Genomic DNA, 57,506 nt, shown 5'->3' on the forward strand with positions numbered 1-57,506 from the left:
TATTTAGGTAGCAAAGATGTATTTCCTAGAGCTATAAAAAGCATTCGAAAATTTATTGATACCAAAAACTCACTCTATGCAACTAAAAACAAAGGATCTTTAAGAGAATTCCTTAAATTTCTTTATGTCCTCCGGAAAGCCGGCAACTATGAGCTTATCTCCCTCATGAAGCTGTGTACTCCCACGCGGAAAGACAAAGGACTCTCCCCTTCTAACGAGAAGAACTATTATGTTGTAGGTTGAGCTGAAATTAAGCTCTGCCAAAGTTTTCCCGCACAAGCTCTTAGGAGCAGGAAGCTCACCTATAAGGAACTTGCCACCCAAAGCCGTAAAATCGCTTATCCATGGATGCACTATTATCTCGGCGAGCCTTTGCCCCATGTCCCTCTCAGGGAAAATAACTCTATGAGCCCCAACGCGTGCTAAAACTCTCGCATGAAGAACGTTATTAGCCCTCGCTATAACCCGCGGAACCTTAAGATCTCTCAAAATAGAAGTCGTTAAAACGCTCGCTTCTATGTTCTCCCCTATAGTTACTACGGCAACATCGCATTCCTTCACGCCAGCTTTAATAAGCGCATCGGGATCAGTAGAGTCAAGCTGCACCGCAATATCAACTATATCCGCTATTTCCTCAACCCGAGCTCTTACCTTATCGACTCCTATAACCCTTTGCTCGAATTCCACGAGCTTCCTGGCAAGAGCACTACCAAACCTTCCCAAACCTATTACCATAACGCTCTTTCTATCCAAAATACTCCCCTCCTTATCCAACCGGGATATGCTCTTCCGGGAACGATATTCTGGGTTCCCTTTTACGCTTACTTAATCCCCAAACGAAGGTGATAATTCCCACTCTCCCCCACAGCATAAGAACGACAAGCACCAGCTTTGATCCTGCCTTAAGATGAGACGTTATTCCCAAGGACAAACCAACCGTGCTTAACGCTGAAATAGATTCAAACATTATCCCAAAATAGTTTCTTCCCTGAAACGCGTAAATGATAAGACTTCCTATCCAAGCGGCTACTAAGTAAAGAAGAGCTATGGTCAACGCCTTTTCCACGGAAGTAAAAGGAATTCTTTTATTAAAAACCCTCGTTTCCTCCCTTCCCATTAAATTCTTAAGAGCGGAAGCTAAAAGAACCGCAATCGTTGTTGTTTTTATACCACCCCCTGTTGAACCCGGAGAAGCCCCTATAATCATCAAGATGCAAAAAAGAACCAAAGAAGGAGAAGAAAAGAAGCACAGAGGAACGAGATTAAAACCCGCGGTTCTCGGAGTAGATGAATGAAAGAGAAACATAAGGAATTTCTCCCACGGCGAAAATCCCTCAAAGCCGGGATTGCCTATATTAAAAAGCTCAAGAAGAACTGCTCCGAGCAATACGAGAAACAGGGTGGAATAAATAACCACCTTGGAGTAAGCACTAAGCTTTTTCCTCCCTCCGAAAACTCTCTCCCAAATTTCCGTCAGGACAGGAAAGCCAAGTCCTCCAGCTATAAAAAGAAACATCACCACGCTAAAAAGATAAGGAAAATTGTTAAACTCCATAAGATTCCAGCTATAAATGGAAAATCCCGCGTTGCAAAAAGCACTTATACTATGAAAAAGAGCGCTATAAAGCGCTTTACCTACGGGCACTCCCTTCAAAATAAGCCCGGTTCCCAAAAGCAGAAAGCCCAGCAACTCAAATATAAAGGTAAAAATCAGCACTTTTTTAACGATTTCCTTTACACCGCTTGGGCTTTCTCTCCCCAAACTATATGCAGTTATAAGTTTCATTCTCAGCTCTCCCTCTCCCCTTAAGGCATAAGCCAGAACGCTCGAAAGGCTCATTATCCCGAGACCGCCTATCTGAATAAGGATCAGAATTATGATCTGACCCCATACCGTAAAATCAGATCCGGTATCGCAGACAACGAGACCGGTAACGCAAACCGCAGATGTGGCGGTGAAAAGGGAATCTATCCAAGATATACCTTTGCTTGCCCAACTTCCCTTAAGGAGAAGCGTCCCCACTACTATGGCTAAGATAAAGATGAGCAAAAGCGCTCGCTCAGGAGAAAAAGAGGTATACGCTCTAAATTTCCTCAGAGTACATCACCTACTTTCCGATAAGACCTCGCAATCTGTTTATAAATACCCGAGCCTCCTCGATTCCCAGTTTTTCGCACATCCATATATATGTTAATGCCATCGGAAAAGACAACAGAACGCCAATTAGACCTCCCAAAAGCCTGTTTATAAAAAGCAGAGCGATCCCCAAAATTACGGATGGAAAAAGCAAAACCCCAAGGAAGCGGACCAATCTAAAGTTAACCTTATAATAACTAAGAAGTTTCCATCTGAGCAAGCAAAAATTTACGGCAAAAGCAACCGAGGTAGCTAGCGCAAGACCTGGCGGACCAAAAATTTTACCAAATAGGAAGTTAAGGATAACATTGATAAAAACAACCAAAATACTTATGAAAACCGGGGTTCTGGTGTTCTTAAGAGCGTAAAAGCTCCTCAGCAAGATATGAGTTAAGCCCGCGAAGGCAAGTCCAAGAGAATAGAATTTCAGCGTCATGGAGGTATTCTTAAAAGCCCAGTGCGTAAAAGAACCGCGATAGAAAATAAGTTTTATCAGATCACCGGAAAAAAGGAAAAGAAAGATTGAGGCAGGCACCATCACAAAAAGCGCAAGCTTTAAGGCTGACGAGAGAGTTTCCTCAAATTCTTCCATACTTTCAGCAAGGGCATCTCTCGAAAGGAGGGGAAGAGCGACCGTGGAAAAGGAAACGGCAAAAATTCCCATTGGAAGCTGATAAAGCCTAAAAGCATAGTTTAAAACCGAAATACCACCTGGAGAAATTAAAGATGCTATTATCTTATCAGCGAGATTCTGAACTTGATTTATAGCCAACCCAAGAGTGAGAGGCAGCATCATCAAGCATATTTTTCTTAACCCCTCATCTTTTAAATCTATAATCGGGTGGAATTTCCAGCCGAGCTTTCTAACCCATATCATTTGAAATATCCATTGAAGAGCGCCACCAATTGTAGCTCCCAAAGCAACGGAATATATTCCAAGGGATTTGTAAAAGAAAAGGGAGAGAGCTATAATTGAAATATTGAAAAATATAGGAGCTATTCCAGGGATAAAGAAATTCCCAAAGGAATTCAGTATTCCCATCGAAAGCGCAGCGAAGCTTATAAAAGCTATAAATGGAAGTGTTACTTTAGAGAGAGATAAGCAAAGGTGATATACCTGAGGAGAAAATCCGGGAGCTAAGCCTTTAACCAAATAGGGAAGTATAAGATATCCTATAAAAAGCAACGCTAAAAATAAGACCAAAAGCGTGGACAGAAGAAGATTAAATAAACGCCATGCGCTATTTCTTCCTTCTTTAACCAGACGCTCATTGAAAACCGGAATGAATGAAGAGCTTAAAGCACCTTCAGCGAGAAGCTGGCGAAGCAGATTAGGAACGAGAAAAGCTATCAGAAAAGCATCGTATATCGGCGTGGCACCGAAAAGATATGCCATAACGCTTTCTCTTACGAGCCCGAGGATTCTGCTTAGCATGGTGCCCATCATCATAAAAAGAGCGCCGGAAAGTATTTCTTTCTTTCTTTTCATAACCCTATTAATCAAAAGAAAGGGGTGATCCCGAGCTGAAAAAAATCTTACTCGGCGTCGGAAATGAGCTCCTCGGAGATGACAGCGTAGGACCGTGGATTGCAGAAGCTATTAATGGCAAAAAAGGCTGGAGAGGAATAAACGCTGGGACCGCTCCTGAGAACTTCTCGTCCCTCCTAAGAAGGGAAAAACCCGATCTGCTCGTTATAGTGGATGCTACTGAGATGAACCTGCCACCAGGTGAGTTCAGAATTATACCACGCTCCCTTATACCAAAACTGACCTATTTTTCCACACATACGCTCTCGCTTGCCTTTTTAATAGACGCTCTCAAAGAGGAAATAAAAAACATCATTTTTATAGGAATACAACCCAAGGCGATTGCCTTGGGTTGCCCTATTTCTAAAGAAGCTCTCTCTGGAGCAGGGAAGCTCCTTAATATACTTGTTTCTGAAAACCCTTTCGATAAAATTACTTCACTATAAGCTCCTCTGAATACTTGTCGTAATCCGAAAGCAGAAATTCTGGACTCATATTAAGGCACTTTACGGGACATATATCATTACACTGAGAGCAAAAGCAGCAACGAGATATGTATATCTTTACCTTCTTCTCCTCGGGAATAAACTCAATAGCATCCGCGGGACATACCCTTATACATTGTCTACAGCCTATACACTTGTCTCTATCATAAACGATCTTACCCCTGAAATCCGGTGGTGTCTCTACAGGTGGAACTATCTTTATCTGACCCTTCTCAACGCCCTCAAGAAATTCAAGTATGGAATCGGGAGCATACCTTGCCGGAAATAGATTAGTCTCCGGTCCTCCGAAAAGCTGCCTGAAGAGCTCAACTATCATAGGAGTAGCCATTTTGAGCAAACACCTCCCATAAAACTAAACCAGATAGTCGCAAACCACAAGGAGCAATCCAACCATACTGGTTAAAAGCAAAGGAAACCAGTATAGTCTCGCAACCTGATCTACCTTTAGACGGGCAAATGCTACTCTGGTCAAGGTAATGGATATAAGCATGAGAGCCAGTACCTTAAGCCAGAAGAAAATAAAGTCTATTATACCAGCGCCAACTCCTGAGATTCCAAGGGCAGAAGATATATTCCAAGGGAAGAAAAGATTTACAATGAGCGCAGTCATGGCAAGCGTCTTGACTCCATCAGCTATATAAAAGAGAGCATAGTTTCTGCCCGAATACTCCACCATTATACCTTCCGCTATTTCCGTCTCAGCCTCCGCGATATCAAACGGTATTTTACCAAGCTCAGCAGGAGCAACTATAAAGATAGTTATCAGTATGAGAATCACACCCAGTATTCCAAGAACCCCCATAGTCGACCACACAGGATGCGCAACATAGGTATAAAGCGAAAAGGCAGGCAAACTCGGGAAAACCTTAGAGTAATACCACGCCAGAGCTATTATAGCGGCAGAAAGAGGGAACTCATAGCTCATCAAAAGCACCATTTCTCTTTGAGCACCAACCGTAGCAAAGGGAGAACCGGAGGCAAATCCACCTGCAACCAGAGCGATAGCTGCAACGGTAAAGAGGTAAATTATCAGTATTATGTCCCCTCTGTCTCCCAGAAGAGGCGGAAGACTTCCCATCGGCTGATAAAAGAGCAAGCTAACCCCCGCAAGAAGCCCCAACCAAGGTGCGCCGTTGAATATCCATGGAACTGCGTTTTCCGGCACGATATTTTCCTTCTGTAGAAGTTTTATAACATCATAGAAAGGCTGAATTATCGGAGGACCATACCTTGCCTGAAAGCGAGCCGCTATCTTTCTATCGATACCTTTATATAAGAGCCCCAAGAACATAACCCATATAGAGAGAAGCACCGTCAACAAAATCTTAAGAGCTATCATCTTTTCTTCAACCTCCTCGTTTTGCGAACGCTTAGCTCATGAAGCTCCTTATGGGTAAGAACCTCCTTCCTGCCAGAAGGATAGATAAAGGTAGCTCTATTCAAACATGACAGGCACGGGTCGGTCGAAGCAACTATAATGGGTATATCTGCCACCTCCGCATCTTTAAACATAGGAACCCACGGAAGAAGATTATTGTATGTTGGAGCTCTAACCTTCCAAACCGCGAGATTCTCACTGCCGGGAACAAACTTAACATAGTGAACATCCTCTCCACGAGGCGCTTCATGCCTTCCCACCGCTTCCCCCTCTCCCCTCTTGATAAGAGCGAGAAGCTTAACCAGATTCTTCTCGTACAGTATATCGCCCTCCGGCATCTCCGTTAAAGCTCTATCGATAAGATCTACGGACTGATCCACCTCTAACAAACGCACAACTATTCTATCGTAGACATCGCCCTTTACCTCTCCCGTATACATATCAGGCGTTATCGCTCTCACGCTGAGATCAGCATAGGCTATGTAAGGTTGATCCTGTCTTACATCCTTAGGGACACCAGATGCCCTTAAGGTGGGACCAACTGCGCACAAAGATAGAGCCTCTTCTCTTGTCAACACTCCTACATCTCGGGTTCTTAACGCAACCGTTGGATCCTCAAGCAGTAAAAACTTCAGCCTCTCAGAAAGCGTTCTATAGTAATCGAGACATTTTCTTATCTCGTGATAATCCTCCTTCTTTATGTCTCTTCTAACGCCCCCTATTTGAACGATCGCGTAATTTACCCTGTTTCCAGTAACCCTTTCCAATATATCCATGACGTTTTCTCTAACCTTCCATATAAGCATAAACGCAGAATCAAATCCTATCTCATGAGCAGCGACACCAGCCCAGAGAAGGTGAGAATGAATCCTTTCAAGCTCAGCAACTATAAGTCTTATATATTGAGCACGGGGCGGAACCTCTATATTAAGGGCTCTCTCAACCGCAAGAGCGAGAGCCAAGGAGTGAGTTACAGAGCAGATACCGCATATTCTTTCTGCGAGATATAGGTTCTGAATAGGGTTCCTACGCATTCCCATCCACTCTATTCCCCTATGAACCTGCCCCGCATATATCCTAACGCTTTTTACCCTCTCTCCATCTATCTCAAACTGAAACTCTATAGGCTCCTTAAGGGCTGGATGAATGGGTCCCACCGGAATGTTATAACCATAGCTTGCTTTAGCCATCCTCAAATTCACCTCACTTCGTTCAGCTTTCTGACGAGAGAATCGGGCCCTTTCTCGTCCCTTCTCCATGGATATATGCCCTCTGGGAAGTCATCCGCAAGAAATACATGTCTCCTTTCCGGCAGATCCTCGTATATTACTCCAATCATCTCCTCCTTCTCCTGCTCGGTTATCAAAGCTCCAGGTATAAGATGACTGATACAAGGAAGCCTGGGATTCTCCTTCGGAACCTTCACTCTAACATTGATTTGAATCTCCCTATTGAAATCTCCACCATATATGGCAAGATGGTATAAGACCGCTATTTCCTCTCCCAAATCTTCGGCGGAAGCGACCATTGCATGAGGAGTTTCATCGAGCTCCATAAGAATTTTGACGAAATCTGGCAGCGCCCTGGGATCGATCTCCACCCATAGCTCTCTACACTCCACCTTCTTAACGCCAGATGTCCAGCTCCTTATCTCCCCATTTTTAAAGCTATCCCCGAGTCTCTCCCTAAGAAGCGAAAGGAGTTCCTCGACTTCGAGAAACTTCATCTTTAAGCTGCCACCTCCTCGCCCTTGCGCAGTTTCTCAAGCTTGACCCATGCCTTAACGACACCGTGTATTATAGCTTCGGGACGTGGAGGGCAACCCGGAACGTAAACGTCCACAGGAATTATGTTATCCACAGGACCAAGCAGATTATAAGATTCGTAAAAGACGCCACCCGTGCTTCCACAGCTACCTATTACTATAACGACCTTGGGATCCGGAACCTGTTCATAAATTCTCTTGAGCTTATCTGCCATTTTCCTCGTCACTGGACCTGTAACGAGAAGAACATCCGCATGCCGCGGCGTTCCAACGAGCCTTATCCCAAATCTCTCCAGATCGTGGCGAGGCATTAAAGCTGCCAGTATTTCTATATCGCATCCATTGCACGATCCGCTGTTGAAATGAAAGACCCACAAAGATTTATGAAAATACTCATTTATCATATTATCGCCCTCCCTAAACGATCAGGATAATGAAGCTGACGAGAGCAAGTATTCCAATGAACCAGCCAACATAATCAGACAGCACACCGGTATGGGACTCTATTAGGGGATCATAATAACCTTTAAGCGCCTCAACAAATCCCCAATATATATTGCTTGCTCTTACGTGAACTTCTCCCTTCTCCGGCTCAGGATGGCCACACAAGAATGGCTTATCCTGCTCCGTCCCCTTCCTGTAATCCTTCCTACCCTTGCTCCATATCCAGTAGACGATAATAGCTGCCAGTGCTACGCTAACCAACCAAACTATAGGATCCCAAAATCCTTGACCGGTCTTTATGAGCGTCATCCTTACATCCCTCCCATTACTTTAGATATATAAGATGCCTGATTCACAAGCGCCTTTGCAGCTGGATCGACTATGCTTTTGACAATAAGATCGGGGAATAATCCGAAGAAGATAACCACAAACGCCAAAACTCCCATACCGATTAACATGCTCTTGGGCACTTCCTTAACATTCTTATACTCAGGTAGCTGAGGTCCCAGAAAAGCGCTCTGGAATATCTTAACGAACGAAGCGAGAGTAAGAACGCTGACTATCATGGCGATAATGGAAAGCAGTGGGTTAAACCTGTAAACCGACTCATATATCATAAGCTTGGAGGCAAATCCATTAAATGGGGGTAACCCTGCTATGGCAGCAGCTCCAATTATAAAGTACACGGTAGTCCACGGCATGTTATGAGCCAAGCCCCCAAGCTTATTTAAATCTCTCGTTCCTGCCCTGAAGAATATGGCTCCTGCGGTTAAAAAGAGCAGTCCCTTATACATAGCATGATTTATTATGTGAAAGATTCCACCTTTCATAGCCATAATCCCATAGCTTTTTAGCGCTATGGGATTTCCAAGAACTGCAAGTCCCACTCCCACACCGAGAAGCATGTATCCCGTCTGAGAGATAGCGTGGAACGCCATCAATCTCTTTATCTCCTTTTGAACGAGAGCCATAGTAACTCCTATGAACATAGATAAAACCCCGAAAATTATGACCATCCATCCAACGGTCAGAGTTGACATTTTAACGCCAAATAAGCTGAAGCAAACCCTGAAAAGACCGTAGAGACTTGCCTGACTAACGCTAACCAAAACAGCCGTAACTGATGCGGGAGCCTCAGCATACGCATCGGGGAGCCACATGTGAAGCGGAACCGCTCCACACTTCATCGCAAGTGAAACCAGAAGAAGAGCAAGCGCTATTTTATCTGCCCACGAGAAACTCATCTTTTTAGCTATAGCTGCGAAGTTAAGCGCATCGTATTTGCCGTAAAGAAAGCCAACCGCTATAAGAACAAACATAGCCCCTAAGCTACTGATTACCATGTACTTTATAGAAGCCTCAAGAGACTCAGCCTGATAAAACCTGAAAGCTATCAGAGCAAAGGAAGCTATGGAAGATATCTCAAGAAATACAAAGAAGTTAAAGGCATCACCGGTGAGCTCCATCCCAAGCATACCAACTACCATAAGCAGGAAAAGAATATAATATCTATCCGAACCAGTTTCCTTCTCCAAAAAGGCTATCGAATATATCGCTCCGGCAAGAGCAGCTATCGTACCGGAAAGCGCCATGAAAGCGCTCATCCCATCAACCTCAAGGATGATTCTAATAGGTATTTTCATCCCCGAAGGAAGGGAGAGCGAAGGAAGCATCGCACCGAGAACATAAATCTGAGGACCAAGAGAAACGACTCTCTTAAATAGCAAGATCATTGCTATTAGAGAGAAAATGAGCGAACCAACCGTTAAACCCTCTTTGGCATATCTTCCTCCTCCAAGCTTGCTAATCAGTGGAATCAAAAAGGCCGCAAACAGAGGGATCGCTATTACGAGTATCGGTAAATGCTCCATACCCATCACCCTCTCAGTCTCCTCATTTCCCTAACATCCAAAGTCCCATAATGTTTGTAAGCCATAATGATAAGACTGAGTAAAAGTGCAGTGGTAGCAAGACCTATAACTATGGCAGTTAGGGTCAAAGCTTGAGGAGTTGGGAGAACCATCTTCTTGCCCGCTGGAGCCATGGTATATATCGGAGCTACCGCTCCCTTAACATATCCCAGTGTAATTAGAAAAAGGTTAACCGCAGACTCAACTATCGTGAGGCCTATGGCGATCTTTATGAGATTCCTATTAAACAGGATCGCGTATAAGCCCAGCCCCAACATAAGGGCAACCGCGATAAAAGGTATATACTTCACTCTTTATGCACCTCGCTTTCCCTTCTAACGATCTTGAGATAGATACCAAGAAACATAAAGAAGAGAATCAGGCTTATTCCTCCAAAAACCTCGAGACCAACCGCCACATTCATAGGAGGAAGCGTCCCCGCAGTATTTATATCCCCGTTGTTTATGCCAGGAGGGACGGGATTTCCGAATATCCCTCCAGAATTGGCGAGAAAGTTGTAGAAGAAAGTTGCAGCTATACCAAGAAAGGCAAGGGATATGAAGAGCAATAACCCGCTACTCTCTATAACGGAGAGAAGCTTTTCTTTGTACTTGCGTAGGAATTCTTCCTTTGAAAAAGCAATTAAGAATAGCGCCGTTGAGGAGGCTATAACCGCTCCTCCCTGAAATCCTCCGCCAGGGGTTAGATGCCCGTGTATGACCACATAAAATCCAAAGACCAGAACTCCCCAGAATATAAGTGCAGTTATGGTTCTAACTATCTTCGACATTCTCACTTTTTCATCACTCCCCTGAATACCGCAGTTACTCCAACAACCGCAGTGAAAAGAACCGTAGCTTCTCCAAGCGTATCAAAACCACGGTAGTCAAACACTATAGAGGTAACGACATTATTCGCCGCAACTTCCTTCTGAGCATTTTTGATGAAATATCCATCCATATCAGTCTGTAAAGGCTCTCCAAAAGGGTGAATTGTAAGAACTCCCCACATCACTACCAGGAAAAAGAATATAAACGAAACCCATTTTAAAGCCTTTCCCATCTTCAATCCCTCCTAACCCCTCTCAGCGCGAATATGAATATGGCTGTGGTCAACCCTGCTCCTATGCCAGCTTCCGCTATGGCAACGTCGGGTGCCTGAAGGAGATAAAACTCGAGCGACAGGATAAGGCTCATGGCGGCAAGCGCTATAACAGAGCCGATGAGGCTCCTCAGGAAAACCGCGAGATAAGCGGCTAAAACTAAAGCAAGCAAGGTGAAGAAATGAGCCCAGTATTCCATCTCTCACCACTTCCCTTCTTTTTCGGCTAACCTATCAACCACGGCTCTCTTAGGCATAACCCCGCTTCTGTGAGCAGCCCTTGCTATAGCATGTGCACCAGTGGGATTGGTTAAAAGGAGAGCTACAAGAGCAACGATAGCATGAATGGCAAGGACGCCAAACCTCGCCTCACCGGAAACTGCCCACTTTGTAAATCCGTAAACTATAACTCCAAGCGAGGTAAATATGGACCCAAAAGTCGTCGTTTTAGTGGCTCCATGAAGACGGGTATACACATCCGGAAAGCGAAAGAGAGCAATAGCACCGAGGCAGTTAAAGGCAACACCAATGATAAGAAATAGAATTATAAGTCCAACCATCGCTTTATAACCCCCTTTCAATATAGCGAGCGATAAACAGCGTAGTTATAAATGACAGAAGGGCATAAACTATCGCTATATCCACATATATAACCTCGTCAAACGCAGCTCCAAACACTATCATAGCAGCAACAACGTAGGTATTAAGCGTGTCCAGCCCTACAACCCTATCGGGAATGGTAGGTCCCAGAGCTGATCTTCCCAGCGCAAAGAACCCAAAGATAACCAACAAAACGCCTACAGCCATAAACCAGCTTGTCATCTCCATCATTCCACAATCCTCCTTGCCCACTTGGGAAATGTTCCGCAAACATCCTTAGGTTCCGGCGTGGTGGTCTTAACATCAATCCAGTGGACGTAAAGCTCGTTCTCCTTTTCATCAACGTCAACGCTCAACGTACCCGGAGTTAAAGTTATGGAATTAGCTAAAAGAGTAAGAGCCATATCCTTCTTCAATCCCGTTTTAATTTTGACTATCCCCGGGTTTATCTCTCCCGTTATAACCCTCATCGCGACATCTATGTTCGCCTTTGCCATTGCGGTAAAAAACGGCACGCAGACATAATAAATAAATAAACCCCACTTATAGGGATTTAACAAGGATGCGGGAACATATTCGCCAAAAACCCTGCTTCCAGCCAAACCAGCTATCACTGCGACCGGAAGCCCTATAACCAGCTCCTTGACGCTCCAAAGTCCAACGTCCCCGCCACCAGCTGTTAAAACTAAATAAAACAGATATGATAAAATTGTTACTGCGACATAAGCTCCCACCTTTTTCATCCCTCCCTTCGATCAAGGAAGCTCCCAAAGGGCTATTTTACCATATGATGCCATTATATGAAAACACCTTTAGCAATCTTTACTACCTTGCCTCCAACAAATATATCTATTTTTTCACCATTCTTCCTCGCTTTTAGATAAATCAGCGACGGCCTTTTCACTTCGTGCCCCTGTCCAACCCTAAGATCTATCTCATCGCTGCCAAAATAGCGATATTTACATAAATAACCCGCAAGGCAACCATTTCCACTGCCCGTTGCGGGATCTTCGGAGACACCATAATAGTGAGCGAAAACTCGAACGCTCAGGTCGCTTTCTCTTTCTCTCGCCTCTGGACAAAAGGCCAATATCAGCTTAGCGTCAAGTTTTTCTATAAGCTTATAAAGCTTATCCAAATTTATCCTTATCCTCTTCAAGGCACCCAAGCTTTTCAGAGGAACGATTATAAATGGCAAACCAGTTGAAACTTCCTGAACAGGAAACTTTTCATCTATGTCGCTCTCACCTATTCCAAGCACATCTGAAATAACCGCACGCTCAATTATCTCACCGAAGATCGGTGGTTTCTGCCTCATCCAGAGAACTTCTTCTCCCCCCGTTTCCCCGAACACAACCGGTATCTGCCCAACTTTTAAGTTAAGCTTTACTTCCCTAACCGCTTTCCCTATGATTTCTTCCCTTATAATGTAAGCAGTCCCGAGCGTAGGGTGTCCAGCAAACGGAACTTCCGCCTCGGGAGTGAAAATTCTAACATCATAGCCACCGTTTTTCTCCTCGTCTGAGGTGATAAAAGTCGTCTCTGAATAGTTCATCTCCCTTGCGATAAGTCCCATCTCGTCATCGGAAAGATCCCCTGCATTAAGAAAAACCGCAAGCTGATTGCCCGAATATTTTCCACGTGCGAAAACATCCACTATGAAGAAGACTCTTCCCATCGAAAAACGCCCCCTCCCGTATTAATTAAAAGAAAGCCCTTTCAGTCTTTCTACTGAAAAGATGTATTCTCTCAACATCTATGAAGAACTTCACCCGTTCCCCTTCCCTCAATGGAACATCTCCAGGAAGTTTTATAACAATTTTCCCGAAAGAAGCGTTCGCATGAACGACCGTATCGGATCTTAAAGCCTCAACAAAATAAACCTCAGCGTCAAAAGGAACGCTATTTTTCTCCTCCCTGAGATATATATGCTCAGGCCTTATCCCGAAGATCAAGCTCTCCTCCCCGCTCTCTAAAAGCTCCCCCTTTCGATCCGTAGGAACTGGTACTCTAAGCCCATCAGCAATTATAAAGAGTTCATCATTCTCATTAACTAAGCCTACACTTATGAAGTTCATCTGTGGAGAACCTATAAAGCCAGCAACGAAAAGATTAGCAGGACGATGATATATTTCCTCCGAGGTGCCTATCTGCTGCAACCTTCCATCCCTTAAGACCGCTATCCTGTCTCCCATAGTCATAGCTTCGACCTGATCATGGGTTACATATATAGTGGTTACCTTTAACCCCTCCTGAAGTTTCTTTATCTCGCTTCTCATTTTAACTCTTAAAAGCGCATCTAAATTCGAGAGAGGTTCGTCCATAAGCAATACGCTGGGCTCCACCACTATGGCTCTCGCAACTGCTACTCTCTGGCGTTGTCCTCCAGAAAGCTGATGAGGATATCTCTCGAGGAGCTCTGAGATATTAAGTAGCTCGGAAGCCCATTTGACCTTCTTATCTATCTCGCTTTCTTCCACCTTCTTTATTTTAAGAGGAAAGGAAATATTCTCCCTCACGGTAAGATGAGGCCACACCGCATAGTTTTGAAAAACCATGGATATATTTCTATCCTTCGGAGGAAGATCAGTAACATCCCTGTTATCGAAGAATATTTTGCCAGATGTAACCTCTTCAAGCCCAGATATGCATCTTAAAAGTGTGGTCTTCCCACACCCCGATGGACCGAGAAGAACGACAAATTCTCCCCTCTCTATCTCCAAGCTGACTCTATCAACCGCAAGGGTCTTGCCAAACCTCTTAGTAACCTCTTTAAGTATAACCTTGACCATAGCTTAGCCTACCTCCCAAATAAGAAATCACTTAAGAGATATGCCCCACATGGAGACCAGGTATCTCCTCGCAAAATAAATGAAAATTAAAGCCGGAACCGCCATTATAAACCCCGCTGTAAACTTAAAGTAGTCTGGCGAATCCATCGCAGTACTTAGTATGTGGGCAGGAAGCGTTCTATTCTGAAGCGAGAGAATAGCAGCCACGAAAACCTCGTTCCACGACATTATAAAGGCAAATATGGCCGAAGCTGCCAGCCCCGGAAGAGCGAGAGGAAGGGTTATCTTAAAAAACGCCTTCGCTCTTGATAACCCAAAAATCATAGCCGCTTCTTCAAATTCCACATCCACGCCAGCAAATATAGAGCTCGTTATAAGAATAACGAAGGGGAGTACCATAGTTGTGTGAGCCAAGGCTATTCCCAAAACGGTGTCGCTTATGCCCAACCGCATAAAGATCACCAAAAGCGGTATCGCAAGTATCATCAGAGGAAACATCCTTGTTGATAAGACCATTAGTTTGAGACTATCCTTACCCCTGAACCTGTATCTCGCAAGGGCATAGCCCGCAGGAATCCCCAGCATAAAACTCAATATTATGGTAACCCCCGCTACGAGCAAGCTTACCATCGTAGCATGCCCCGCACCAAGCGTGAAAAATAGCTTGTAAAAGTGAGAAACGGTAAAATGCCTTGGTATTATAAGACGAGGATTATAGTAATCCTCAGAGACGGCAAAAGCTGAAAGAGTTATAAGAACAACGGGGATGAGAAACCACAACCCTATGAGAATTGAGACGGCGAAAACAACGGCTTTCTTAAGCTTCTTTGCCTTCATGATTCGCTCAGCTCCTTGGCTCCCTTCAGGAACGTTAAGTAAAACCAGCTTATTATAACGGAAATGATCGCTATTATAACACCATAAACCGCAGCGACATTATAGTCCTGTAGCTCTGTTTGCTGATAAAACGTTTCTCCCGCGAGTATAGGTATATCCCTTCCAGCGAGAAGCCAGACCACGCCAAAGATTTGAAAGGCAAAAAGGGTCCTCAAAAGAAGCGCGGATTGCAAGCTCGTCTTAAGCAGGGGAAGCGTTATATAGAAAAACTTTTGCAATCTGCTGAAGCCGAAAACATCTGCCGCCTCGAAGTACTCCTTTCCTATCATCTGTAATCCGGCGAGCAGGATAACGAACACCAGAGGGGTAGCCCTCCAAACCTCAGTGAGAACTATTATCCAAAACTCCCGCGATTTAACGTTGAAGCCAAAGAAATATATAGGTTCGTGTATTAGGCCCAGGTTTAAAAGCACCTTATTTAGATACCCTTGCGGAGAAAAAATGTTATAGCTCATTAGAGCAGCAGAAACATCGCTTAAAGCAAGAGGAATGGTTATAAGGTATATAACTATCATATATCCTCTAAACTTAGAATTCACAAATAAGGCCAAAAGCAAAGCGAGAAGAACCTGAAGTGGAATAATAACACCAGTTAAAAGCAAGGTGTTTTTGAGCGCTTCCCAAAACATGGGATCTGAGAAAACCGAATGCCAGTTTGCAAGGGTTAAACCAGCGCCTCCCTCACTCGTGAATGTCAAGATGAGAGCTTGAACAAGAGGATATGCCATAAAGACCGCAAGGTACACCAACGTGGGAAGAAACAAAAGGTAGGGAACAAGCAAGATAAACCACCTCTCAAATTAAATAGGGAGGGAGCTTTTATTAGTCCCATAAAAAGCTCCCTCCCTTGGGTTTACCAGAAAAGAGATCTTTACTGGATAGGTGCACCAGCCTCCTTAAACAGCTTTTGCAGATATTTTCCTGCACGAGCTATCTCCTTTTTTATGTCCATCTTTTGAAGCACAACTCTTCTGAACACCTCTCTGTAAGTATTGGTAAACTTTCCTCCAAGCTTTCCAAGATTTGGTATCATGGCAACTATGGAATCCGGTGCAGACGACTGAGCAACTACTCCCTGTGCCAGAACCTTAAGAGCTCCAGCAGGAATCGCTCCAGCAGCTTCCTTAACCGTCGGGAAAAATCCTACATTCTGAAGAACGCTAATCTGTATATCGGGTCTGGTAAGATATTCGATAAGTTTATATGCTTCCTCCTTAGCAGGAGCTCCCTTAGGAACGGCAAGTCCAACCGCAACTATAATATACCCTCTACCGGCAGGCCCCTTTGGAACGGGGATAACATCAAATTTCTCCGGAGACTGAACGATAGCAGGCTTAATCCTCGCGGTATGATCCCAAGCAAGCCATACCTCACCCTTAGACAGTGGTTCGCTCATAGCAGCCCAAGTTGAACTTGCTGGTTGAGTATACTTGATGAGCTTTCTCATATATTCCCACGCTTTCACACTACCAGGGGAGTTGAACTTCTTAGCCTGATAGCCGGTGAATGAAGGAAGAAGATATCCGTGAAGGAACCTGTGGAATAGTCCCTTTGGAGCCATGGGAAGGCCAAATTTGGGAGAACCGGTCTTTTCCTTTAAATTCTTAGCCCAAGCGAGAAGAGCGTCATAGGTCCACTTCTTCGTTGGCTTCTTTATATCATCTACCGTGAGTCCTTTAGGTAGATATTTATAAGCCTCCTTGTTAACAACCATAACATAGGTAGCTTGCATCCAAGGCACATAAACCTTCTTACCCTTTATTACGGAATACTTCTCGAGGGTTGGTATAAAAGTTCTATTGGGAAGAGATATATCTTTTATCTCCTGGAGCAGTCCCCTCGATGCCATGACATCCAACCCCCCATGGAGATCCCCAACAAGAGAGAGCGTTACCTTCCCGCTCTTTTGCTCGGCAATCATTCTTGAAAGCATCTCATTATAAGTCAAAGCAACGAACTCAACGTCGATACCTGTCTCAGCCTTAAAAGCCTTAAGAAGCTTTCCTATCATAAATTCCCTCTCTTCAGCAGGATGAAGCTGGGTTGAGCCAAAGAAAAGCTTTGGAGCTGAAAGCGCACCTGTGGAAAGAACGAAGACCGTTACCAGAGCCAGTGATATCACTAATAGCTTTCTCACCTTGAAAATCCCTCCTTTCTAAAATAAAGCTTTAGCTTATTCGGTAAAATTATAACTAATATCTTGAAGGCTGTCAAACACAACGATTATTGAAGTATCCCACTCTTGACACCGAATTAAGTTTCAAATATGATTTTGAGTATCAAAAAGGAGGCTCAAGAAGAAGGGAGGCTAACCCATGCGCGAAGAGGAAAGAATAGCGCAGAAAAAGGAATTTACTATGATCACGGAAGAGGAAGAGAAAGCATTAAGAGAGATAGCAAATATACTTGAAAAGAAAGTCTCCGACTTTGCCGATAAGATCTACTATCATCTCTCAAGAGCAGAAGAAAGAAGAAAGCATGCACTTGGCACATCAAAAGCAGAGGAATGGAGGTTCGCCTTGAGAGAATACTTAACGAGCTTAATCAAAGATAACATAGATGCCCGCTATCTTGAGAAGAGAGTGACCCTCGGCAAAAAAAACTACAAAACCGGTGTGGCGCTCGAACATTTCATAGGAATATATAATCCACTCATCAAGCCATTGCTTGAAGCCGTATTCGATGCATATAAAGAGGAAAAAGATAAAGCTATTTTAACATTTAGCGGACTTATGAAAAGAATAAATCTCGATGTTCAAATAGTCATAGAAACCTACATGAGCTTGGTAGGAGAAAGCGTCGCTGAAGCCAACAATGATCTTAAGACGGTGGTCAAAACCATATCTAAGATAGCAGGGCAAACTAAGCTCCTTGCCCTCAACGCTGCGATAGAAGCCGCTCGTGCCGGGACTGCTGGAAAGACCTTCGCCGTGGTAGCCCAAGAAATAGGCAAACTCGCCTCTTCTTCAGCAAGAGCTGCCGAAGAGGCAGACGAAATGATAAGAAAACACTTAGAGAATTTCGTCAAGGGGTGGAGTTAACTCAGCAACATTGTCATATATGCTATCACCATGAGTATCCATAGCCACTATAAGGGGACCAAAATTCCTAACGCGAAGCTTCCAAACCGCTTCAGCCATACCAAGATCATACCATTCTACTCCCTCAACCTTTTCAACCGCTGAAGCAGCTAAAACAGCGCATCCTCCAGGAAAGGCAAGATAAACACAGCTATTCTCCATCATAGCCTCAAGTACCATTTTATCCATTCCACCCTTTCCTATTATTCCCCTAATCCCAAAGCTACGAATAAACTCGGGCTCAATGCGATTTAAACGGGCGCTCGTCGTTGGACCCGCAACGACGAGTCGCCATTCCCCTTCCTCCTCCTTAACTATGGGGCCACAATGGTAGATGACTGCCCCTTCAAGATCCAGAGGAAGAGGCTTACCCTGAGCTTTGTACTCCATTGCTCTTTGATGAGCTCTATCCCGGAAGGTGTATATTAGCCCTGAAAGATAGACTATATCCCCTATCTCAAGCTTCTTAACATCCTCAGCAACCAACGGAGTTTCAAGCCGATATTCCAAAGGATATCACCCCCAATTATATAAAGTCGATTACGCCATCTTTGGTTACTCTCAAGGAAGCCCTTCTCGAAGCCCAACACTGGAATCTTACCGCTACCGGAAGGCTTGCAGTATGAGTATAAGCACTTTCTATGTGAAGAGCCAGCGCGGTTATTTTGCCACCAAGTCCCATGGTGCCTATCCCGAGAGAGTTAACTTTCTCAAGTAGCTCCCGCTCGAGATCTGCGATAAACGGATCGGAATTATGGCTTCCGACCTTCCTCAGGGAAGCCAAATCAGCGAGTTTCATAGCGAGAGGTGCGGTTCCACCTATTCCAACTCCTATTATCGTGGGAGGGCAAGGCTTCCCACCAGCGCGAATAACCGTCTCTAAAATGAACGATTTTACACCTCCTAATCCTTCTACCGGGGGAAGCTCAGCAAGAACGCTCATATTCTCAGATCCCGCCCCTTTGGGTACTACCGTTATTAGCATCTGGTCATCTCCCGGAACTATATTCCAGCTTATATAGGGTATGGATAATCCTACATTATCGCCTGGGTTAGAGCGTGTGAGAGGGTCAACCGCATTAGGACGCAGGGGAATTTCATCAGTGCTTTCTCGAACGGCATCTTTTAAAACCTCTTCAAGATTGATATCTCTTAAGGGGAACTCCGTGCCAACATCAACGTAGAATATCATTATCCCTGTATCCTGACATATGGGCTTTTTCTCTCTTTCAGCAAGTTTTATATTGTCAAGCATCGCTTTAAGCTGGATTCTCGCAAGCTCTGAATCTTCACTCTCATAAGCCCTCTTAAGAGCATGTTTTACATCCTCCGGTAGCTGAACTACCGCCTTGAAGATTAACTTTTTCACCGCTTCCTTTAAAACTTCTTCCCTCAAGGTCATACCATCTCCCTTCAGATTACTAAAGCCCAAGATAGGCTTTTCTAACCATATCACTCTTAAGAAGCTCCTCACCCGTGCCTGATAGAACTATCTTCCCTGTTTGAAGGACATAACCCCGGTCTGATATGCTCAAAGCTTCCTCGACCATCTGCTCGACCAAAAGAACGGTCTTTCCTGCTTTCTTTATCTCACTTACCACTCCCATGACTCTCTCAACGAGCTTGGGCATCAATCCCAAAGACATTTCGTCTATCATTATGAGCTTGGGATCAGACATCAATCCTCTACCTATAGCGAGCATCTGCTGTTCTCCACCACTTAAGGTCTCTGCTTTCTGATTCAATCTTTCCTTAAGATGAGGGAAAAGTTCGAGAACCTGATCAAAGAGCTCCCTAACCTTAGTTTCATCCTCTATGTAATAGGCACCAAGAAGTAAGTTTTCTCTCACCGAAAGCTTTGAAAATAGCCTTCTCCCCTCCGGCACATAAGATATCCCTCGTTTAACAACCTCAAAAGCAGGAAGCGATGTTATATCCTCCCCCAGAAAGGCTATCTTCCCGCTAACCGGAGTAATCAAGCCAGCTATAGCTCTAAGCAGAGTTGTTTTACCTGCTCCGTTTGCGCCAACTATGGATACAACCTCTCCTTCTTTAACGTTAAAGGAGACCCCGTGAACGACGGGGACATCATCATAAGCTATCTTAAGATCTCTTACGTCGAGCATGATACCTCTCCCCCAGATAAGCCTTTATAACTTTCTCATCATTAACGACCTTCTCAGGCACATCATCAGCGATCTTCTCCCCCCCATCCAAGACGACAACCCTGTCCGCTATAGGCATTATCGCTTCCATGATATGCTCAACAACGAGAAGCGTTATTCCCCTATCCCTTATCTTAAGGAGAAGCTCTACCGCCTCCTTGACCTCCGTGGAGGTTAGCCCAGCCATTACCTCATCGAGCATCAGGAGTCTTGGACGAGTTGCCAAAGCTCTCGCAAGCTCGAGCCTTTTCTTATCAGCTATAGTAAGGCTTCCCGCAGGCTTATGCATGATTTCCCTCATGCCACAGAGCTCGATAACTTCCTCTGCGATTTTTCGAGCCTTAATAGCGCTCGGCTCCCTCAGAAAAGCCCCGACCATAACATTATCCAGAACGCTCATCTCCTTAAGAGGCTTAACTATCTGAAATGTCCTAACCGCTCCCCTCCTTGCTATCTCGTGAGGGGGTAAGCCGGTTATATCCTCTCCGAGGAAATAGACCCTACCTGAAAGGGGTTTATAATAACCCGTTATACAATTAAACAATGTAGTTTTGCCAGCCCCATTGGGACCTATAAGCCCAAGGACCTCTCCCTCATTCACCTTAAAGGAGACATCCTTATTAGCCACAAGCTCCCCGAACTTCATTGTGAGATTCGAAACTTCCAGGATGATACCCATCCCCTACGCCCTCCTTCTAAGAGAGAAAAACATTCCAACTACACCCCTCGGTTGACTCGTTGAAACGAGCATTATAAGCAACCCAAATATTATCAAATCAACGCCTTTACCTGTTCCACCTATAAGAGCACGCGTGTACTCCGATAGAGGAACGAGAATAGCGGCTCCCACGAGAGGTCCCCAAAGATGACCAGCTCCTCCAAGTACTGCTACGAGAACTATCATTATAGAAACATCGAGAGACATAACCGTAGCGGGCTCTATCCTGAGAATATATTGAGCATAAAAGGTTCCGCACAGAGCGGTCAGAAAAGCAGATATCATCATAGCAAAGAGCTTATATTTCGTGGAGTTCACACCTATAGCCTCTGCAGCTTCCTGACTTTCCTTTATAGCCTTAAGGTAATATCCAAAACGCATTTTCTCAAGCTTCCTAACGAGAAGAAAAACGAATAGAAAGAAAGCAAGCATCACATAAATATAAGGAAGCTTATTCTTGTAAAACATGAAGTTATAAAAGCCCTCTTTAAGAACGGGAAGGTCTATTCCTATAGCCCCTTCAACGTAATCCCATACTTTAAAAAGTTCGCTAAATATCTCCACAATAGCAAAAGTGGCTATAGCAAAGTAATGTCCTCTAAGCTTAAATGTTGGATAAGATATCACGGTTGCAACCGCTACCGCTATCAGTCCTCCGATTATAGCTCCGATCCAAGGTGTTAGTGAGAAATCCCTTAGCAAAACTGTGGAGGTATAGGCACCGATACCAAAGAAAACCGCATGTCCAAAGGAAACCTGTCCTGCATATCCGCCTATTATATTCCACGCCTGAGCCAGTGTGGCATAAAGAAGCGTCATTATCAAAACATGGTGGAAGAAAACGCTCTTTATGATCAGTGGTAGAACCGCCAGAACTCCAGCAATTATAAATATTACCATCCGAATAACCCCCTCGGCCTTATAAGAACGACCAGAAGGTAAATCGCAAAAACTATGACATATTTAAACACAGGGGCTATAAAGAAGCCTCCAAGAGCCTCAGCCAAACCTATCAGTATCCCTGCCCAGAAGGCACCGCCGATAGAACCAAATCCTCCCAACGCAACGGTAACAAAAGCTATTAAGGAAAAGAGTATACCTACTTCGGGAAAAACATAATAAAAGCTTGAAAGCATTCCCCCAGCTACCCCAACGCAAGCTCCTCCTATCCCAAAGGTCAGTGCAAATATCCATTCCGTATTTATTCCCATAAGCTGAGCAGCTTCTCTATCAAGAGCGGTGGCCTGAATGGCCCAACCAAGTTTAGTCCTTCTCATTAGGAAATAGATAAACAGTGTCACCGCTATCGAAGCTATGCCGGCAACAAGCTGCGGTCCCCCTATCGAGACTCCCCCTAAGACCATTCTAAGATCTCCAAGAATGGTTTTATTCAAAAACCTATAGTTAGGTCCCCAAAGGAAAAGCGCTACATTTCTCAAAAATATGCTCAATCCAAAGGTAGCAAGGAGAGAAGCTAGCGCGGGAGCACCTACCACTTTCCTTATAACGAGTTTGTACACTACTAACCCCAGCAAGAAGGCAAACGCAGTAGCAAATATCCACGAAAAAAGAGGATCTATTTTCCAGAGAAAGCCAAACCAAAAACATACATACATAGATAGCATTAAAAATTCACCATGTGCGAAGTTTAGAACATCCATAACACCATAGATGAGATTCAACCCAACGGCAACGAGGGAATAAACCAATCCCATAAGAAGACCACTGACCACTACCTGAAGATAAAGTATCACAAGGATCCCTCCTTACCGAAAGCATAATAAAGGGGAGGGCCCCTCCAAAAAGAACCCTCCCCTTACCGTCAAGTGCATCGTCCCTTTTACTTCCTCTTCCCCCATGCAGGCATAGGATAAACAAGCTTAGCCGACGCAAGATTCTCTGGATAGACGGTAACATACTTACCGTTCTGAATCTGTTGAATAACTGTCTCAGCGTATATATTCTGACCACCAGGTCCAAACTTAACCTTCCCCGCTATAGCGAGAGGCATAGGAAACTCGGTCTTAGCGAGAACCGCTCTGATTTTATCACCATCCGTAGAACCAGCAAGGTTTATAGCCTGAGCGAGAACGAGAACCGCATGAGTAATCTCAAGCGTTGGACCATCATAGTCCCCCTTAGCCAGCTTCTTGAACATCTCATTTACCTTGGCAAGCAGGGGCATCTTCGGAAGCAAGTCTTTAGCAAAGCTCTGGCTTCCACACCAGTAGTCTGCATCCTTTCCCACGTTTTTTATAAAGCTGGGATCCTGAAAGCCTCCACAATATGAAAGGGATATTGGCGGTGCATAATCAAGCTGTTTACACGTCTTAACGAAAAGAGTAAAATCTCCTATCAAGGACGCCACAAGAATCGCATCGGGATTAGCAGCCTTAAGCTTTTGAACTTCAGCATTCAGATTCGTAGATCCAAAAGTGTAAGGAACATCAGCTACAACTTTAAATCCCATCTTCTTAGCTGCTTTCTTAGCCTCAAGAGCAGCGTGTTTACCGAACTCCGTATTTTCGTAGAATACACCTATAGTCTTTATAGGCTTGCCCGTCTTCCTAGAAAGCCACTTCAGGAACTTGAGAAAACCAACGGAATCGGTAGCATCAGTTGGAGCTATACGGAAGAAGTACTTCAACCCTCTCTCCGTCAGGGCCGCAGAACTGGAGGCACCACATACAAAGGGAATCTTATATCTCTCCGCCACAAAGGAGGCTGGCTTCGAAACCGCACTCTGATAGGCACCAACAAGAGCTATTACTTTCTCCTGAGTTATAAGCCTTTCTGCTTCTGCCTTTCCAACATCCGGCTTAGCCTGGCTATCGGCAAATACGACCTTTATCTTTGCACCACCGAGATTTGGAAGTCCCGCAGTCTCAGCAAGCGGTATACCCTTAAGCTCCGGATGAGCCTCGTTTATTATCTTTAACGCTACTTCAACTGCATATTTACAGCGTAATCCCGTGCTCGCTATGGGTCCGGTTAATGGATAAATAGCGCCTATTTTAATCGTTTTCGCTACAGCAACTCCAGTCAACGCAACGCACAAAATCAACGCTGCTACAATGATTTTCCTCACGCGCCCATCCCCCCCTTAAAAAGTTTATAGAAATATGCTACATTTTAATTATAGCATAAATTATGTCTTTTCACCACACATCCTTAGTACATATTCCCACTGTCTATCTACATCTTTTTGAATCTCATCTATTATATGGCGATTTTCTGGCTTAAACAGGTGGCGGAACCTTCCCTGAACCTTCAAAAACTCCTCTATAGGTTTTTTCTGTCTCGGCTTATAGGAGAGCTTCCACTCATCGTCTATGACCTCAAATACGGGCCAGAAGCAGGTATCAACAGCAAGCTTGCATACTTTAATCATCTCGGATGGACTTATTCTCCAAAATCTAACGCAGGGAGCAAGGACATTTATAAAGGAAGGACCAGGCGTTTCTATCGCCTTACGAACCTTGTTGACCAAATCAAGCGGGTTATGCAAGGTCGTCTGAGCAACATATGGAATGTGATGTCCTGCCACGATGGCAGTTAAATCCTTTCTCCACTGGGGTTTTCCGGGAATAACTTTACCTGCGGGAGCAGTGGTAGTATTAGCCCCTTTGGGAGTTCCACCGGATCTCTGAGCGCCGGTATTCATATAACCTTCGTTGTTATAGCATATATACAGAAAATCATGTCCCCTTTCAAGGGCTCCTGAGAGAGCCTGCAGACCTATATCGTATGTTCCACCGTCTCCACCAAAGGCGATAAACTTTACCTCTTTGTCTATTTTACCTTTCTTCCTCAAAGCCTTATACGCCGCTTCCACGCCAGCTATTGTCGCAGCAGCATTTTCAAAAGCGTTATGAATCCATGGTACCCTCCAAGCGGTATACGGGTAGATGGTCGTGGAAACCTCGAGACAACCAGTGGCACATGAAACGACAACGGGCTCATCTACCGCGAGCATGACCAGCCTCGCGGTCAAGGCAGCACCACAACCCGGACATAACCTGTGCCCATAGGAAAGCCTCTCCTCTCTTTTTAAGAGATCCTTTATCGTCAAGGCCATCTAAAACACCCCCTTATTCCCTGACTCCAAGATACTTCTCTTCCTTGGATATTCTGCCGCTTATGAGATCCTCAAATACGCTCCTTATAAGCGTGGGCGTAGTATCTCTTCCGCCAAGTCCATATATGTATGAAGCAAGCTTCGGCCTCGACTGAGCCTCATACAGGGCGGACTTTATCTCGCAAAAGAGCGGAGCCTCAGCTCCAGTGGAATAAGCTCTGTCCAAGACCGCTACGGCTTTCCTACCATCAAGCACACGCGCTATCTCCTCACCGGGGAAGGGGCGGAAAAGCCTTACCTTAAGCATACCAACCTTCTTACCCTCTTTTCTCATTTCCTTAACGACGTGCTTTGTAGTTCCCGCAGTTGAGGACATAACGACTATAACGTATTCCGCATCGTCTAAGTAGAATCCTTCTATCTTAGGGTATTTCCTGCCAGTGAGCTTTGAAAGTTCATTAGCAACTTCATCGTAAACCCGCGGGACATTTTTCATCGCCTCAAATTGCTGACGCTTATGCTCAAAGTAGTAATCGAAAAGATCGAGAGGACCGTATGTGATCGGATGATCAGTATCAAGGAGAGGATACCAGGGCTTATACTCACCGATGAAGTTTTTAACCTGCTCATCATCGAGGAGCTCAACAACTTCAACGCCGTGAGAAATTATAAACCCATCCTGACAGACCATAACGGGCAGACGAACATCCATATGCTCGGCAAGCCTTAAGGCCAAGAACATATGGTCGTAAACCTCCTGAGCGGTCTCGCTATATATCTGAACCCAGCCGGAATCCCTCTCTGCCATAGTATCAGCATGATCACAGTGTATATTTATCGGAGCAGAAAGAGCCCTATTAACCACACACATAACTATGGGAAGTCTCAGGGAGGAAGCTATGTAGACTATCTCATGCATCAATGCTAAACCATTAGCAGAGGTAGCGGTCATGACTCTACACCCTGCTGCAGCAGCTCCAACACACGCAGACATGGCAGAATGCTCGCTTTCAACCGTAACAACTTCAGTATCAACAAGCCCATCAGCAACGAACTGAGCAAACGTCATCATTATCTCAGTCTGTGGAGTTATGGGATAAGCCGCAACTACATCAGGGTTTATCTGTCTCATAGCTTCAGCAACCGCAGCGTTTCCAGTTATAGCAACCCTTTTCACCCTACTCACCTCCCTCAAAGAGAGACTCCGGCTTCATCTCTATGGCTTTCTTCGGGCATATAGAAGCACAGATCCCGCACCCTTTGCAATAGTCATAGCTTATTCCTACCATCTTTTCATTCTCAACGAGTATGGAGCCATCCGGGCAATGAAGCCAGCACAGATGGCAATGGATACACTTAGACTCGTCCCAGACAGGTCTTACGCTTCTCCACGTGCCAGTTTTGTAAAGAGCAGCATTCCCCGCATCTAATATCAAACCCGCAGGCGGTATATCCTTCCATCCTTTTAAACTCATTCCCCTCGCACCTCCTCATATCCACGGCGCATAGCCCTCAGGTTAGCTTCTATTTTCTCCTGGGTTAACTTAACGGCAAACTTGGATCTGAAATGCTCCTCAAACTTCTCAAGAGGAACCTCACCGATTATCTTAGCTAAAGCTCCAAGCATAGGCGTATTCGGCGTGTTTATCCCTATTTCCTCGAGGGCTATCTTCGTGGCATCAACGGTATAAACTTTTTGCGTCTTTAACCCCAGTTTTTCCTTTACCTCAGCAGGAGCGTGTGGAGTGTTGACGATGAGCGCTCCGTCTTCCTTAAGTCCCTCGGTAACGTTAACCGCGGTAAGCAGGGTAGGATCGATAACAACGACCATATCAGGATGCTCAACCTGACAGTGAAGCAGTATTTCCTCCTTACTTAAGCGATCAAAAGCCTTCATAGGAGCCCCAGACCTCTCAGCTCCATACTCCGGGAAAGCTTGAATATGATATCCTTCCTCAAAGAACACCTCCGCTAATATCTGGGCTCCTGTTTTCGCACCCTGACCTCCTCTACCGTGCCAGCGTATCTCAACGAGCCCCTCCAAAACCTTCACCTCCCTCTCGTTAAGGCAAATAAACCTTACCTATTATACACCCTTTAGTGAAACTTTTCCAATCATTTAAACTTCCTCAACAACAAAGTCGGTCAGATGTTTCGTCTCGTTTAAAAGGATCAGAGTAAAGCCTCTTTCCCCTCTATACTCGACGATGCTATAAGAAGCGGTATCAAAGTGAAATTTCCAAAAATATGGCTTTTTCACTTCAAACATAGCAGCAAAAAGGGGTTTTAAAACCGCCCTATGACTAACTATAGCTATGATTTCACCTTCATGTTGAGGAAGAATCCTCAACAATCCCTTATATGCCCTTTCCTTCACATCATCTACTCTTTCCGCTCCTGGCAGGGAAAGGTCCTCAGGAACGGTTATCCATGTCTTCCATTCCTTTGGATATTCTCTTTCTATATCAGCTTTGGGTCTTCCCTCCCACGAGCCAAGCGAGATATTAGTGAAGCTCTCATCGACAATGGGACTCAAACCATGAGGTTCTGCTATTATCTGAGCAGTCCTTAACGCCCGTGAAAGAGGACTCGAATAAACGGCACTCAACCCGAACTTCCTTAACTCCTCTCTAAGCGCCTCAGCTTGTTTTACCCCGTTCTCATTGAGGGGGAAATCTCTCCTACCTCTGAAAAGCCCCACTCTATTCCCTTCACACTCGCCGTGCCTTATGAAGATTATCTTGGTTTTCAAAACATCACCTCCTAAGGAAAATTTTGAGACATCGTTAAAATTATTTTATAATATCTTCCTTCAAAAAGGGAAGGAGCTTATGCCCCTCTGGAATCACGTAAGTCGAAGGATGAGAGCCAAGTATTGCTTTAGCCTTTTCTATCCCCTCCTCAACGCTTCGTATGGGTTCCATTCCCGCCTCTCTAACTTTCTCATCTGGAAGACTTGTTAGCAGAAATATGCGGAATTTCTCAGCCATCAGTGCTGTATGAAATGCCATATGCCCTCCAATGGTATAGTTAGCTCGCAGAGCCTCCTCCCTTTCTTTATTATCACGGTAATCTATGAACATGTGATAGAAATCATCATTCCCCATTCCTTCTCTGCTTTCGGAAACCAAAATTATGACTCCTCCTTCCTTTGTCGCTCTCTCAGCGTTATAAAGCGTCTTATAGGTCTGATACAGATTTATGTCCTCAGGATAACCCCCACACGAAACTATAGTGAGGTCTGCTAATTCGCTTATCTCAACGCTATTGTATTCATTGCAAAACTTAGCCCCCTCTTCATGGGCAGTTATATAATTGCCAGCCACTATATAAGCTATCTTCCCATGGGGACTAACAACGCTATTCACGAGAAAACAGGGATTCACGAAGCTTGCAACCTCCACGGAGTCCTCGCTAACTCTATTACCCCTCATGACGCCAGCTCTCACAGTCGGATCAAGGCCTTTTCCCGGAACGGGATGAAGCGCAAGACTGTGATTTTTCATTATAGAGTCCCGCGAGCAAACTCCGGGCATAATTGCCTTCTTACCTCCTCCAAAGCCATCAAGGAAGTGATGAACTATACCACCAGTCAGAACGACTTTATCAGCTTCAACAACCATCTTGTTAATCTCAGCGGGTGTGCCATATGTAGTTTTGCCAAGATAGATGTTCTCTTCTTTATCTCTCGCATGGTGATTGTATATTCTTCCCTGAAGAAACTCGTAAGACTCCTCCCCCAGAAGCCTCTTAAATTCCTCCCCTGTATGATCTCTGTGATCACCATTAGCGCATATAGCAAATATATTCTGCTGTTTAACGCCAGCAGCTTTAAGCTCCTCAAGGATAAAGGGCATAAATACATGATGCCTGACCCACAATCTCGTCATATCGCTGAATATTATGCACACCCTATCTTTAGGCTTAACGAGCTCCCTTAAAGGAGCAGAATCAATAGGTTTTTTCAGAGCCTTCTTAACCAGCTCCTTTTCATCCTCCACCTCTGGCATTTCCTTAGTCCTAAGAACCTCTATTATATCCGCATCATCGTAATCAAATTCGACAAAACCATCACCCATAGCGAGCCTGAATCCCTTCTTCATCCGAGAGAAACACCTCCTTAGCCTAAAATTGGAATGGATAAGGAAACCCAACCGAAAGCCCTTCCAAGAAGAGACATAGCCATTGTGATAGCTATAAACGAGAAAATCACGGCGAAAATCGATCTTAAAAACGAAAGCCCATAAAGCTTCGAAACACATAACCCATACAGATAGAACATCCACAAAACGGAGATCACATAAACCATTGCAAATCTTGAAGAAACTATGTTCACATTATGCTTTAAGCATACGAATGCCATCGTAAAGAGAAAAATCAGCATGGGAAGCCTTGAAGCTCCTAAGCCATAAAGTAAATTTATAAAACTCGCTCTCCTAAAGCCAGAAAGCGTCTCTGAAATTTTATGAACCACTACAGAAAAGAATGTCCAACCCGCGATAGAGATTAATATCGAAAAGAGGACGAAGCTATAAGAAACCTCACCGTGGATATAAAAAACGGTAAGGGGATTTATAAGACCTGTTAAGGCTACTATAATAGCCGGACCTACTAAATCCTTCCTTTCTATAGAGGACTCCCTCAAACTCTCGAAAAAGAATTCTGGTTCGAATATTAACCTTTTAATCATATTCTCACAACTCCCATCCATAGACAGTTTTCTGCCCTGCAACTTTGCCAAAGTTGCAGGGCAGAGAGGAATAAAACCTTACATCTCTTTCGAACAGACCCCGATTAGAAAAGATTCGGCATAAGCAGTATAAACAGCGTTCCGAGCAATCCAGCTGCCACCGAGTATATTATGCAGGGTATAAGATTACGTCTTATTATAGCTCCTTCCCTCCCTATAATTCCAACGGTAGCAGCAACGGCAACGACGTTATGAACGCATATCATATTACCCACGGCTCCACCTACAACCTGCTCCGCAAGAATGATAGTGCGAGGGATATGAAGGATGGTCGCAGTTTCAAACTGAAAGCCGGAAAACATTATGTCCGATACCGTATTACTGCCTGCCATGTAGGCTCCCAGAACTCCGACAAATGGAGCAACAAGAGAGTAAGCCTTACCTGTTATGCTCGCTATTCCCTTAGCCATCATTATGAGCATGGAATCTATATGAGCAGGGTTGTTCCCAGAAAGGATCATGACCTGAGATAAAGATATCGCAAAGCCAAGCGCAACCGCAACGGGAACCATTTTGGAAGAGGTTATTCCCCATGCTTTTCTTATCTGTTCACCTTTCATCTTGAAGAAAAGGTGACTCAACAAGACTATCACCACGAAATAAAGCCCTGGGTTATTCGCCACCTTCATCACAAAGCTTGTATTCGTACCAAGAATATGACTCCACTTTATAACCCAGTTTTTCGTAACGAGAGCCTTAAGGAAGGGAACCGTTCTCGTTAAAACGAGCGTAAGGGCTATGAGAATGTAAGGAAGAAACGCGGTAAATGTCCCAAATTTGGGCTTAATCTTAGCTTCTTCTTTAACGAGCTCCCTGTGGACCTCATCTTCTTCTTTAAACTCATATGGCTTAGAGAAGCTGAACTTCCCAGATTTAAGAAGCCACGTAAATATACCGAGTCCTACCAGAGAACCAAGAAGTGAAGGAAGCTCAGACCCTATGAAAATGGCTATAAGCACATAAGGAACCGTGAAAACCAAGCCAGCCATAAGGGCTTGGGGAATAGCCTCTCTGAAATCCTTCTTCGTCCCTTTAGTCCACTTAATCAGGTAGTAAAGAGCAAGCAGGGGAAGGAACGTTCCTATAATGGCGTGGATTATACCAGTCCATCCCCCTACCATTCTGTTCACCCAATAGGTATAATCCAAGCCTGCAGCAGATAGCGCCTGTTGAACGCTGGGCACGTTTAGCGTCCAGCCAACACCACCCCAAACCGGTATACCAACGCATCCAAATGAAACGGGTGTAGAGTCATAAATCAAAACGAGTGGAGCAGCAACCATAGCTGGAAAACCTATCCCTACAAGAAGAGGGCCTACTATGGCACCCGGTGTACCGAAGCCGGCAGCTCCCTCAAAGAAAGTAACGAGCAACCATCCCAAGCTTGCTTGAACTCTTCTATCCCTACTTAAACCCATTATAGCGTTGGTAACCATCGATATCGCTCCACTTTCAAGCATATCGTAGTAGAGAAGAACTGCTCCAAATACTATAAGAAGTATCTTCAAGGCAGTTAGCATACCCTTAATCGTAGCACTGGCTATCCATACGCCCGGCATCTTCCAGAAAACCGCAGCTAAAACTATCGCCACGAACCAACCTATCGGCATAGCCTTGGCAGCAGGCATATCGTAAACCACCATGAGGATCAGAACCACGAGTATCGGTACGAACGCTATAAGAGCACCCTCAGCCAAACCCAACCTTGATTACCCCCTTTCTGCTTTATATGGGTTTAAAACAGCTTGCCCGGATTCATTATGTTATTGGGATCCCATAACTTCTTAAGCTGTTTCATAAGCTCAACTTCTTTCTTCTTGGTCTCTCCAAGAACGTGCTTCTTCACGAAACCTATTCCGTGCTCTCCGCTCGCAGCTCCACCGAGCTCAGCCGCTTTTAAAGCGATCTTATCGAGAATTTCCTCTGACATATATCTCCAATCTTCAGGTTTCACGTCTGCTGGCTTCATAGGAGCGGGGTGAAGGTTTCCATCCGCAGCGTGAGCAGCAACCGGAACCTTAACTCCATAATCCTTGGATATCTTCTCTATGAAAGCCATCATTTCAGGTATCTCAGATGTCGGAACGACCACATCTCCAGTCGGAACATAAGGATCTACCGCTTTTATTCCCTCAAGCCAGTTTCTCCTGACCTTCCAGATTATCTCGGATGTGCTTCTATTATCCGCTATAAAAACATCAAGAGCTCCGTTAGCAAGAGTAGCCTTACCAACTTTCTCGTATATTTCCTCAAGCTGACCTTTAGTTCTGCCCTCAAACTGCACTATCAGATAGGCTTCTGCTTCGTCTTGGAAGGGAAGCGTCGTATTGTTATACTTAACACCAAGTTGAACGGAAACCTTATCTATAAACTCAACCGCCGTTGGCAGCTCCTTGCTCTCGGTTATGACTATCGGCACGTTTCTTATGGCATCTTCCACAGTTTTAAAAGGCATAAGCATATCTACGGTCTTCCCAGGCAGGGGAATCAAGTTCACGAAAATTTTGGTAAATATGGCAAGCGTTCCCTCAGAACCAACGAGCAGTTTCACGAAGTTATAACCGCTCGAATCTTTCCTCCTTTTACCACCAAATTGCACTATTTCTCCATTAGGCAAGACCGCTTCTATCCCGAGGACATGATGTCCCGTATTTCCATACTTTATAACTTTACTCCCCCCAGCGTTCGTCGCGACATTACCACCTATGAAGCTTGTCTCTACGCTCATGGGATACCCGGCATAGTAAAGCCCTTCCTCGGCAACGCGCTTACAGAGATCATTCGTAACGACACCTGGTTCCACAACCGCAACGAGATTTTTCTTATCTATCTCTATAAGCGAGTTCATTCTCTCGAGGGAAATAACTATGCCACCGTAGATTGGAACACATCCACCCGCGAGACCGCTTCCCGCCCCTCTCGGCGTTATCGGAATCTTCTCCTCATTGGCCAACTTAACTATCCTTGAGATCTGCTCGGCATTTTCGGGCTTAACTACAACATCCGGCATATGTGCATAATACTCTCCGCCCGCTTCATCTGCGGAATAGCTTTCAAGGGCTTCCTTATCCTCATATATGACCGCCTTCTCACCGACTATTCTCCTTAGCTCCTTTACAAATGACGGCGTGACCTTTCCAAACTCATCAGCCATCTTTCTTACCCTCCTTGCGTTCCTTTATCTTCTCTATAAGCAAAGGAACTATCTCAAAGAGATCCCCAACTATGCCGAAATCTGAAACCTTGAATATGTTCGCTTCCGGATCCGTGTTAATTGCAACCACGGTCTCAGATGAGGTCATCCCCGCAAGATGCTGGACAGCTCCCGAGATCCCTATAGCCATGTATAGCCTCGGGCTTACGGTTTTTCCGCTTAACCCAACTTGGTGAGAGTAAGAAATCCATCCCATATCGACTGCCTGTCTTGAAGCTCCTACTGCTCCTTCAAGAAGGCGAGCAAGCTCGTAAAGCATTTTGAAGTTTTTCTCCCCCTTAAGTCCCTTTCCTCCCGCCACGACTACGTCTGCTTCCTGCAGAGGAGCTTCCGTCGTTTCATCCTTGATGAACTTCAAAAACCTTACCTTAGATCTATAGAGCTCCTCCGGATACTCTTTAATGATTATTTCTCCCTTCCTCGATGTATCTTTGGGAAGAGGTCTTTTAGATCTCGGGCGGACGGTAGCCATCTGAGGCCTGTGATTCGGGGTTTTTATAGTTGCCATCACGTTTCCACCTATCGCGGGCCTCGTTTGAAGCAAAAGACGGGTATCGGGTTCTACATCAAGTCCCGTGCAATCGGCAGTTAATCCCGTCTCTATTCTCGCTGCTAATATCGGCATGACGGTTCTTCCAAGAGTGGTAGCTGAAGCTATAAAGATCTCAGGTTTATATTCCTCAAGGAGGCGCTCAAGCACACGAGAGTAAACATCCGGCGTGAAACGCTCGAGCAAAGGATGATTAACAGCATAAACTTTATCAGCTCCTCTATATATGAGCTCCTCTAACCTATCCTTAATTCCATACCCTATAATCACACTCGAGAGCTCTACACCGAGCTTATCAGCAAGGGCTCTCCCCCAGTTTAAAAGCTCAAACGATATGGAGCTTATCTCCCCATCCCTACACTCGCCCAGGGTCCACACTCCGCGAAACTCGCTCAAATTCCCTTTCATAGCAGGTCCCTCCTAAAGTATCTCTTTTTCCTCAAGAAAGCTTATAAGCTCCTCTACCGCTTTCTCTGGATCTTTTCCGTCAACTATCTTCCCGCTTCTTGAGAGCTTGGGATAGAAAATCCTGACAACCCTCGTCGGTGAACCATCAAGTCCTATTCTCCCTCTGTCAAGGTTTAAATCTTCCGCAGTTAAAATAGGTATTTCTGCCTCCTTCGCTCTAAGCTTTCCAGCAAGATTCGGTATTCTTGGCTCATTTATCTCCTTAACCACGCTTATTAAAACTGGAAGATCCGTTTCCACTACCTCGTGTCCTCCTTCAATCGCTCTTTGAACTCTTATGTAGCCATTCCCTATCTCCTCTATCTTGCTTACGTAGGTTAATGCTATGAGATCAAGCTGAGAGGCAACGCTTGGGCCTACCTGGCCGGTTTCTCCATCGGTTGCCCTCTCACCGGTGAAAATTATGTCGAAACCACCGAGATACTCTATAGCCTTAGCGAGAGCATAAGCGGTAGCCAAGGTATCCGAACCAGCGAGAAGCCTATCAGAAAGCAGATACCCCCTATCGCATCCCATAGATATAGCATCTTTAATCGCTTCTATAGCCATGCGGGGGCCCATAGATATCACCGTAATATCAGCTTCTCCATTCAATCGCTCTTTAACTCTCACGGCTTCCTCAACCGCATACATATCAAGAGGATTAAGCTCTGCTTCCATTTCGCTTCTTATCATCGTTCCCGTTTTCTCATCCATCTTTACCTTATCGGTCGCGGGAACCTGCTTGACCAAAACACAGATCCTCAAGTTAACACCTCCCCGCCTCTAAGATCTTCTCAAGAACGGTATCAACATGCCTTCTCATGACCTCTTCAGCCTTCCTTGGATCCCCCTGCTTAACGAGCTCGACTATCTCTATATGATCTTGAAATGATGTCTCCATAACTCCCGGTATATAAAGGGATTTCAGCCTGTAAGCATCTATGTAGGAGACCATGCCATCGAGAACCTTTAGAAGCCTTTCATTCCCAGAAAACAACCATATAAGCCTGTGAAATTCAGCATCCGCATCCGAGTAAGCTATTATATTTTTTCTCTCTATAGCACATCTCATCTCCTCTATTTTCCCTTCAAGCTCCTTTACCTCTTCCTCCTCCCTGCTCTTTATAAAGAGCCTCACCGCAAGTCCCTCGAGAACGCTCCGAATCTGGAAAACCTCCTCGATATCCTCGATAGATATCTCAGCAACAAAAGCTCCCTGATTGGGAACAAGCTTCACGAAACCCTCCACAGAAAGTCTATGAATTGCCTCTCTCACTGGGGTTCTACTGACACCAAGCTGACGAGCAAGCTTAGTCTCAACGAGCCTGCTTCCCTGAGGGAGATCACCGTTTAAAATTGCCTCTTTAAGCACTTTATAAACCTTCTGCGTCAAAAGCTCATATCCGTCAATCTTTCTTAAGGAAATAGGGCTTCACCTCTTGTAGATTGTATACAGTATATTTCATATTGTATTATAACCGTTTTAAATATCCTCGTCAAGATCCTGGTTGACAAAAATAAGCTCATCCTCCAGCATATTAGGAGAAAGGAGGCGAGCTAAAATGAGGGGTATCGTGCTACTTCTAACACTCTTCTTCATGGGAACGGGAGCGATCAAGGGAAGCGAAGAGCTCATCAGAATAACCATCGTTTACGATAACGAGCTGTGCAGCGAAAGCGACGGATTGATCAGAGATTGGGGGTTCTCCTGCCTGATCAAGTATAATAGGAAAAATATTCTCTTCGATACTGGAGGAAATGGAAAAATCTTGCTTGAGAACATGAAACTTCTTAACATAGATCCGAGATCGGTGAGCGCGGTCTTTCTCTCCCACGCGCATGGAGACCATACTGGAGGACTCGCAAGCTTTCTCAGAGAAAATCATAATGTCAGCGTATATATCCCAAAAGCGTTTCCTGATAGGATAAAGAAGGAAATCACGCACCTGGGAGCAAATCTCCTTCAAATAGGAAGAGATCCTCAGCAAATAGGTGAAGGAGTCTACTCAACAGGTGAGCTTGGAGAGTGGATAAAGGAACAATCCTTGATACTTGATACTCCCCGAGGCTCTATAGTGATAACCGGATGTGCGCACCCTGGCATAGTAAAAATAGCGGAGAGAGCAATGAAAATAACGGGGAAGAAAATTCTTCTCCTTATAGGAGGGTTTCACCTCTGTGGAATAAGAAAAAGTGAAATAACCCACATAGCTCTCCACCTTAAGAAACTCGGTGTAATCAACGTTGCTCCGACCCACTGCTCAGGCGAGAAAGCTCGCTTGATATTTAAAGAAATATTTGGTAAAAACTATATTCCAGCGGGGTTAGGAATAACTATAAGGGGTGACAAGCTTTGAAAAAGAGGAAGTGCAAGATGTGTGGGAAGGAAGCGATTTTTTTCTTTAGATCCCACAGGATTGCTTTATGCGAAGACTGTGCTAAAAGGTTCGTGGAAAGGCGGGTTGAAAGAACCATAAAATCATATAAGCTTCTTAAAAAAGACGATAGAATCCTAATTGCCGTATCCGGGGGAAAAGACAGCTTAGCGCTGTGGCAGATTTTGGAAAATCTTGGCTATCAAGCGGATGGAATGTTTATAGATCTAGGAATACCCTATTTTTCCACAGTATCAATGGAAAAAAGCAAGTTACTGGCAGAGAAGCTGTCCCGAAAGCTATTCATAGTTAAGATAGAGGATTTTTTTAACATGAATCTTATAGAACTCGCTCGAAAGGAGAAAAGAGAACCATGTGCCTTCTGTGGCATGATCAAGAGATATATAATGAACAAGACAGCATTAGACCATGGCTATAATGTTATAGCAACCGGTCATCATCTCGACGATGAATGCTCCGTGCTTTTAGGAAACGTTTTAAACTGGCAGATAGAGTACCTTAGAAGGCAAGGTCCCATCCTGAACGAAAGGGAGGGGTTCGTCAGAAAGGTAAAGCCATTAGCCCTATGTAGTGAAGAAGAGATAAAAGGTTATGTTGAAGTTTCAAAAATAGATCACGTTTTGGGTGGATGCCCTCTGTCTAAAGGAGCCACATCTCATTTCTATAAAGATATAATGAACCAAATAGAGAGAAAAATGCCAGGAGCAAAACTCAGATTTTACAAGGAATTTCTCAAAAACAAGAAAAGGCTTTTTGGAGAGGAAGTTCCACCTCAGCTTAAGCCATGCGAGAGATGCGGTTATCCCACCACCGCAGGGATATGCACCTTCTGCAGGCTCAGAGAAAAGGTTAAAAATAAGGGAGGCGTTTAAGATTAAACGCCTCCCTTAAAAACCATTACCATCCTTTAAGAAACCTCGTTACATCATCTGGAACTTTACCATCGCGAACATCGCGCATCGCTTCCTCTATTATACTTACGCCACGCTCAAGCTCCTCTTCTCTAATAACAAGCGGAGGTGCAATCCTTAAAACGTTACCCCCTTTGCCAAAAGTAACGAGTATTAGACCCTTTTCCCAAGCTCTCCAGCATATCTTAAGAGCGGTTTCTCTATCAGCTTCTTTCGTCTCCCTGTCTTTCACGATATCAATACCTATGAGAAAACCTACTCCTCTAACATCTCCTATAAAATCAAAGTCGTTCTTTAAACTCTCAAACTCATCGATAAGGCGTTTCCCTAAGCTGCTCGTCCTACCAAGCAGTTTTTCTTCCCCCACGACCTCAATGGTTGCCATAGCGGAGCTTGCGCTGACCGCATGACCAAGATGAGTAAAAACGAAAAGCGGAGGAGGAACGCTTTCCATTATCTCCTCTTTACCCACGGCAGCAGATATGGGCATGCCGCCACCGAGAGCCTTCGCGGTTGAAATTATATCCGGGACAACGCCGAAATGCTCAATCCCCCACCATTTACCCGTCCTGCCTATCCCGGTTTGAACCTCCTCATCGATAAGAACGATCCCATATTTGTCGCAAAGCTTTCTCAATCCTTTAAAAAATTCAACCGGAGGTATTACAACACCAGCATCGCCTTGCATGGGTTCTATAATAATCGCTGCCACGTCCCCAGAAAGCCTCTCGATTTCACGCTTAACGTTCTCAAGTGCCCTATCGCTCAAAGCTTGGGGATCCTTATAGCCATCTATTCCCCAGCTATTTCTATAAGGATCAGGGTACTCCAGAAAGCTTATCTCAGATATTGGATAAACTTTATTTCTCACTTCCGGTTTTAATATACCGGTTGCGGAAAGAGCCCCATATGTCATACCATGATAAGAATCCAGAAAAGATATAACATGTTTTTTCCCGGTATAAGCCCGCGCAGACTTAATAGCGGAATCAACGCTATCCGAACCAGAAAAACCAAAGGTTACCTTTTTCCTAAAATCTCCAGGAGTAATTTCCACCAGCGCTTTCGCAAGTTTCACAGGAGCCTCGTGATAGAGATAAACGATAGTATAGTTAAGTACTTTATCGATTTGCTTTTTTATCGCGTCAACGACCTTAGGGTGCCTGTGCCCGACATTATAAACACAAGCGCTGGTTAGAAAATCGATATACTCATTTCCATCTAAGTCCCATACCTTAGCTCCCTCCGCCCTCTCAACGCAGAGAGGATAATACTTTAAGGAAGCAGCAGATGCAATATAAGCGCTATCCTCCTTAGCAAGCTCCAAGCTTTTTCCTATATTCCTGGACACATACCTTTCAATATCAGCCCATCTCATTCTCACACAGCCCTCCCCTTAAGAAGGATCCTCATCAAGATAACACAGATCTTAAAGTATTGTCAAGCTTCGTAGCAAAAGATAAGGAAATTTTAGAAGAAACCGCACGAAACAAAAACGAATTTGACACATCAAATTCTTAGAGATAAAATCTCCTAATAAGAAGATTACTGCAGGAGGTGGGAGCTATATGAAGAAACGATATTTCGTGAGTCTGATGTTGGTCATATTCACCGTTATCGCCGTGGGCGCGGTAGCCTCCGCTAAAATCAATATCAAGCTTGCTCACGTGGTGAATACCCAAGACGCTTTTCACATCTGTGCTGTGAAATTCAAGGAGCTCGTCGAGAAGGAAACCAACGGGGAGGTAACCATAACGATCTATCCAAACGCACAGCTTGGAGACGAGAGAACGCTCCTTGAGAGGATGAAAATGGGCGTAGTAGACGCCGGCGTTATAACCACAGGGCCTATAATCAACTTCGTGCCAAGGTTCGGAGTCATAGACCTCCCATTTTTATTCAGAGGACCAGAGCATGCATATAAGGTTCTGGACGGTCCCATAGGAAAGAGCCTGCTTAAAGACATGGAAAAGCAGGGATGGAAGGGTCTTGCCTTCGCAGAAAGAGGATTTCGCAATCTTACAAATAGCAAAAGACCCGTTTACAAACCCGCAGATGTTAAGGGGCTCAAGATAAGGGTCATGCAGAACCCTGTATACGTGGATACCTTTAAAGCCCTTGGGGCTAACGCGGTTCCCATGGCCTGGACCGAGGTCTTGACTGCACTGCAGCAGGGCACCGTGGATGGTCAGGAAAATCCATTAAACGTCATTTATGCATTTAAGCTATATGAAGTTCAGAAATATCTCGCCATGACGAGACATGCTTATGCGCCAGCTGTCATAATGATGAGCTTAAAGACATGGAAAAGGCTTCCTGAAAAGCATAGAAAGGTCATTCAGGAAGCTGCACAGAAAGCCGCTGAATACGAGAGAAACTATGACAACAGTAAGGAAACTGAATGGTTAGCCTTCGTCAAGAAAAAGGGAATGGTAGTTACCTATCCGGATATAGAAGCCTTCAGAAAAGCGGTAAAACCGGTTTACGATAAATACGCGCCTAAGTTCGGAGTTAAGCTCGTCGAGGCTATAATAAACACCAAATAAAAATTTTAGAAAATGAGCAGAAAAATGGATAACGGGGCTGGGGGAAAAATCCACCGCCCCGTTATCATGCTTTTAAGTGATAGGGTAAATAAGATTTGTGAGATCGTTCTTTTCATCTTTATCTTTGCTATGATAATTACAACAACGATGCAAGTAATTTTCAGGTTTTTCTTTCAAGCCCTCTCCTGGTCCGAAGAAATCACGCGATTTCTACTCGTTTGGTCATCCCTAATAGGAGCGGCAATAGCGTTTAAGCGCGGATCCCACATAGCGGTTACATTCGTGATAGAAAGATTCCCTCCCGCTCTTCGAAAGCTGGCGGTGGTGATAACACATATATTGGGGGTCATATTTTTCTTCATCGTTCTCTGGTACGGCATAGAGCTGATGATCGAGGAGTCAACGCAGACTTCACCGGCGCTTAACATTCCCATGCCTTACATATACTCCATCTATCCAATTATGGGAGCCGTAATCATACTCCACCTTGCATCCGGACTTATGGAAGCCTTCGGGAAGGAGAGTGAATAAAATGGGATGGCTTCTTTTCGGCACGTTTTTCCTTCTCATGCTCCTGGGAGCCCCTATTGCCCTTGCGATAGGTATTGCTGCACTCCTTATCTTCATAATTAGCGACATACCCTTGCAAATGGTTCCACAAACACTATTTGAGGGAAATGACTCTTTCGCACTTGTCGCAGTCCCATTCTTTATTCTTGCTGGAGATATACTCGCTAAAGGGGGAATATCAGAGAGAATTATCGCTTTTGCTGAAGCAACCCTTGGGAAGATAAGAGGAGGCCTCGCTATAGTATCCATAGTCGCATCTATGTTCATAGCAGCTATATCTGGTTCAGGTGCGGCAACTACCGCTGCGGTTGGTTCTGCTCTCCTCCCAGAGCTTAAGAAAAAAGGATATGATATAGATTTCTCCTCCGCACTCATTGCTTCATCCGGAACAATAGGGGTCGTAATTCCCCCAAGCGTTCCAATGGTATTATATGGCGTCATAGCAGGAGAATCGGTATCAAAGCTTTTTATGGGCGGATTTATTCCCGGAGCTCTGATGGGATTAGCCTTGGTTGGACTGGCAATATATGTAGCAAGGAAACGAAACTATCCTCCCGGAACCTCACTACCTGGAAGGGAAGTATTAAGCAGATTTCTGTCCTCCCTCTGGGGGTTAATGACTCCCGTTATAATTTTGGGAGGCATATTTTCAGGTGTATTCACTCCCTCCGAGGCAGCCGCAATAGCGGTAGATTATAGCCTAATAGTCGCGTTCTTTATTTATAAGGGATTAACCCTAAAAAAAATCTTTAAGATAGTTGTAAATGCGGGAGTGACCTCATCGCTCGTCATGTTCATAATAGCCACCGCAAAATTATTCGGCTGGGGACTCGCTTTCTACCAAGTTCCAGAAAAGATAGCTAAAGCTCTTCTCTCAACAGTGGGAAATGAACCTCTTTTAATCTATCTCGTTATAGACATCATCATCTTGCTCGCAGGAATGTTCATGGAAACAGCTTCCGCTCTTATAATACTAACCCCCATATTTCTCCCAACCATCCTCAAGCTTAATGGCAATCTCATTCATTTTGGACTAATGGTCGTTATAGGCTTAGCCATAGGAATGGCAACGCCTCCGGTAGCAATAAACATATACGTAGCAAGCGCAATAACGGGACTAACGCTTGAGCAGATAAGCAAATCGATCTTACCAATGGTGCTGGCGCTAATTGGCGTTTTAATCCTTATAACCTATTTCCCGTCTCTCACGCTCCTGCTGCCCAGGATATTTCTTGGAGCCGGTTAAACCTGTTAAGATAAATTAAGGGGAAGGGACCTATTATCCCTTCCCTTTTTTTCAAAGTTGCGAACTTTCTATAATCATCCCACAATGTAACTTATGAAATCCCTCTTTAAAGGCATCGGCAAAAAGGCACTCCGCTTTAAATCCGGTGCAATGGCCCGTGTAAACGGAGCTTAAGCCAAGCTCCTTCAAAGTAGCCATGGTTTTCCTTATTCTCTCCTCCGAAGCCTCTATAAGATGAAACCCCCCGATAACCGCGGAAAGATCTTTGACACCAGTTATGTCCATAGCTTTCTTAAGCATGCTCACTATGCCAGGATGAGAACATCCGCTTATAAGGAGTAGCTTTGAATTATCAACGATGGCTAAACCGATCTCATCTTCAACGCTGTCTTTAAGAAGTTTTCCGCTCTCAATTTTATAAAGCGATATCGTAGGATACCTTTCAAAATCAAGTTTTTCCTCGTCCCTTATCTCCCCCGTTGTGAAAACTCCCTTCGCTATTTCAATCGGATCCTCAGACAATACCCACACTCCTCCCAGTTTCTCTACTTCTTCCCTCAAACGAGGATGAATTCCCACATAGAAAAAACCTCCCTCAAGGGCAAAACTCATTTTAAAGATCTTCGGATGAGCAAATATCGGGATCTCTTTTCCTATACGTCTTACAAGTTCATGAATCCCTCCCGTGTGATCGAGGTGACTATGAGACAGGACTATCATGTCTATACTCTTAGGATCTATTCCAAGCTTATCCATGTTAAATAAGATAGGCTCGGCATAAGTCGCGGTGTCAAAGAGAATCCTCTCCCCGTCTTTTTCTATTAAAAAAGATATCCCATGTTGAGCCCAAAATGGACTGTTATATCCCACATAATCTTCCGCGAGAACGTATATCTTAAACATATAAGAATCCTCCCTCACTCAAGATATCTTCCCCTGGGCCATTCAGAAACAAGCTTCTTCACCTCTTCCTTATTCTTGCTAAAACCTACAAAGTAAACGATAGTCCCTATAAGAAGCCATATACCGAAGTAAGCTAAAGCCTTTGGCCCTTGAAGGATCAGGAAATAAACCGATATACCTAAGCCCAGCACAGGAAAAATTATCTTCCATCCGTCAAGCTTAAAGAAGTTCCCCTTTTCATACATTTCAGGAAATCTCTTGGGCAGGAAAAACACGCAAAGGTGAAAGGCTATCCACTCAAGCAGAAATGAGGCAACCACTATCTCAGCAACAAGCTGAATAGTTCCCGTAATTATAAGAAAGATAGCTATGATATCGCCAACTATAAGAGCAACGTGAGGAATGCCATATTTGTTTATTTTATAAAAACCGGGCAATAGCTTATCTCTCGATAGAGAAAAGGCAACTCTCGCTGCTGTCGCTTGCTCCCCGTTATGAGATGTTAAGATAGCCGCCCACGCAACGAGAACGATAAAAGCCACGCCAAAGGATCCCATAAAAGTAGATGCGGCAGTGGCGTAAGGAGCCTTGGAAGCCGCAAACTTACCCCACGGGAGAACCCCAACGCAAACCAAGCTCGAGGACACATACAGAACTATAGGGATCAATACACCAAGCAAAACAGCTTTAGGCAAAATCGATGGATCTCTGACTTCCTCACCGATATCTGTAGCCACGGTTATACCCGCATAGGCGAATATCAAAAGAGAAGCTGCTTTAAGAACCCCACTGAACCCCATAGGAGATCCCATTCTAAGGTAAGCCAACTTCATATGAGGAAGTCCAAGAAACGTAAAGATCAATATGCCCAGAACCAAGAATATAAAAAGAATATTTTGAACAACCGCGACCAACTTGATACCCAAGTAGTTTATAACGAGAAAAGCAAGCGTAAGCACAACAGCTCCAGCGATAACAGACATGTTAAAGCTAACGCCGGGCAAAGCATTAAGATAGTTTATGAACGCCTTGGCGGTAATAGCGATAGGACCTATAATCGCAAGCCACATTGACCAACCAGTTAGAAATCCAAAAAGAGGATGGATGATTCTCGATGGATATACATAGCTTCCTCCCTCAACGGGGTAGAACGAAGAAAGCGATGCCGTCGTGAGTCCAATCAATATAATGGGAACAGCGCCTATAAGATAAGCAAGCCAGACCAAAGATCCTGAAAACTTAGCAGCGATCCCCGTAACTATAAAAAGCCCCGCTCCTATAACGATGCCCGCAACTATCGAAGTGGTGTCTAAGAGTCCCAGCTCACTTCTCAATCTCCCCTTACTCATCTCCTCTTTCCCCCTCCCTAAAATGTTTTGAAATAGCTTGCTTGAAATATATCATAGCTGAGAATTAGTGTCAACAAAGCTGTGCAAAGATGCAATAGCTAAGGATTAAGAAGCACCGCTCCTTTATTAGCCGAAGAAACCAGTTTTGAATACCTCGCCAGATAACCGGTCTTATACTTTGGAGGAGGTGGAGTCCATTCCGCAAGCCTTCTTTTTATCTCCTCTTCTGAAACTCGGAGGATCAGCTTTCTATTCGGTATATCAATTTCTATCTCATCTCCCTCCTTCACTACAGCTATAGGTCCTCCCCTCTGAGCCTCAGGAGAAACATGGCCTATGACCGCTCCCCTGCTTCCTCCGGAAAATCTTCCATCGGTTATAAGAGCCACGCTTCCGTCAAGCCCCATACCTGCAATAGCAGATGTGGGAGCAAGCATCTCTCTCATTCCTGGACCTCCAGCAGGCCCCTCATACCTTATCACAACAACATCTCCCTCGCGTATTTTCCCAGCATAGATAGCTTCTATAGCTTCTTCCTCTGAATTAAAAACGCGAGCCTCACCAACATGATGGAGCATCTCTTTTTTAACCGCAGCTTCCTTAACTACAGCGCCATCGGGAGCAAGATTTCCCCAAAGTATGGTAAGACCACCTCTCTCGCTATAGGGATCCTCAACGCTCCTTATAACCTCTCTATCAAGAACGCGAGCGTCCTTAATTACCTCACCGAGGCTAACCCCCATAACCGTCATAGCATCAAGCTTAAGCAAGTTAAGCTTAGAGAGCTCCTTCAACACGGCAGGAATTCCTCCCGCCCTATTCAAATCTTCTATATGCTGCCTGCTTGCTGGACTGATTTTGCACAGGGTTGGAGTTTTCCCTGAAAGCTCATCAAACTTGGTGAGTGGAAGATCCACACCAGCCTCATAGGCTATAGCGGGAAGGTGCAGGACCGTGTTAGTTGAACCTCCCAGAGCAAGATCAAGAACTATCGCGTTATGAAAGGCCTCCTCAGTCATTATATCCCTCGCCTTAATTCCTCGCTTGACAAGCTCAACGACTTTTATCCCCGCCTTAAACGCTATTCTTTTCCTAATACCGTCATATCCCGCAGGAACTGTCCCGTTTCCGGGAATAGCCATTCCGAGAGCTTCAGAAAGGCAATTCATCGTATTCGCGGTAAACATTCCCGCGCATGAGCCACAGCCTGGGCAGGCAACCATAGAAAGCTTTTCAAGATCTTCCTCAGAAATTTCTCCTTTCTTAAGCTTGCCTATCCACTCAAAAACGGTTATGAGATCAACAGCTTCCCCATCGTACAGAGGAGACAGCATCGGACCACCACTGACTATAACCGCGGGGAGGTTAAGCCGAGCAGCTGCCATAAGCATACCGGGAATTATCTTGTCGCAGTTAGTAATGAGAACCAGACCATCAAGCTGATACGCGTTAGCCATCGTCTCTATGGAATCCGCTATGAGCTCTCTTGAAGGAAGTGGATACTTCATTCCCTCATGTCCCATAGCTATGCCATCACATATGCCTATAACGGGAAACTCCATAGGAGTTCCACCCGCGTGCATTACTCCTCTTTTAGCAGCATAAGATATAAAATCGAGATGAACATGCCCGGGGATCATTTCATTAGCAGCATTCACCACTCCAATTAGAGGTTTTTTTAACTCTTCCGGTGAGTAACCCATAGCATAAAATAGAGATCTGTGAGGTGCCCTTTCAACTCCTTCCGCTACTCTTCTGCTTCTTAGCATAAGCTTCTTCACCTCCTCAAAGTTAAACACGAAAGAATTATAACTCTCTTGCGGGAGGATAACAAGGATAATGCTATAATATAATTACTTCCGCCTATTGAAAGGAGGGAAAGCCATGAAACTCAGCAGCAAAGTAGTCATCGGATTCACGGTAGTAATAGGTATAATGTTAATTTTAACCCTTTATTGCTTAAATACCATTTCAACAATGCAAGCTCAAGCAACCAAAATAAGAGAAATGGACACTCCTCTACTTATTGAAAGCGAGCGGTTTAAAACAGATATAGCAAGAATAAGCAGATATTTCTCCGCTCGCTTTCACGCTGAGTTAAAGAAATTTAATCTTGAGAGAGCGCTCGAGGAAGCGCGGAACCGTTTAAACAAGATCCTCAGCATAGCGGAAAAAATGAAAGACCAGCAGGATATAGCAAAGGTAAACGAGCTTAAAAACGACTTTAACGCTTATATATCTCTTTCTTCAGACATAGCATCCGCCTTAAACAAGGGCGCTTCCCTCGAAAGCCTGAGAACTAAGCTTGAAAATCTCGCTCAAAAGAGGGAGATCCTTGAGGACAGAGCTAATCAGCTCGCATACTCAGCGCAAAGTAGATTAGATAAGCTTAATTTGATAGCGAAAAGCTATGCCATCGATATGAAGAGAATTTCTATAGTACTGCTTATAGTAGGAATAGCAATAGCTATTGGAATATCAGCATACCTATCCCTGCGCCTTAAGAAAACCCTATCCCATCTGCTTGAAGGAGCTGAAAGACTAACTAAAGGAGACTTAGCTTTCAAAATGCCTCAGCCTAAGGGAAACGATGAGATATCACAATTAATTAAGGCTTATAACATGATAGTAGACTCGTTCAAGAAATCCTTAATAGAAATTCGAGAAAAAGCATTAACCATAGACGATGAAGTCGAAAAGGTAAAGAGAGCATCGGAAAGCTCAACGCAGAAGCTTATCGAGATAACAGAGAGAATAAAGACTATTTCTGAAAAGATGGAAGACAACACCGCAAATGTCGAAAATATAAATGCAAGCATCGAAGAGGTTACCGCATCTACCACCGAGGTTGCTAAACAAGCTGAAACGATAGCTCATGAAGCCAACAATATTACAACATTCGCTCAAGAAGGCGGGAAGAAAGTGGAAGAAGCTATCTCAAAGCTTAAAGATATATCAACAAGCGTTAAGAGCATCGAACAAATAGCACTGACCCTTGTCGACATAGGAAAATCCATAGAGACATTTGCAGGAACCATCTCAAACATAGCCGATCAAACTAACCTCCTCGCATTAAACGCGGCAATAGAAGCAGCCCGCGCTGGAGAAGCTGGAAGGGGTTTCGCCGTCGTCGCTGAGGAGATAAGAAAGCTCGCTGAGGAATCAAACAAGGCTGCACAGGAAATAGAGAAGCTAACCCAGAGCATAAGATACGAAACACAAAAGGTCGTTGGAGAAATAAAAAGCACAATAGAAGAAGTGGCAAGAAGCTCCTCCATAGCAGATGAAGCGTCGATAAAGCTTAACCAGATAATAGAAAGTATCGCAACTATAAGCGAGAAGATAGAAACAGTTGCGGGATCTACCGAAGAGCAGAGCGCTGCGCTACATGAGATAGCGAAAGCGATAGACTCGATAGCGAACAACACTCTTAGGGTATCTGGAGAGATAGAGGAGATAAACGAAGCGGTGGAAACAAATACGGCCTCCTTTGAGGAAATTACAGCAAGCTTAGAAGAGCTTGCCAGAATCGCTGAACGACTCAGAGAGATAGTATCGCAGTTTAAGATGGAGGATAAAGCTAAGGAAACCGCAATAAAAGAGGTAAAAGAGGAATGAAAGAGGCAAAAGTCGTAGAGAGAGCTCTCTCTCTCGCAAGCGATCTTAAGAATAAGGCTCCAAAGCTTTTCGGGATAGCAAGCGGAGTAGAGGGGCTCGATGAGCTCTTCTACTCCGTTGAACTTAAAAATGGAAAGATCGTGAGGAAACCGCTTGGAGGTTATCCCTATAGAGCTGTTATAAATCTGACCGGCATGCCCGATACCGGTAAATCACTTATGGCGGAGCAATTCGCGGTAAAGCAAGCATCCTTGGGGTATCCCGTTTGCTTTGTAACGGTAGAAAGCCCTGCACCGTTTCTAATGCAGGGGCTAAAGATAAGATCAAACGCAATGGGTATAAAATGGGAAGAGGTAGAAAACAAGATAGCAATTATAGATGCAGCTACATATTCTATTCTTAGAGAAGACCTCCCAAGCTTGCTTAAAACTATAGAAAAAGCTATCGAAGAGTATGAGATAAAATCCGTAATAGTAGACTCTATAACTGGCTTATACGAAGCAAAAGAAATAATGGCAAGATCAATAGTAAGGAAGGTCTTCAATTTCTTAAAAAGATTTGGCCAAACAGGTCTACTGATAAGCCAGAAAAGAAGCAGTCATGAAGCTGAGTCCGCCGAAGCAGCCGGCGGATATGCGGTTAGCCACATTTGCGATGTTAGCATGGTAACAGCGAAAAAGGTTATTCAGACTCAAAGAGATGAAAAGATATTCAAAAAGACACCTGGAACGCTGGTAAGAACCTTCAGAATAGATGGGTCAAGAATGTGCGGACATGATACTGATACTCATCTGCTTGAAATAACAGAAACGGGTCTCGCTAAGATAGGCCCAAAGATTGCAGAAATCGAGTAGGGAGTGAGAAAAACATGGTAGAGATACTAAAGCCCAAAGAGGAAGATTATGACAATTTGGCTCTTGAAACGTTTGCCATGGTAATAAAGGAGCTCGGAGGTCCCAAGAAAATGATCCAATATAGGCAACTAACCTGGCTTCCAAGCTTGATGGAAGCATGCTATGCCATAGTCCTTAGCGAAAAGGGCAAGAAAACCGCAGATGAGATAGCAAAAATTCTCGGTATAACTAAGGAAACCGTAAGACGAATCCTTTCAGCTGATCCAGAAGCAGTTAAGAAGAAAATAGAGGGCGAAGAGCGAGATATAAGTGTGCACACCGCGGGAGGGCTGGCAAAGCTCGCTTGGGGAAAAATCAAGAAATCCTAACGCTTATAAGTTTCAGGCAAAAAGATTAAAAGTATGGCGTAAAGCTCAAGTCTACCTGCAGCCATGCAAAAGCTCAAAATCCACTTAGCAAAAGAAGTGTGAAAGGCATAGTTTTCAGCAGGACCTACTTTCCCCAAACCAGGGCCTATATTTCCAAGGGTAGCAGCAACAGAAGCTATTGAGGTTACTATATCCTCGCCTAAAGCAGTTATAATCAAGGAAGCAACGACGAATATAACCATGTAAATCATAAAGAAGTTTACTACGGAGCTTATCACGCTTTGAGAAAGGCTTCTACCATTAAGCTTGATCGATATCACAGCTCTGGATGAATCAACCTATAAAGTTCCCTTTTAAATACTTTAAGAAGTACCATTATCCTAACATGCTTTATCGCTCCACCAGTTGAACCAGCACATCCACCTATAAACATTAAAACCAGAAGAAAATACCTGGCAAACGGATGCCACCAAGAGTAGTCAGCAGTAACATACCCAGTAGTAGTTAGTATGGATATCACCTGGAAAGACGCATACCTTAACGACGAGAAGATGGTTTTATAGTTCCCGCTTATATACAAGCAAACCGTAACGAGGAGTATACCTATAAGGATGAAGCCAGCATAGAACTTAAACTCGTCATCCTTAAAGAAGCACTTCCAATCCCCTTTAAGAGCACGATAATGAAGAGAAAAATTAGCTCCGGCTATAAACATGAATACCATTATCACAACCTCAAAATAAAGGTTATGATATTGACCAATGCTTTTGTTCAACGGGGAAAATCCTCCCGTTGCAACCGTTCCGAAGGTATGGCAGAGGGATTCATAAAAGCTCATTCCACCCATATAAAGCAAAATGGTTTCTGCCGCAGAAACGAGGAAATAAACTCCCCACAAAAGCTTAGCGGTTTCTCTCATCCTGGGCTTTAGCTTTTCGGGAACGGGACCTGGAACCTCAGCCTTGAATAGCTGCATTCCTCCTACCCCAAGAGCAGGAAGAATAGCAAGCGAGAGGACTATTATCCCCATACCACCAAGCCAGTGCGTAAAATCTCTCCAGAATAGTAATCCCTTAGGAACAGCCTCTATATCTGTTAGGACGCTCGCTCCCGTAGTGGTAAACCCGGACATTGCCTCAAAGAAGCAATCAACATACTTAGGAAAGACTCCTCCAAAATAATAGGGAAGCCCTCCAAGCGCCGCAGCTCCAAGCCATCCAAAAGCAACTATGCCAAACCCTTCCTTAGGAGTAAACTCCACTCCCTTCTCTCCAAGAAGAGCGAGAAGGGCTCCCAGAGCGATAGAGAAAGCCATAGCCTCGAGCAGGGGAAAAGGATCCTCTTTAAAGTAAAGTGCCCATCCAAGCGAAAAGACCATCGATATGCCCAGAAAGATAAAAAGCCACCCTAATGGATATATAACAGCCCTTAAGCGCAAAGCTAAGATGCGCTCCTTTCAGTGAACCAGCTTTGAGCCTCCTTTAAAGCATCACCAACGAGAAAGACCACAGCCTCATCTCCCTCACGGAGTGTGGTATCGCCCCGGGGTATTATAACCTTATCGTCTCGGACTATAGCGCCTACCAAAAAGCCCTTAGGAAGCGGGAGATCACTGAGTTTACCCTCGGTTATCTTTGCCCCTCTGCCCACCTTAAAGTCAACGACACGAGCATCAGCTCCTTCGATCAGAGCCATAGAGATGACCTCCTCACGCCATACATACTTGAGTATGGTGCTTGCGGTAGCCAAGCGGGGATTAACTATGGCATCTATTTTTTCAAGATAATCAACGAGCTTAACGTAATCTGGCTTTCTAACCAGAGCGATTCCTTTCTTAGCACCTTGACTTTTAGCAAGCAGAACCGAGAGAAGATTAATCTCATCATTCTGGGTTAGTGAAGCGAAACCATCCACTTCAGAAACCCCTTCCCTACTAAGTAGGGAAAGATCTGTTCCATCTCCCTGTATGATCCAGCTTGATGAGAGGCTATCAGCAAGTTCATTACACCTCTCGAGGTTCTTGCTTATAACCTTAACATTGGGAACCCCTGATTCCTCGAGCTTCTTTGCGACCCAGTATGTAACCCCCCCTCCTCCAATCAGCATGACCTTCCTGAGCTTTTCCCTCTTAGCGCCAAGATAATTAGCGAGCTTAAGGAGATCTTCTCTCTTCCCCACAGCGAAGACCTTATCACCGGGTTTTATAACATCCTCACCATGAGGTATGAGAATATCCCTATCGCGCAATATGCTAACGATTAGAAACGATCCTTCTATCTCACGAGATAGCTCTATCAAACTTTTATCTATAGCGGGAGCGGTTTCCACGACTTTAAGGCCATAGACCACAACTCTACCCGAGGCGAACTCCATAACCTGAGTCGCAAGAGGGATTTGAAGAAGGTGAAAGATTTCAGAAGCCACAACCTTCTGTGGATTTATTAGCAGATCTATCCCTATTTTTTGGGCCACTATTCCAGCTGGCTCATCATACTCGAGAGTTTGAACCCTCGCCATAACCTTCCTAACGCCAAACTGCTTAGCTATTAAACATGCAACGATATTAGTCTCATCACTATTCGTAACCGCTATCAGAATATCTGCCTCTCTGACACCTGCCTCTTCCAAAACCGATATATGGGATCCACTTCCCTCAACCAGGAGAACATCAAGTCTCTCACGGATAGAAAAAATTTTCCTCTCATCTCTCTCTATAAGAACGACATCGTGCCCCTCCGAGGAAAGAACCTTAGCTAAATTAAAACCAACCTCACCCGCTCCTACGATAATAACCCTCATTTCTTAAGCCTCTCCCTCATCAGCACGCTTTACAATTTGAGCAAGTCTCACACCCACAGTCTCAACGAGCATAGGATCCTTACCCTCCACCATTATTCTAATCAAAGGCTCCGTTCCGGAAGGCCTCAAGACTATCCTAAGACTCTTTCTCCAGCTCTCTGAAATCCTCTGAAGCTCCTCCTTCACGAGCATTGAGGAGCATACCTTTCCCTTATCTCTGACCTTAACATTCCATACCCTTTGAGGATATCTCGGAAAACTATCTATATAGTGCTCCAAAGATTCTCCAAAGCTCAAAACCTTAAGAGCAGTAACTAACCCATCTCCCGTGTAAACTTCAGGTCTAAATATAACATGACCTGAAGGTTCCCCTCCTATTGGCAGATCTCTCTTTTTCATTTCCTCATAAACCCATCTATCCCCAACGGGAACCCTAATGAAGCCTATTTTCATCGAAGCCAAGACCTCTTCCAATCCGAGGTTGCTCATAACCGTTCCAACAACGGCTTTTGGTCTGAGCTTAGAAGCAGATAAATACAATATTACGTCCCCATCGGCAATATTACCCCGTGAATCCGATATTAAAACCCTATCGCCATCGCCATCGAATGAAAAACCAATGTAAGCTTCTTCCCTAATAACAGCCGAAACGAGCTCACCGGGAGATGTAGCTCCCACACCTGCATTTATATTTATACCATCCGGTTCACATCCAACCTTTATAACACTCGCACCAAGTTCTTCAAAGATCAATGGCGCTATCTCATATAGAGCGCCATTAGCAGCGTCCACTACCACCTTAAGTCCTTCCAAACTTATTCCCTCCGCTATTTTTCTAAGAAACGGAATATAGTATTCCTTAGGATCAATCCTATCAAGCTTACCCAGGTAAAATCCCGTGGGCAAGCTGCGTCTTTCACCGAGAACTTCTTCTATATGGCTTTCTGCATCGGGGGTGAGCTTCTCCCCCAGGAAATTAAAGAATTTAACCCCGTTATATTCATAAGGGTTATGTGAAGCCGAAACCACTGCGCCACCATCAACTTTAAGCTCCCTAACAAGAAGAGAAACCCCTGGAGTCGAAATGACTCCAGCTTCTACAACGTTACACCCAGCAGAGAGAAGTCCCGATACTAAAGCAGATACGAGAGCAAAACCGCTTAATCTCGTATCCCTGCCCACAACGACGACTGGGCGTTCCTTACTTTCCTTGAGGAAAAATCCAAAAGCCTCCCCCAGCCTGAGCACCATTTCCGGTTTCATATTGCCCGTGTTAGCTATATCCCTAACGCCATCAGTTCCGAAAAGCCCTCCCATTTACTTCCCCTCCTTGACCGTGAAAACTTTAACGCTTGTTGGTTTAACGGAAACTATCTCTACACCGGGAGGCAGGGAAATCTCCACGGGAAGCAGAGCTTCCTTCCTCTGGAGATTCGAAACATCAACTGAGACAAATATATCTTTAGCTTTGAGAGCTCTTATCTTAGTATACTTCCCTTTAACCCTAACCTTAACTTGACGAGGAGAAACCCTCCATTTCAAGAAAACGCTGCTTCCAACGACCTTAACTGGTACTAAATACTCTCTCTCTATGATCCTCTCCCTAAGCTCCACTATGACCTTAACCCTCGAATTCTCCAAAAACTTAAGACTTTTATCAGGAGAAGAAAGCCTAACCTCAAAGGTAGACGTGCCTTCAAGTGCAGAAATATCTATGGGGGGAGTAGAAACCTCGTTTATCCTTTCGAGAACCGAGGAGGGCCCCATTATGGTTATGTGCGAGGGGATAACCTCGATAGAACCTATCTCATAGGCTTTTTTAGGCTTCCCCTCAATATTAACCTTTATCCTTACTATCTTCGTGGGCCATCCAGGCTTTAAAGAAACGAGAACCTTCACCCGCGATGGTAGAACTGAAAGCTCAGCGAGCTCACCCTCCGAAAGCCCCGCAAGCCTCACTTTGGAAAAGGTCTCAAAGCTCTCTGATGCTCCACTAAGGTCAACGGTTATGAAAGCGTATGAAACCTTATCGATCAGATCCTTGGGACCCCTTAAAAGAACGCTTTTCGGTATTATCTTTAGCTCATCGAGAAGAAAACCTTCCTCTGGACTTCCTATAGTTGAAGCCCTTACTGGGATCTCTTTCTCAACCAGCTTCCTTATGGAAACGACTATATAGGGTGGTTTTATCCTAACAACCTGAACGCCCGATGGAACGAGGGTTTGAACCTGAAGTCTATAAACTCCAGGCTTCAAGCCACTAAGATCAACGAAGGTTTCTACATCCCTGGGAGTTATCTCACCTATAAGATTCTTACTACCCTTAAGACTAACCTCAACGCTATTAACCTCATGCTCAATAAGAACTTTCTCAGGTGGATTTTTTATCTTTACGGGCACCTCGAGAATTCTCTCAACAGCGCGGGATCCCCCAAGCCATACTGCATAATACCAGAACGCTATGGAAAGAAACAAAGATATAATTGCCATAACTATCCTGCTTTCGAATATTCTCTCAAGGCTACCCAATCTTCTCCCCCCTAAACCAGGTTAAAAAACTCTTCCAAAAACCTTCGCTCCTTTTGGCAAAATAATATCTCTCAAGGATCCTTCTTATGGCTTCATCGCTCAGGTTCCTAACGAGGCGTCCATTCACTGCCAAAGATACCTCTCCTCTCTCCTCTGAAATCACTATAACCCACGCATCAGTGAGTTCCGTAACTCCTATAGCAGCCCTATGGCGCGTTCCTAATCGCCTATCCAAAACTCTATCAGAAAGGGGAAGAAAACAACTTGCAGCTATTACCCTGTCTCCCTTTATTATAACCGCACCATCATGTAAAGGACTTTTTGGATTAAAGATCGAGAGGATAAGCTCAGCCGAAAGCTCCGCATCTATCTTCACGCCTCTTTCCCATATGTCCTTTAGACTGCTTCTGCGTTCAAATACAAGTATCGCTCCTATCTTACTCTCTTTAAGGGATATAATAGCGACGAAAAGCTCGCTTACAGAATGCACTCCTCTTTCAGAAAAACCGCTTCGGCTACCCCAGAACCCCCCACCAAGCTCCTCAAGAGCCCTCCTAAGCTCAGGTTGAAAGATAATCGGAATTACTATAAACGACAAGCTTATCACTTTTTCAAGCAGATAGCTTATAGCGTGAAGTCCAAGGGCTTTCGCTATACCGTTCAGGAGAAATATAAAAAGCAATCCCTTAACGAGCTGAAAAGCCCTCGTTCCTCTCAAGAAAAGTAAAACTCTATATATCAGATAGGCTATAATCAATATGTCAACTACATCCTGCCATCTAAGAAACATCGCCTCTATCCCTTCCCCCAAGCTTCTCAACAGCTTCTAAGGCCTCAGCATCTTCCGGGAAAACTTTTAATACCTTCCTCCACTCCAACAGTGCCTCCTCAATCATTCCTCTTTTCATATATCCCCTCGCAAGAAGTCTGTGAGCCTCAACATGTTCCGGCCTAAACTTCGGTTCAGATATCGCTGAGGAAGTTCTGGATAGCTTACTTAAAGCCTCGAGGGATTCCTTATCGCCGGGTTTAAGCTCGAGAACGTTTTTCCAGCACGCTTCAGCATCCCCAAATCTGCCCTGCCTCTGATAGAGCTTTGCAAGCTGTTTCAGAAGATCAACATTTTGAGGATCTTTATGGGAAAGATCCTCGAGTATCGCAACCGCTCTACCGGCATTTCCCGTTCTTATATAAGAAAGTGATAGTAAAAGCAAAAACTCTTTATCCTCAAACCCCTCCTTCAAAGCCTCCTCTAAGGTGGACACCGCCTTGCTGAAGCGTTCGATGAAAATATAGCTTTTACTCAAGAGGTAATATAGCTCTCTCGTTTTATATCCCATTTCCCTCGCTCTCTCAAGGCTTTCCCCTGCCTCCCTATATTCTTCCTTTCTATAATGGTATTTGCCAATCAAAAAGTAAAGCTCTCCCGTCTCGAAACCAAGCTTTTTAGCCTTATTAGCTTCCTCAAGAACCATATCCCAAGCGTTCTCTTCAGCATAGGCTTTAGCCATTCTGAGATGTAGATCTCCTCTCTCAGGGAGAAATTCAACTGCTTTTCTCCACGCCATCAAAGCTTTTACCCAAAGCCCCTTACCAGCATAGGCATCTCCTAAAAAGACATATGCATCTACATCCTGAGGATTAAGCCTTATAACTTCCTTCCAAGACTCCACGGCACGGGAATAATACCCTTTATCAAGATAGAGTAAGCCAAGATTAACCCGTGCACCAAGATGATCGGGATTTATTCTGATCGCTTCCTCAAGCTTCTCTATCGCTTCATCTATAAGTCCCTGCTTTAGAAGCACCACCGCGAGATCGTTATAAGCATCTGAATTGCGCGGGCTGATCTCTATAACTCTTCTATAACAAGATATGGCCTCTTCAGTATTTCCCATCTCGTCATAAAGATAGCCAAGATTCCACCAAGCTCTATCAAAATCAGGCTTAAGCTCAACTGCCTTTTTAAGCTCTCGCATTGCCTCAGTTCTTCTGTTAAGAGCTATCAGTATCTCTCCCAAAAGATTCCTCGCTTCCACGAAATATGGATCCACGAAGACTGCCTTCTCCGCTTCCTTTTTAGCTTCCTCAATATTACCAAGCTTTAAAAGCACAAGCCCCATCTTATACCTATACTCGCTGTTTTGCGGCTCGAGTCTGACAAGCTTCCTCCCCACCGAAGCCGCTTTAGCCCAATCCCCCGCATTAAGGGCTTCCTGAAACTCACGCTTAAGCTCTTCGGTTCCCTCCGCCACGCTCTTTCCCCTCCGAAAGAATAGACTCCAAAATTCGAGCTTCCCAAGGCGTTAGATATAGCCTCCTCCCCTTGTGCCCCCACCAGAGCTCGAAAACCTCCATTCCTTTCCTCTTATCCTGATATCTCTCCACTCTCGTAAGCTCTGAGAAGGGAAGAAACTCCGTGAGCTTGATGAAAGCAAAATACCTTTTTATAACAAGCATGCCCTTTTCCCCTATCTCGAATTCCGTCCAGCTACCACTAACCAAAAGAAAAAGAACACCAACTATTACTGCAAGAGGGCTTGCTATACGCAAGCCCTCTACTATTCCCATGGCACCGATGAGAGCCATGGCTATAGCCACCACGCGGTTATACCGGCGTGGTGGCTTAACCTTAAGATATGGTGAGCTCCTCATCAGGTTTAAAGTCAACCCCAAGCGTCTTAAAGTCCGTGGGTTTACCGATAAGCCTAACTATAACGAAGAGCACAAGCCATATAATAAGAAGGCTGAGTCCGGGATTCCAGCCATAACCAGCAGGAATGTATCCAAATACGGCAGCGACAACCGCCGCTGTAACAGCGTAAGGTATCTGAGTATTAACGTGATCCATGTGATCACACGCTGAAGCCATGGAGGACATTATCGTCGTATCTGAAATCGGTGAGCAGTGATCTCCGAAAACCGCACCGGTGAAGACCGCGCCTATCGTGGCTATCATCGGGGCATGAAGAGCGTGAGCGAGTGGTATGGCAAGGGGCATAAGAATACCGGAAGTTCCCCATGAAGTTCCAGTAGCGAACGAAACGAAAACGGCAACTATGAACACTACAAGGGGGACATAATGAGGTGAAAGTATATTCTTGGTAACCCCTATGATATAATCAGCGGTTTTCATATCATCACAAACGCCCTTTATAGCCCATGCAAGCGTTAATATCATCATGGCAATAACCAAGCTTTTTGCACCATCAACCCAGGCTTCAAAAGCCTCAGAAAGCGTAAGAATACGTTGGAACAATACTAGAAGTATGGCAACAGCAGATGACGCAAATGAAGCCCATATCAGGACTATGGATGAATCAGCATCCCCTATAGCCTCTCGTATACCCGCGA

Annotated in this window: 62 protein-coding genes and 1 pseudogene (1 of these 63 running past the window's edge); 10 read left to right on the forward strand and 53 right to left on the reverse strand. The window is 44.6% G+C overall.

All coding sequences use genetic code 11. The features are described from left to right. Window positions 1-99 precede the first annotated feature (99 nt). From J7M13_00565 to murJ, 3 genes are read right to left on the reverse strand one after another with little or no spacing between them, the layout of a single operon-like run. Window positions 100-756: a TrkA family potassium uptake protein gene (locus J7M13_00565; GenBank protein MCD6362485.1), complete on the reverse strand. Its 657-nt coding sequence runs from the start codon at window positions 754-756 to the stop codon at window positions 100-102. A gap of 10 nt (window positions 757-766) precedes the next feature. Then, window positions 767-2,050, reverse strand: coding sequence for a potassium transporter Trk (locus J7M13_00570; GenBank protein MCD6362486.1), 1,284 nt, complete (start codon window positions 2,048-2,050; stop codon window positions 767-769). A gap of 58 nt (window positions 2,051-2,108) precedes the next feature. Then, the gene (gene murJ, locus J7M13_00575) at window positions 2,109-3,626 is read right to left on the reverse strand and encodes a murein biosynthesis integral membrane protein MurJ (protein ID MCD6362487.1); all 1,518 of its coding nucleotides are present in this window, start codon (window positions 3,624-3,626) and stop codon (window positions 2,109-2,111) included. Between the two features lie 35 nt (window positions 3,627-3,661). Between murJ and hycI the strand changes: the two genes are divergently transcribed. After that, window positions 3,662-4,111: a hydrogenase maturation peptidase HycI gene (hycI, locus tag J7M13_00580; GenBank protein ID MCD6362488.1), complete on the forward strand. Its 450-nt coding sequence runs from the start codon at window positions 3,662-3,664 to the stop codon at window positions 4,109-4,111. Here the strand turns inward: hycI and J7M13_00585 are convergent. From J7M13_00585 to J7M13_00675, 19 genes are all read right to left on the reverse strand, one after another. Then, window positions 4,098-4,499, reverse strand: a complete 402-nt coding sequence (locus J7M13_00585; GenBank protein MCD6362489.1) for a 4Fe-4S binding protein — start codon at window positions 4,497-4,499, stop codon at window positions 4,098-4,100. The genes hycI and J7M13_00585 overlap by 14 nt on opposite strands. A 24-nt stretch (window positions 4,500-4,523) precedes the next feature. Then, the gene (locus tag J7M13_00590; protein MCD6362490.1) at window positions 4,524-5,510 is read right to left on the reverse strand and encodes an NADH-quinone oxidoreductase subunit H; all 987 of its coding nucleotides are present in this window, start codon (window positions 5,508-5,510) and stop codon (window positions 4,524-4,526) included. After that, window positions 5,507-6,739, reverse strand: a complete 1,233-nt coding sequence (locus J7M13_00595; protein MCD6362491.1) for a nickel-dependent hydrogenase large subunit — start codon at window positions 6,737-6,739, stop codon at window positions 5,507-5,509. Before J7M13_00595 ends, J7M13_00590 begins: the two co-directional genes overlap by 4 nt. 8 nt (window positions 6,740-6,747) lie before the next feature. Then, complete coding sequence (locus tag J7M13_00600) at window positions 6,748-7,275, reverse strand: NADH-quinone oxidoreductase subunit C (GenBank protein MCD6362492.1); 528 nt, start codon at window positions 7,273-7,275, stop codon at window positions 6,748-6,750. A gap of 2 nt (window positions 7,276-7,277) precedes the next feature. Beyond that, window positions 7,278-7,718, reverse strand: coding sequence for an NADH-quinone oxidoreductase subunit B family protein (locus J7M13_00605; protein MCD6362493.1), 441 nt, complete (start codon window positions 7,716-7,718; stop codon window positions 7,278-7,280). A gap of 13 nt (window positions 7,719-7,731) precedes the next feature. Beyond that, a complete protein-coding gene (locus J7M13_00610) occupies window positions 7,732-8,067 on the reverse strand; it encodes a hydrogenase (GenBank protein ID MCD6362494.1) in 336 nt (111 codons plus the stop codon). A gap of 2 nt (window positions 8,068-8,069) precedes the next feature. Beyond that, window positions 8,070-9,635, reverse strand: a complete 1,566-nt coding sequence (locus tag J7M13_00615) for an NADH:ubiquinone oxidoreductase (protein MCD6362495.1) — start codon at window positions 9,633-9,635, stop codon at window positions 8,070-8,072. Continuing rightward, window positions 9,635-9,946: an NADH-quinone oxidoreductase subunit K gene (locus J7M13_00620; GenBank protein ID MCD6362496.1), complete on the reverse strand. Its 312-nt coding sequence runs from the start codon at window positions 9,944-9,946 to the stop codon at window positions 9,635-9,637. The genes J7M13_00615 and J7M13_00620 overlap by 1 nt, the downstream gene beginning before the upstream one ends. Before the next feature lie 29 nt (window positions 9,947-9,975). Further along, entirely contained in the window at window positions 9,976-10,458 is a 483-nt protein-coding gene (locus J7M13_00625; GenBank protein MCD6362497.1) for a sodium:proton antiporter, read from the reverse strand. A 2-nt stretch (window positions 10,459-10,460) separates the two neighbouring features. Next, a complete protein-coding gene (locus tag J7M13_00630; protein ID MCD6362498.1) occupies window positions 10,461-10,730 on the reverse strand; it encodes a hypothetical protein in 270 nt (89 codons plus the stop codon). Window positions 10,731-10,732: 2 nt separating this feature from the next. Beyond that, window positions 10,733-10,969 (reverse strand): DUF4040 domain-containing protein, encoded by a 237-nt coding sequence (locus J7M13_00635; GenBank protein MCD6362499.1) that lies wholly within the window; start codon window positions 10,967-10,969, stop codon window positions 10,733-10,735. Between the two features lie 3 nt (window positions 10,970-10,972). Beyond that, window positions 10,973-11,329 (reverse strand): monovalent cation/H(+) antiporter subunit G, encoded by a 357-nt coding sequence (locus J7M13_00640; GenBank protein ID MCD6362500.1) that lies wholly within the window; start codon window positions 11,327-11,329, stop codon window positions 10,973-10,975. A 4-nt stretch (window positions 11,330-11,333) separates the two neighbouring features. Further along, complete coding sequence (locus J7M13_00645; GenBank protein MCD6362501.1) at window positions 11,334-11,600, reverse strand: cation:proton antiporter; 267 nt, start codon at window positions 11,598-11,600, stop codon at window positions 11,334-11,336. Then, window positions 11,597-12,112, reverse strand: a complete 516-nt coding sequence (locus tag J7M13_00650; protein MCD6362502.1) for a Na+/H+ antiporter subunit E — start codon at window positions 12,110-12,112, stop codon at window positions 11,597-11,599. Before J7M13_00650 ends, J7M13_00645 begins: the two co-directional genes overlap by 4 nt. A gap of 53 nt (window positions 12,113-12,165) precedes the next feature. After that, the gene (locus J7M13_00655) at window positions 12,166-13,047 is read right to left on the reverse strand and encodes a PhzF family phenazine biosynthesis protein (protein ID MCD6362503.1); all 882 of its coding nucleotides are present in this window, start codon (window positions 13,045-13,047) and stop codon (window positions 12,166-12,168) included. Between the two features lie 25 nt (window positions 13,048-13,072). Beyond that, the gene (locus tag J7M13_00660) at window positions 13,073-14,161 is read right to left on the reverse strand and encodes an ABC transporter ATP-binding protein (protein MCD6362504.1); all 1,089 of its coding nucleotides are present in this window, start codon (window positions 14,159-14,161) and stop codon (window positions 13,073-13,075) included. 27 nt (window positions 14,162-14,188) lie between these two features. Next, window positions 14,189-14,998, reverse strand: a complete 810-nt coding sequence (locus tag J7M13_00665) for a carbohydrate ABC transporter permease (protein ID MCD6362505.1) — start codon at window positions 14,996-14,998, stop codon at window positions 14,189-14,191. Continuing rightward, entirely contained in the window at window positions 14,995-15,786 is a 792-nt protein-coding gene (locus tag J7M13_00670; protein MCD6362506.1) for a sugar ABC transporter permease, read from the reverse strand. Before J7M13_00670 ends, J7M13_00665 begins: the two co-directional genes overlap by 4 nt. Before the next feature lie 143 nt (window positions 15,787-15,929). Then, the gene (locus tag J7M13_00675; GenBank protein ID MCD6362507.1) at window positions 15,930-17,069 is read right to left on the reverse strand and encodes a carbohydrate ABC transporter substrate-binding protein; all 1,140 of its coding nucleotides are present in this window, start codon (window positions 17,067-17,069) and stop codon (window positions 15,930-15,932) included. 304 nt (window positions 17,070-17,373) lie between these two features. Here J7M13_00675 and J7M13_00680 point away from each other — a divergent pair, with 304 nt between their 5' ends. Continuing rightward, a complete protein-coding gene (locus J7M13_00680; protein ID MCD6362508.1) occupies window positions 17,374-18,099 on the forward strand; it encodes a globin-coupled sensor protein in 726 nt (241 codons plus the stop codon). On the opposite strand, the gene J7M13_00685 is transcribed toward J7M13_00680, so the two are convergent. The 19 genes from J7M13_00685 to J7M13_00775 form a co-directional block, all read right to left on the reverse strand. After that, window positions 18,070-18,648 carry a fumarate hydratase C-terminal domain-containing protein gene (locus tag J7M13_00685; protein ID MCD6362509.1) on the reverse strand — a complete coding sequence of 193 codons (579 nt, stop codon included), beginning with the start codon at window positions 18,646-18,648 and terminating at the stop codon, window positions 18,070-18,072. The two genes, J7M13_00680 and J7M13_00685, sit on opposite strands and share 30 nt — an antisense overlap. 16 nt (window positions 18,649-18,664) lie before the next feature. Then, window positions 18,665-19,540 carry a fumarate hydratase gene (locus J7M13_00690; protein ID MCD6362510.1) on the reverse strand — a complete coding sequence of 292 codons (876 nt, stop codon included), beginning with the start codon at window positions 19,538-19,540 and terminating at the stop codon, window positions 18,665-18,667. A gap of 19 nt (window positions 19,541-19,559) precedes the next feature. Next, window positions 19,560-20,264 (reverse strand): ABC transporter ATP-binding protein, encoded by a 705-nt coding sequence (locus tag J7M13_00695; GenBank protein MCD6362511.1) that lies wholly within the window; start codon window positions 20,262-20,264, stop codon window positions 19,560-19,562. Continuing rightward, window positions 20,242-20,982, reverse strand: coding sequence for an ABC transporter ATP-binding protein (locus J7M13_00700; GenBank protein ID MCD6362512.1), 741 nt, complete (start codon window positions 20,980-20,982; stop codon window positions 20,242-20,244). The genes J7M13_00695 and J7M13_00700 overlap by 23 nt, the downstream gene beginning before the upstream one ends. Before the next feature lie 3 nt (window positions 20,983-20,985). Then, on the reverse strand, window positions 20,986-21,921 hold the full coding sequence (locus tag J7M13_00705; protein MCD6362513.1) for a branched-chain amino acid ABC transporter permease: 936 nt from the start codon (window positions 21,919-21,921) through the stop codon (window positions 20,986-20,988). Further along, window positions 21,915-22,775, reverse strand: a complete 861-nt coding sequence (locus J7M13_00710; protein MCD6362514.1) for a branched-chain amino acid ABC transporter permease — start codon at window positions 22,773-22,775, stop codon at window positions 21,915-21,917. Before J7M13_00710 ends, J7M13_00705 begins: the two co-directional genes overlap by 7 nt. A gap of 86 nt (window positions 22,776-22,861) precedes the next feature. After that, window positions 22,862-24,109 carry an ABC transporter substrate-binding protein gene (locus J7M13_00715; GenBank protein ID MCD6362515.1) on the reverse strand — a complete coding sequence of 416 codons (1,248 nt, stop codon included), beginning with the start codon at window positions 24,107-24,109 and terminating at the stop codon, window positions 22,862-22,864. Window positions 24,110-24,169: 60 nt separating this feature from the next. Further along, the gene (locus J7M13_00720; protein MCD6362516.1) at window positions 24,170-25,099 is read right to left on the reverse strand and encodes a pyruvate ferredoxin oxidoreductase; all 930 of its coding nucleotides are present in this window, start codon (window positions 25,097-25,099) and stop codon (window positions 24,170-24,172) included. A gap of 13 nt (window positions 25,100-25,112) precedes the next feature. Then, on the reverse strand, window positions 25,113-26,285 hold the full coding sequence (porA, locus tag J7M13_00725) for a pyruvate ferredoxin oxidoreductase (protein MCD6362517.1): 1,173 nt from the start codon (window positions 26,283-26,285) through the stop codon (window positions 25,113-25,115). Next, complete coding sequence (locus J7M13_00730; GenBank protein MCD6362518.1) at window positions 26,278-26,574, reverse strand: 4Fe-4S binding protein; 297 nt, start codon at window positions 26,572-26,574, stop codon at window positions 26,278-26,280. The genes porA and J7M13_00730 overlap by 8 nt, the downstream gene beginning before the upstream one ends. Further along, window positions 26,571-27,143 carry a 2-oxoacid:acceptor oxidoreductase family protein gene (locus J7M13_00735; GenBank protein ID MCD6362519.1) on the reverse strand — a complete coding sequence of 191 codons (573 nt, stop codon included), beginning with the start codon at window positions 27,141-27,143 and terminating at the stop codon, window positions 26,571-26,573. The genes J7M13_00730 and J7M13_00735 overlap by 4 nt, the downstream gene beginning before the upstream one ends. Before the next feature lie 75 nt (window positions 27,144-27,218). Next, a complete protein-coding gene (locus J7M13_00740) occupies window positions 27,219-27,851 on the reverse strand; it encodes a histidine phosphatase family protein (GenBank protein MCD6362520.1) in 633 nt (210 codons plus the stop codon). 40 nt (window positions 27,852-27,891) lie between these two features. After that, on the reverse strand, window positions 27,892-29,202 hold the full coding sequence (gene larA, locus J7M13_00745; GenBank protein MCD6362521.1) for a nickel-dependent lactate racemase: 1,311 nt from the start codon (window positions 29,200-29,202) through the stop codon (window positions 27,892-27,894). Between the two features lie 17 nt (window positions 29,203-29,219). Beyond that, window positions 29,220-29,789, reverse strand: a complete 570-nt coding sequence (locus J7M13_00750) for a YIP1 family protein (protein MCD6362522.1) — start codon at window positions 29,787-29,789, stop codon at window positions 29,220-29,222. 104 nt (window positions 29,790-29,893) lie between these two features. Then, on the reverse strand, window positions 29,894-31,552 hold the full coding sequence (locus J7M13_00755) for an L-lactate permease (GenBank protein ID MCD6362523.1): 1,659 nt from the start codon (window positions 31,550-31,552) through the stop codon (window positions 29,894-29,896). A 32-nt stretch (window positions 31,553-31,584) separates the two neighbouring features. Further along, window positions 31,585-33,003 carry an FAD-binding oxidoreductase gene (locus tag J7M13_00760; GenBank protein ID MCD6362524.1) on the reverse strand — a complete coding sequence of 473 codons (1,419 nt, stop codon included), beginning with the start codon at window positions 33,001-33,003 and terminating at the stop codon, window positions 31,585-31,587. Then, complete coding sequence (locus tag J7M13_00765) at window positions 32,996-34,021, reverse strand: electron transfer flavoprotein subunit alpha/FixB family protein (GenBank protein ID MCD6362525.1); 1,026 nt, start codon at window positions 34,019-34,021, stop codon at window positions 32,996-32,998. The genes J7M13_00760 and J7M13_00765 overlap by 8 nt, the downstream gene beginning before the upstream one ends. Window positions 34,022-34,033: 12 nt before the next feature. After that, window positions 34,034-34,828: an electron transfer flavoprotein subunit beta/FixA family protein gene (locus J7M13_00770; protein MCD6362526.1), complete on the reverse strand. Its 795-nt coding sequence runs from the start codon at window positions 34,826-34,828 to the stop codon at window positions 34,034-34,036. A 1-nt stretch (window position 34,829) separates the two neighbouring features. After that, entirely contained in the window at window positions 34,830-35,435 is a 606-nt protein-coding gene (locus J7M13_00775) for a GntR family transcriptional regulator (GenBank protein MCD6362527.1), read from the reverse strand. A gap of 190 nt (window positions 35,436-35,625) precedes the next feature. Between J7M13_00775 and J7M13_00780 the strand changes: the two genes are divergently transcribed. After that, entirely contained in the window at window positions 35,626-36,420 is a 795-nt protein-coding gene (locus J7M13_00780; protein ID MCD6362528.1) for an MBL fold metallo-hydrolase, read from the forward strand. After that, complete coding sequence (locus tag J7M13_00785; protein ID MCD6362529.1) at window positions 36,417-37,331, forward strand: adenine nucleotide alpha hydrolase family protein; 915 nt, start codon at window positions 36,417-36,419, stop codon at window positions 37,329-37,331. Before J7M13_00780 ends, J7M13_00785 begins: the two co-directional genes overlap by 4 nt. A 25-nt stretch (window positions 37,332-37,356) precedes the next feature. Here the strand turns inward: J7M13_00785 and J7M13_00790 are convergent, their stop codons facing one another. Next, window positions 37,357-38,748 (reverse strand): aminotransferase class III-fold pyridoxal phosphate-dependent enzyme, encoded by a 1,392-nt coding sequence (locus tag J7M13_00790; GenBank protein ID MCD6362530.1) that lies wholly within the window; start codon window positions 38,746-38,748, stop codon window positions 37,357-37,359. Between the two features lie 190 nt (window positions 38,749-38,938). Here J7M13_00790 and J7M13_00795 point away from each other — a divergent pair, with 190 nt between their 5' ends. Genes J7M13_00795 through J7M13_00805 form a run of 3 tightly spaced genes read left to right on the forward strand, consistent with a single transcriptional unit; the run spans window position 38,939 to window position 41,732 of the window. Next, complete coding sequence (locus J7M13_00795) at window positions 38,939-39,916, forward strand: TRAP transporter substrate-binding protein (GenBank protein ID MCD6362531.1); 978 nt, start codon at window positions 38,939-38,941, stop codon at window positions 39,914-39,916. A gap of 12 nt (window positions 39,917-39,928) precedes the next feature. Continuing rightward, complete coding sequence (locus J7M13_00800) at window positions 39,929-40,447, forward strand: TRAP transporter small permease (GenBank protein MCD6362532.1); 519 nt, start codon at window positions 39,929-39,931, stop codon at window positions 40,445-40,447. Window position 40,448: 1 nt separating this feature from the next. Beyond that, window positions 40,449-41,732, forward strand: a complete 1,284-nt coding sequence (locus J7M13_00805; protein ID MCD6362533.1) for a TRAP transporter large permease — start codon at window positions 40,449-40,451, stop codon at window positions 41,730-41,732. 51 nt (window positions 41,733-41,783) lie between these two features. Here J7M13_00805 and J7M13_00810 read toward each other — a convergent pair whose 3' ends face one another. The 3 genes from J7M13_00810 to ilvD form a co-directional block, all read right to left on the reverse strand. Beyond that, the gene (locus tag J7M13_00810) at window positions 41,784-42,635 is read right to left on the reverse strand and encodes an MBL fold metallo-hydrolase (GenBank protein ID MCD6362534.1); all 852 of its coding nucleotides are present in this window, start codon (window positions 42,633-42,635) and stop codon (window positions 41,784-41,786) included. Between the two features lie 14 nt (window positions 42,636-42,649). Continuing rightward, entirely contained in the window at window positions 42,650-43,984 is a 1,335-nt protein-coding gene (locus J7M13_00815) for an amino acid permease (protein MCD6362535.1), read from the reverse strand. Between the two features lie 98 nt (window positions 43,985-44,082). Next, complete coding sequence (ilvD, locus tag J7M13_00820) at window positions 44,083-45,753, reverse strand: dihydroxy-acid dehydratase (GenBank protein ID MCD6362536.1); 1,671 nt, start codon at window positions 45,751-45,753, stop codon at window positions 44,083-44,085. Between the two features lie 115 nt (window positions 45,754-45,868). Between ilvD and J7M13_00825 the strand changes: the two genes are divergently transcribed. The 3 genes from J7M13_00825 to J7M13_00835 are packed head-to-tail and all read left to right on the forward strand — an operon-like array spanning window position 45,869 to window position 48,824. After that, on the forward strand, window positions 45,869-47,602 hold the full coding sequence (locus tag J7M13_00825) for a HAMP domain-containing protein (GenBank protein ID MCD6362537.1): 1,734 nt from the start codon (window positions 45,869-45,871) through the stop codon (window positions 47,600-47,602). Next, entirely contained in the window at window positions 47,599-48,456 is an 858-nt protein-coding gene (locus J7M13_00830) for a KaiC domain-containing protein (GenBank protein MCD6362538.1), read from the forward strand. Before J7M13_00825 ends, J7M13_00830 begins: the two co-directional genes overlap by 4 nt. 14 nt (window positions 48,457-48,470) lie before the next feature. After that, window positions 48,471-48,824 (forward strand): regulatory domain protein, encoded by a 354-nt coding sequence (locus J7M13_00835; protein ID MCD6362539.1) that lies wholly within the window; start codon window positions 48,471-48,473, stop codon window positions 48,822-48,824. Here the strand turns inward: J7M13_00835 and J7M13_00840 are convergent. From J7M13_00840 to J7M13_00875, 8 genes and pseudogenes are all read right to left on the reverse strand, one after another. Then, window positions 48,821-50,262: pseudogene (locus tag J7M13_00840) on the reverse strand (TrkH family potassium uptake protein). The gene J7M13_00835 and the pseudogene J7M13_00840 overlap by 4 nt on opposite strands. A 2-nt stretch (window positions 50,263-50,264) precedes the next feature. Beyond that, window positions 50,265-51,623 (reverse strand): Trk system potassium transporter TrkA, encoded by a 1,359-nt coding sequence (gene trkA, locus J7M13_00845; GenBank protein ID MCD6362540.1) that lies wholly within the window; start codon window positions 51,621-51,623, stop codon window positions 50,265-50,267. 3 nt (window positions 51,624-51,626) lie between these two features. Next, window positions 51,627-52,940: a phosphoglucosamine mutase gene (gene glmM, locus J7M13_00850; GenBank protein ID MCD6362541.1), complete on the reverse strand. Its 1,314-nt coding sequence runs from the start codon at window positions 52,938-52,940 to the stop codon at window positions 51,627-51,629. After that, window positions 52,941-54,152, reverse strand: coding sequence for a hypothetical protein (locus tag J7M13_00855; protein MCD6362542.1), 1,212 nt, complete (start codon window positions 54,150-54,152; stop codon window positions 52,941-52,943). It abuts the gene before it with no gap. After that, window positions 54,145-54,942: a diadenylate cyclase CdaA gene (gene cdaA, locus J7M13_00860; protein ID MCD6362543.1), complete on the reverse strand. Its 798-nt coding sequence runs from the start codon at window positions 54,940-54,942 to the stop codon at window positions 54,145-54,147. The genes J7M13_00855 and cdaA overlap by 8 nt, the downstream gene beginning before the upstream one ends. After that, complete coding sequence (locus J7M13_00865; GenBank protein ID MCD6362544.1) at window positions 54,932-56,407, reverse strand: tetratricopeptide repeat protein; 1,476 nt, start codon at window positions 56,405-56,407, stop codon at window positions 54,932-54,934. Before J7M13_00865 ends, cdaA begins: the two co-directional genes overlap by 11 nt. Further along, window positions 56,382-56,807 (reverse strand): hypothetical protein, encoded by a 426-nt coding sequence (locus J7M13_00870; protein MCD6362545.1) that lies wholly within the window; start codon window positions 56,805-56,807, stop codon window positions 56,382-56,384. The genes J7M13_00865 and J7M13_00870 overlap by 26 nt, the downstream gene beginning before the upstream one ends. Next, window positions 56,785-57,506: the end of a Na+/H+ antiporter NhaC family protein gene (locus J7M13_00875; protein ID MCD6362546.1), read on the reverse strand. The gene runs 889 nt beyond the window's last position; 722 of the gene's 1,611 nt are visible here — the last part of the coding sequence; its start codon lies beyond the right edge, outside the window — the gene reads right to left on this strand; the stop codon is at window positions 56,785-56,787. Before J7M13_00875 ends, J7M13_00870 begins: the two co-directional genes overlap by 23 nt.

This window comes from Synergistota bacterium (assembly GCA_021159885.1).
In the GTDB taxonomy this organism is placed as follows: Bacteria; Synergistota; GBS-1; order GBS-1; family GBS-1; genus AUK310.

What these genes read in the sequence shown, in the direction of transcription:
- murJ (MCD6362487.1), bottom strand. Translation starts at nt 3,626, where the DNA reads ATGAAAAGAAAGAAAGAAATACTTTCCGGCGCTCTTTTTATGATGATG.
- J7M13_00585 (MCD6362489.1), bottom strand. Translation starts at nt 4,499, where the DNA reads ATGGCTACTCCTATGATAGTTGAGCTCTTCAGGCAGCTTTTCGGAGGA.
- J7M13_00590 (MCD6362490.1), bottom strand. Translation starts at nt 5,510, where the DNA reads ATGATAGCTCTTAAGATTTTGTTGACGGTGCTTCTCTCTATATGGGTT.
- J7M13_00595 (MCD6362491.1), bottom strand. Translation starts at nt 6,739, where the DNA reads ATGGCTAAAGCAAGCTATGGTTATAACATTCCGGTGGGACCCATTCAT.
- J7M13_00600 (MCD6362492.1), bottom strand. Translation starts at nt 7,275, where the DNA reads ATGAAGTTTCTCGAAGTCGAGGAACTCCTTTCGCTTCTTAGGGAGAGA.
- J7M13_00605 (MCD6362493.1), bottom strand. Translation starts at nt 7,718, where the DNA reads ATGATAAATGAGTATTTTCATAAATCTTTGTGGGTCTTTCATTTCAAC.
- J7M13_00610 (MCD6362494.1), bottom strand. Translation starts at nt 8,067, where the DNA reads ATGACGCTCATAAAGACCGGTCAAGGATTTTGGGATCCTATAGTTTGG.
- J7M13_00615 (MCD6362495.1), bottom strand. Translation starts at nt 9,635, where the DNA reads ATGGGTATGGAGCATTTACCGATACTCGTAATAGCGATCCCTCTGTTT.
- J7M13_00620 (MCD6362496.1), bottom strand. Translation starts at nt 9,946, where the DNA reads ATGTTGGGGCTGGGCTTATACGCGATCCTGTTTAATAGGAATCTCATA.
- J7M13_00625 (MCD6362497.1), bottom strand. Translation starts at nt 10,458, where the DNA reads ATGTCGAAGATAGTTAGAACCATAACTGCACTTATATTCTGGGGAGTT.
- J7M13_00630 (MCD6362498.1), bottom strand. Translation starts at nt 10,730, where the DNA reads ATGGGAAAGGCTTTAAAATGGGTTTCGTTTATATTCTTTTTCCTGGTA.
- J7M13_00635 (MCD6362499.1), bottom strand. Translation starts at nt 10,969, where the DNA reads ATGGAATACTGGGCTCATTTCTTCACCTTGCTTGCTTTAGTTTTAGCC.
- J7M13_00640 (MCD6362500.1), bottom strand. Translation starts at nt 11,329, where the DNA reads ATGGTTGGACTTATAATTCTATTTCTTATCATTGGTGTTGCCTTTAAC.
- J7M13_00645 (MCD6362501.1), bottom strand. Translation starts at nt 11,600, where the DNA reads ATGATGGAGATGACAAGCTGGTTTATGGCTGTAGGCGTTTTGTTGGTT.
- J7M13_00650 (MCD6362502.1), bottom strand. Translation starts at nt 12,112, where the DNA reads ATGAAAAAGGTGGGAGCTTATGTCGCAGTAACAATTTTATCATATCTG.
- J7M13_00655 (MCD6362503.1), bottom strand. Translation starts at nt 13,047, where the DNA reads ATGGGAAGAGTCTTCTTCATAGTGGATGTTTTCGCACGTGGAAAATAT.
- J7M13_00660 (MCD6362504.1), bottom strand. Translation starts at nt 14,161, where the DNA reads ATGGTCAAGGTTATACTTAAAGAGGTTACTAAGAGGTTTGGCAAGACC.
- J7M13_00665 (MCD6362505.1), bottom strand. Translation starts at nt 14,998, where the DNA reads ATGAAGGCAAAGAAGCTTAAGAAAGCCGTTGTTTTCGCCGTCTCAATT.
- J7M13_00670 (MCD6362506.1), bottom strand. Translation starts at nt 15,786, where the DNA reads ATGGCATATCCTCTTGTTCAAGCTCTCATCTTGACATTCACGAGTGAG.
- J7M13_00675 (MCD6362507.1), bottom strand. Translation starts at nt 17,069, where the DNA reads ATGATAGGAAAGCTTCTTAAGGCTTTTAAGGCTGAGACAGGTATCGAC.
- J7M13_00680 (MCD6362508.1), top strand. Translation starts at nt 17,374, where the DNA reads ATGCGCGAAGAGGAAAGAATAGCGCAGAAAAAGGAATTTACTATGATC.
- J7M13_00690 (MCD6362510.1), bottom strand. Translation starts at nt 19,540, where the DNA reads ATGACCTTGAGGGAAGAAGTTTTAAAGGAAGCGGTGAAAAAGTTAATC.
- J7M13_00695 (MCD6362511.1), bottom strand. Translation starts at nt 20,264, where the DNA reads ATGCTCGACGTAAGAGATCTTAAGATAGCTTATGATGATGTCCCCGTC.
- J7M13_00700 (MCD6362512.1), bottom strand. Translation starts at nt 20,982, where the DNA reads ATGGGTATCATCCTGGAAGTTTCGAATCTCACAATGAAGTTCGGGGAG.
- J7M13_00705 (MCD6362513.1), bottom strand. Translation starts at nt 21,921, where the DNA reads ATGGTAATATTTATAATTGCTGGAGTTCTGGCGGTTCTACCACTGATC.
- J7M13_00720 (MCD6362516.1), bottom strand. Translation starts at nt 25,099, where the DNA reads ATGGCCTTGACGATAAAGGATCTCTTAAAAAGAGAGGAGAGGCTTTCC.
- J7M13_00730 (MCD6362518.1), bottom strand. Translation starts at nt 26,574, where the DNA reads ATGAGTTTAAAAGGATGGAAGGATATACCGCCTGCGGGTTTGATATTA.
- larA (MCD6362521.1), bottom strand. Translation starts at nt 29,202, where the DNA reads ATGAAGAAGGGATTCAGGCTCGCTATGGGTGATGGTTTTGTCGAATTT.
- J7M13_00750 (MCD6362522.1), bottom strand. Translation starts at nt 29,789, where the DNA reads ATGATTAAAAGGTTAATATTCGAACCAGAATTCTTTTTCGAGAGTTTG.
- J7M13_00760 (MCD6362524.1), bottom strand. Translation starts at nt 33,003, where the DNA reads ATGGCTGATGAGTTTGGAAAGGTCACGCCGTCATTTGTAAAGGAGCTA.
- J7M13_00765 (MCD6362525.1), bottom strand. Translation starts at nt 34,021, where the DNA reads ATGAAAGGGAATTTGAGCGAGTTTCGCGGAGTGTGGACCCTGGGCGAG.
- J7M13_00780 (MCD6362528.1), top strand. Translation starts at nt 35,626, where the DNA reads ATGAGGGGTATCGTGCTACTTCTAACACTCTTCTTCATGGGAACGGGA.
- J7M13_00790 (MCD6362530.1), bottom strand. Translation starts at nt 38,748, where the DNA reads ATGAGATGGGCTGATATTGAAAGGTATGTGTCCAGGAATATAGGAAAA.
- J7M13_00795 (MCD6362531.1), top strand. Translation starts at nt 38,939, where the DNA reads ATGAAGAAACGATATTTCGTGAGTCTGATGTTGGTCATATTCACCGTT.
- J7M13_00800 (MCD6362532.1), top strand. Translation starts at nt 39,929, where the DNA reads ATGAGCAGAAAAATGGATAACGGGGCTGGGGGAAAAATCCACCGCCCC.
- J7M13_00805 (MCD6362533.1), top strand. Translation starts at nt 40,449, where the DNA reads ATGGGATGGCTTCTTTTCGGCACGTTTTTCCTTCTCATGCTCCTGGGA.
- J7M13_00810 (MCD6362534.1), bottom strand. Translation starts at nt 42,635, where the DNA reads ATGTTTAAGATATACGTTCTCGCGGAAGATTATGTGGGATATAACAGT.
- J7M13_00815 (MCD6362535.1), bottom strand. Translation starts at nt 43,984, where the DNA reads ATGAGTAAGGGGAGATTGAGAAGTGAGCTGGGACTCTTAGACACCACT.
- ilvD (MCD6362536.1), bottom strand. Translation starts at nt 45,753, where the DNA reads ATGCTAAGAAGCAGAAGAGTAGCGGAAGGAGTTGAAAGGGCACCTCAC.
- J7M13_00825 (MCD6362537.1), top strand. Translation starts at nt 45,869, where the DNA reads ATGAAACTCAGCAGCAAAGTAGTCATCGGATTCACGGTAGTAATAGGT.
- J7M13_00830 (MCD6362538.1), top strand. Translation starts at nt 47,599, where the DNA reads ATGAAAGAGGCAAAAGTCGTAGAGAGAGCTCTCTCTCTCGCAAGCGAT.
- J7M13_00835 (MCD6362539.1), top strand. Translation starts at nt 48,471, where the DNA reads ATGGTAGAGATACTAAAGCCCAAAGAGGAAGATTATGACAATTTGGCT.
- trkA (MCD6362540.1), bottom strand. Translation starts at nt 51,623, where the DNA reads ATGAGGGTTATTATCGTAGGAGCGGGTGAGGTTGGTTTTAATTTAGCT.
- glmM (MCD6362541.1), bottom strand. Translation starts at nt 52,940, where the DNA reads ATGGGAGGGCTTTTCGGAACTGATGGCGTTAGGGATATAGCTAACACG.
- cdaA (MCD6362543.1), bottom strand. Translation starts at nt 54,942, where the DNA reads ATGTTTCTTAGATGGCAGGATGTAGTTGACATATTGATTATAGCCTAT.
- J7M13_00870 (MCD6362545.1), bottom strand. Translation starts at nt 56,807, where the DNA reads ATGAGGAGCTCACCATATCTTAAGGTTAAGCCACCACGCCGGTATAAC.